Origin of the sequence: Flavobacterium procerum (assembly GCF_042431625.1) — a bacterium.
GTDB classification, from domain to species: domain Bacteria; phylum Bacteroidota; class Bacteroidia; order Flavobacteriales; family Flavobacteriaceae; genus Flavobacterium; species Flavobacterium procerum.
Genome location: NZ_JBHLYW010000002.1, coordinates 1 through 57,671, shown reverse-complemented (window position 1 = coordinate 57,671; position 57,671 = coordinate 1). Strand labels below are relative to the sequence as shown.

The 57,671-nt window shown below is 34.6% G+C and carries 43 protein-coding genes (1 of these 43 running past the window's edge); 27 read left to right on the top strand and 16 right to left on the bottom strand.

Annotation, left to right across the window (positions count from 1 at the left end; translation table 11 throughout):
• The 3 genes from ACFFLS_RS01790 to ACFFLS_RS01780 all read right to left on the bottom strand — a co-directional run.
• Window positions 1-1,433, bottom strand: the 5' portion of a protein-coding gene (locus tag ACFFLS_RS01790; RefSeq protein ID WP_379685482.1) for a rhamnogalacturonan acetylesterase. 76 nt of this gene lie to the left of the window's left edge; only the first 1,433 of its 1,509 coding nucleotides appear in the window; it begins with the start codon at window positions 1,431-1,433; the stop codon falls past the left edge of the window.
• A 170-nt stretch (window positions 1,434-1,603) separates the two neighbouring features.
• Window positions 1,604-4,471 (bottom strand): glycoside hydrolase family 2 TIM barrel-domain containing protein, encoded by a 2,868-nt coding sequence (locus ACFFLS_RS01785; RefSeq protein ID WP_379689105.1) that lies wholly within the window; start codon window positions 4,469-4,471, stop codon window positions 1,604-1,606.
• Window positions 4,472-4,488: 17 nt separating this feature from the next.
• Window positions 4,489-5,847 (bottom strand): rhamnogalacturonan acetylesterase, encoded by a 1,359-nt coding sequence (locus tag ACFFLS_RS01780; RefSeq protein WP_379685487.1) that lies wholly within the window; start codon window positions 5,845-5,847, stop codon window positions 4,489-4,491.
• Between the two features lie 255 nt (window positions 5,848-6,102).
• Here ACFFLS_RS01780 and ACFFLS_RS01775 point away from each other — a divergent pair, with 255 nt between their 5' ends.
• The 16 genes from ACFFLS_RS01775 (at window position 6,103) to ACFFLS_RS01700 (ending at window position 35,483) form a co-directional block, all read left to right on the top strand.
• Complete coding sequence (locus ACFFLS_RS01775) at window positions 6,103-9,720, top strand: DUF4450 domain-containing protein (RefSeq protein WP_379689102.1); 3,618 nt, start codon at window positions 6,103-6,105, stop codon at window positions 9,718-9,720.
• 202 nt (window positions 9,721-9,922) lie between these two features.
• Entirely contained in the window at window positions 9,923-12,046 is a 2,124-nt protein-coding gene (locus tag ACFFLS_RS01770) for a hypothetical protein (protein WP_379685489.1), read from the top strand.
• Between the two features lie 235 nt (window positions 12,047-12,281).
• Window positions 12,282-14,132 carry a rhamnogalacturonan lyase gene (locus ACFFLS_RS01765; protein ID WP_379685490.1) on the top strand — a complete coding sequence of 617 codons (1,851 nt, stop codon included), beginning with the start codon at window positions 12,282-12,284 and terminating at the stop codon, window positions 14,130-14,132.
• Between the two features lie 271 nt (window positions 14,133-14,403).
• On the top strand, window positions 14,404-15,774 hold the full coding sequence (locus ACFFLS_RS01760; RefSeq protein ID WP_379685491.1) for a glycoside hydrolase family 28 protein: 1,371 nt from the start codon (window positions 14,404-14,406) through the stop codon (window positions 15,772-15,774).
• Window positions 15,775-15,790: 16 nt separating this feature from the next.
• Window positions 15,791-17,380, top strand: coding sequence for a family 43 glycosylhydrolase (locus ACFFLS_RS01755; RefSeq protein ID WP_379685492.1), 1,590 nt, complete (start codon window positions 15,791-15,793; stop codon window positions 17,378-17,380).
• A gap of 391 nt (window positions 17,381-17,771) precedes the next feature.
• Window positions 17,772-17,999, top strand: a complete 228-nt coding sequence (locus ACFFLS_RS01750; protein ID WP_379685493.1) for a hypothetical protein — start codon at window positions 17,772-17,774, stop codon at window positions 17,997-17,999.
• Window positions 18,000-18,090: 91 nt separating this feature from the next.
• On the top strand, window positions 18,091-18,945 hold the full coding sequence (locus ACFFLS_RS01745; RefSeq protein ID WP_379685494.1) for a carboxypeptidase-like regulatory domain-containing protein: 855 nt from the start codon (window positions 18,091-18,093) through the stop codon (window positions 18,943-18,945).
• A gap of 79 nt (window positions 18,946-19,024) precedes the next feature.
• Complete coding sequence (locus ACFFLS_RS01740) at window positions 19,025-19,624, top strand: RNA polymerase sigma-70 factor (protein WP_379685495.1); 600 nt, start codon at window positions 19,025-19,027, stop codon at window positions 19,622-19,624.
• Window positions 19,625-19,759: 135 nt separating this feature from the next.
• Window positions 19,760-20,908 carry a FecR family protein gene (locus tag ACFFLS_RS01735; RefSeq protein WP_379685497.1) on the top strand — a complete coding sequence of 383 codons (1,149 nt, stop codon included), beginning with the start codon at window positions 19,760-19,762 and terminating at the stop codon, window positions 20,906-20,908.
• Between the two features lie 101 nt (window positions 20,909-21,009).
• Entirely contained in the window at window positions 21,010-24,603 is a 3,594-nt protein-coding gene (locus ACFFLS_RS01730; RefSeq protein ID WP_379685499.1) for a SusC/RagA family TonB-linked outer membrane protein, read from the top strand.
• A gap of 10 nt (window positions 24,604-24,613) precedes the next feature.
• Window positions 24,614-26,011, top strand: a complete 1,398-nt coding sequence (locus ACFFLS_RS01725) for a RagB/SusD family nutrient uptake outer membrane protein (RefSeq protein WP_379685500.1) — start codon at window positions 24,614-24,616, stop codon at window positions 26,009-26,011.
• A 62-nt stretch (window positions 26,012-26,073) separates the two neighbouring features.
• The gene (locus ACFFLS_RS01720; protein ID WP_379685501.1) at window positions 26,074-28,065 is read left to right on the top strand and encodes a TlpA disulfide reductase family protein; all 1,992 of its coding nucleotides are present in this window, start codon (window positions 26,074-26,076) and stop codon (window positions 28,063-28,065) included.
• A gap of 20 nt (window positions 28,066-28,085) precedes the next feature.
• On the top strand, window positions 28,086-29,477 hold the full coding sequence (locus tag ACFFLS_RS01715) for an alpha/beta hydrolase family protein (protein ID WP_379685503.1): 1,392 nt from the start codon (window positions 28,086-28,088) through the stop codon (window positions 29,475-29,477).
• Between the two features lie 250 nt (window positions 29,478-29,727).
• Window positions 29,728-31,794, top strand: a complete 2,067-nt coding sequence (locus ACFFLS_RS01710; RefSeq protein ID WP_379685504.1) for a protein-disulfide reductase DsbD family protein — start codon at window positions 29,728-29,730, stop codon at window positions 31,792-31,794.
• Window positions 31,795-31,951: 157 nt separating this feature from the next.
• Window positions 31,952-34,774, top strand: coding sequence for a M16 family metallopeptidase (locus tag ACFFLS_RS01705; protein ID WP_379685505.1), 2,823 nt, complete (start codon window positions 31,952-31,954; stop codon window positions 34,772-34,774).
• A 286-nt stretch (window positions 34,775-35,060) separates the two neighbouring features.
• Complete coding sequence (locus tag ACFFLS_RS01700; RefSeq protein ID WP_379685506.1) at window positions 35,061-35,483, top strand: 3-hydroxyacyl-ACP dehydratase FabZ family protein; 423 nt, start codon at window positions 35,061-35,063, stop codon at window positions 35,481-35,483.
• Window positions 35,484-35,530: 47 nt separating this feature from the next.
• On the opposite strand, the gene ACFFLS_RS01695 is transcribed toward ACFFLS_RS01700, so the two are convergent.
• Genes ACFFLS_RS01695 through ACFFLS_RS01680 form a run of 4 tightly spaced genes read right to left on the bottom strand, consistent with a single transcriptional unit; the run spans window position 35,531 to window position 38,267 of the window.
• Window positions 35,531-36,184 (bottom strand): response regulator transcription factor, encoded by a 654-nt coding sequence (locus ACFFLS_RS01695; RefSeq protein WP_379685507.1) that lies wholly within the window; start codon window positions 36,182-36,184, stop codon window positions 35,531-35,533.
• 3 nt (window positions 36,185-36,187) lie between these two features.
• Complete coding sequence (locus tag ACFFLS_RS01690; RefSeq protein ID WP_379685508.1) at window positions 36,188-36,961, bottom strand: sensor histidine kinase; 774 nt, start codon at window positions 36,959-36,961, stop codon at window positions 36,188-36,190.
• The gene (locus tag ACFFLS_RS01685) at window positions 36,958-37,596 is read right to left on the bottom strand and encodes a hypothetical protein (protein WP_379685510.1); all 639 of its coding nucleotides are present in this window, start codon (window positions 37,594-37,596) and stop codon (window positions 36,958-36,960) included. The genes ACFFLS_RS01690 and ACFFLS_RS01685 overlap by 4 nt, the downstream gene beginning before the upstream one ends.
• An 11-nt stretch (window positions 37,597-37,607) precedes the next feature.
• Window positions 37,608-38,267 carry a hypothetical protein gene (locus tag ACFFLS_RS01680; protein ID WP_379685511.1) on the bottom strand — a complete coding sequence of 220 codons (660 nt, stop codon included), beginning with the start codon at window positions 38,265-38,267 and terminating at the stop codon, window positions 37,608-37,610.
• A 316-nt stretch (window positions 38,268-38,583) separates the two neighbouring features.
• Here ACFFLS_RS01680 and ACFFLS_RS01675 point away from each other — a divergent pair, with 316 nt between their 5' ends.
• From ACFFLS_RS01675 to ACFFLS_RS01655, 5 genes are all read left to right on the top strand, one after another.
• On the top strand, window positions 38,584-38,991 hold the full coding sequence (locus tag ACFFLS_RS01675) for a hypothetical protein (protein ID WP_379685512.1): 408 nt from the start codon (window positions 38,584-38,586) through the stop codon (window positions 38,989-38,991).
• A gap of 32 nt (window positions 38,992-39,023) precedes the next feature.
• Window positions 39,024-40,136, top strand: coding sequence for a matrixin family metalloprotease (locus ACFFLS_RS01670; RefSeq protein WP_379685513.1), 1,113 nt, complete (start codon window positions 39,024-39,026; stop codon window positions 40,134-40,136).
• A 99-nt stretch (window positions 40,137-40,235) separates the two neighbouring features.
• On the top strand, window positions 40,236-40,661 hold the full coding sequence (locus tag ACFFLS_RS01665; RefSeq protein WP_379685514.1) for a hypothetical protein: 426 nt from the start codon (window positions 40,236-40,238) through the stop codon (window positions 40,659-40,661).
• On the top strand, window positions 40,658-41,146 hold the full coding sequence (locus ACFFLS_RS01660; protein WP_379685515.1) for a hypothetical protein: 489 nt from the start codon (window positions 40,658-40,660) through the stop codon (window positions 41,144-41,146). The genes ACFFLS_RS01665 and ACFFLS_RS01660 overlap by 4 nt, the downstream gene beginning before the upstream one ends.
• 541 nt (window positions 41,147-41,687) lie before the next feature.
• Complete coding sequence (locus ACFFLS_RS01655) at window positions 41,688-43,211, top strand: carbohydrate-binding domain-containing protein (RefSeq protein ID WP_379685516.1); 1,524 nt, start codon at window positions 41,688-41,690, stop codon at window positions 43,209-43,211.
• Between the two features lie 156 nt (window positions 43,212-43,367).
• Here ACFFLS_RS01655 and ACFFLS_RS01650 read toward each other — a convergent pair whose 3' ends face one another.
• From ACFFLS_RS01650 to ACFFLS_RS01620, 7 genes are read right to left on the bottom strand one after another with little or no spacing between them, the layout of a single operon-like run.
• A complete protein-coding gene (locus ACFFLS_RS01650) occupies window positions 43,368-43,865 on the bottom strand; it encodes a 4'-phosphopantetheinyl transferase superfamily protein (RefSeq protein WP_379685517.1) in 498 nt (165 codons plus the stop codon).
• Complete coding sequence (locus tag ACFFLS_RS01645; protein ID WP_379685518.1) at window positions 43,862-44,116, bottom strand: acyl carrier protein; 255 nt, start codon at window positions 44,114-44,116, stop codon at window positions 43,862-43,864. Before ACFFLS_RS01645 ends, ACFFLS_RS01650 begins: the two co-directional genes overlap by 4 nt.
• A gap of 4 nt (window positions 44,117-44,120) precedes the next feature.
• Window positions 44,121-45,395, bottom strand: a complete 1,275-nt coding sequence (locus tag ACFFLS_RS01640; protein WP_379685519.1) for a beta-ketoacyl-[acyl-carrier-protein] synthase family protein — start codon at window positions 45,393-45,395, stop codon at window positions 44,121-44,123.
• On the bottom strand, window positions 45,392-45,829 hold the full coding sequence (locus tag ACFFLS_RS01635; RefSeq protein WP_379685520.1) for a 3-hydroxyacyl-ACP dehydratase FabZ family protein: 438 nt from the start codon (window positions 45,827-45,829) through the stop codon (window positions 45,392-45,394). The genes ACFFLS_RS01640 and ACFFLS_RS01635 overlap by 4 nt, the downstream gene beginning before the upstream one ends.
• A gap of 18 nt (window positions 45,830-45,847) precedes the next feature.
• Window positions 45,848-46,900, bottom strand: coding sequence for a type III polyketide synthase (locus ACFFLS_RS01630; protein WP_379685521.1), 1,053 nt, complete (start codon window positions 46,898-46,900; stop codon window positions 45,848-45,850).
• The gene (locus ACFFLS_RS01625; protein WP_379685522.1) at window positions 46,897-47,604 is read right to left on the bottom strand and encodes a methyltransferase domain-containing protein; all 708 of its coding nucleotides are present in this window, start codon (window positions 47,602-47,604) and stop codon (window positions 46,897-46,899) included. The genes ACFFLS_RS01630 and ACFFLS_RS01625 overlap by 4 nt, the downstream gene beginning before the upstream one ends.
• The gene (locus ACFFLS_RS01620) at window positions 47,601-48,731 is read right to left on the bottom strand and encodes an NAD(P)/FAD-dependent oxidoreductase (RefSeq protein ID WP_379685523.1); all 1,131 of its coding nucleotides are present in this window, start codon (window positions 48,729-48,731) and stop codon (window positions 47,601-47,603) included. Before ACFFLS_RS01620 ends, ACFFLS_RS01625 begins: the two co-directional genes overlap by 4 nt.
• Window positions 48,732-49,037: 306 nt before the next feature.
• Between ACFFLS_RS01620 and ACFFLS_RS01615 the strand changes: the two genes are divergently transcribed.
• The 6 genes from ACFFLS_RS01615 (at window position 49,038) to ACFFLS_RS01590 (ending at window position 53,179) form a co-directional block, all read left to right on the top strand.
• A complete protein-coding gene (locus ACFFLS_RS01615; RefSeq protein WP_379685524.1) occupies window positions 49,038-49,571 on the top strand; it encodes a YceI family protein in 534 nt (177 codons plus the stop codon).
• A gap of 210 nt (window positions 49,572-49,781) precedes the next feature.
• Window positions 49,782-50,117: a hypothetical protein gene (locus ACFFLS_RS01610; RefSeq protein ID WP_379685525.1), complete on the top strand. Its 336-nt coding sequence runs from the start codon at window positions 49,782-49,784 to the stop codon at window positions 50,115-50,117.
• Window positions 50,114-50,638: a helix-turn-helix domain-containing protein gene (locus ACFFLS_RS01605; protein ID WP_379685526.1), complete on the top strand. Its 525-nt coding sequence runs from the start codon at window positions 50,114-50,116 to the stop codon at window positions 50,636-50,638. Before ACFFLS_RS01610 ends, ACFFLS_RS01605 begins: the two co-directional genes overlap by 4 nt.
• A 163-nt stretch (window positions 50,639-50,801) precedes the next feature.
• Window positions 50,802-51,296 carry a hypothetical protein gene (locus tag ACFFLS_RS01600; RefSeq protein ID WP_379685527.1) on the top strand — a complete coding sequence of 165 codons (495 nt, stop codon included), beginning with the start codon at window positions 50,802-50,804 and terminating at the stop codon, window positions 51,294-51,296.
• Window positions 51,297-51,845: 549 nt separating this feature from the next.
• Window positions 51,846-52,274, top strand: coding sequence for a hypothetical protein (locus ACFFLS_RS01595; RefSeq protein WP_379685528.1), 429 nt, complete (start codon window positions 51,846-51,848; stop codon window positions 52,272-52,274).
• A 23-nt stretch (window positions 52,275-52,297) separates the two neighbouring features.
• Window positions 52,298-53,179: a DUF6694 family lipoprotein gene (locus ACFFLS_RS01590; RefSeq protein WP_379685529.1), complete on the top strand. Its 882-nt coding sequence runs from the start codon at window positions 52,298-52,300 to the stop codon at window positions 53,177-53,179.
• A 400-nt stretch (window positions 53,180-53,579) separates the two neighbouring features.
• Here the strand turns inward: ACFFLS_RS01590 and ACFFLS_RS01585 are convergent, their stop codons facing one another.
• Window positions 53,580-55,340, bottom strand: a complete 1,761-nt coding sequence (locus ACFFLS_RS01585; protein WP_379685530.1) for an alpha-keto acid decarboxylase family protein — start codon at window positions 55,338-55,340, stop codon at window positions 53,580-53,582.
• 1 nt (window position 55,341) lies between these two features.
• The gene (locus tag ACFFLS_RS01580) at window positions 55,342-57,060 is read right to left on the bottom strand and encodes a flavin monoamine oxidase family protein (protein WP_379685531.1); all 1,719 of its coding nucleotides are present in this window, start codon (window positions 57,058-57,060) and stop codon (window positions 55,342-55,344) included.
• Window positions 57,061-57,671: the final 611 nt, after the last annotated feature.

The window sequence follows — 57,671 nt, the reverse complement described above, 5'->3', positions numbered from 1 at the left end:
TTCAACTGTGCGCCTTCCAAACCAGTATGGGTGTGGTCTTTTGGGAAAAAAGCTTTTACTTTTTCTTTTCCAAGTAACTCATATTTTTGCGCCACAATTTCATTTAAATCAATATAAAAAACATTTTGTCTTTCTGCAGCAATTTTGGACCAATTGCCATAAGTATCAGTTCGGCGTTCTACTTTGTCATTTGGCCATTCATTTCGTGGTGTCTGGCTCAGTACAATCGGAATTGCACCTTTTTCTTTGGCTTCGCGAATGAATTTCTCCATATACCAGCCAAAAGTATGTACAGTTTCTTTAGTGCCGTCAGGGCGGATGAATTCCTGTGTTTCTTCGCCGTTTCCTTTCAAGGAACCTCTGAATTTTTCTTTATCAATATCCCCAGCATCATTATGTCCAAACTGAATCAGGATGAAATTTCCAGGTTCGAGATGGTTTTTGACTTCATTCCATAAACCTTCATAATCGAAAGTTCTGGTGCTTCTGCCACCGCGTGCTTTGTTGATGACTTCAATTCTGGTCGTATCGCAATATTGAGGAAATGGAACTCCCCAGCCAACGGCATCAGGATTATTGTTATTGTTTGCCATAGTAGAATCGCCAATCAAAAAGACTTTTTTCTTGGCAGGAAGTACAATTTTTGGATTGTTTAGAATGTATTTTTTTAGGGAATTTTTACTGTTTTTCAGTTCATCAATAATAACAGAAGCGGAAAGCACAGCTCCTTTTGCCGAGGTATGCGTATGGTCTTTTTTATAGAAATAAGTGCCGGTAACTTTTGTTTCGCCAAATTTTTCCATTTCAAGAGCCATTTTTTCGTTCAGGTTGATAAAAGTTACCTTTTCCTTTTCCGCAATCTGTTTGGCCCATAATCCGTATGATGTGTCATTTCGAGGTACTTTTCCGTCCTGCCAGTCATTGCGCGGAATAGGAGAGCAAATAATCGGAATTGCACCTTTTGATTTCGCTTCACGAACTACCTTCTGAATATACCAGCCGTAAGTATGTACAATTTCGTGTTTTTTGGTTAAGATATTGTCGATTTCTTGGGTTTCAGAACCAATTCCTTTAATGGTTCCTCTTGCACGCAGACTGTCATTTACAGGGCCATTATCGTTGTGTCCAAACTGAATCAGAACATAATCTCCTTTTTTTAGTTTATTTAAAACCTCTGTCCATAATCCTTTATCCTGAAATGTACGGCTACTGGTGCCTCCCAAAGCATGGTTTTCAATCTTGATTTTTGTCGTATCGAGATATTGCCCAATGAAATCTCCCCAACCCCAAAGACCTCCGGCTCCATCTCCTTTTCCATTTTTTACAGTCGAATCTCCAACCATAAAAAGAGTAGGTCTATTGTCTTGTTTTGATGTAAAATTGAAAAATAATACAGCCAAAAGTGATGCAGTAAGTATTTTAAATAATTTCATGTTTTGAATTATAAATTTTGAATAATGTTATGCATATTTATTTTACCGCAAAGTTCGCAAGGGTTTACGCGATGAGCGCAAAGCTTTGCGAACTTATTTTCTTTCAATATAAACAGATAAAAATCTTAGCGTTCTTTGCGGTTAAAAGATTTTAGTATTTAAACCTGAAACTAAATTTTATTTCTAAAATCAAACCATAGATTCATTTTTATTCCTTCATCGCCGCTTTTAATTCGAATATTTGTCGGCTGACTTTGAGGTCCCTGTTGCTCAAGAGGTTTAAAATCTCTCATGGCTGGAATTTCATACATAAACGAAATATCTCCTTCCGGAAAAGCCGGCTGCGGATAACTGCCAGGGAAACCATTTTTAGGCAAGTCCGGAGTAAATAATCTCAGAAATAAATTATCAGACTCGCTGAAAACTTTAAAAGAAGAAGTTCCCGCTTTTAAATTTGCTCCAATAACATTAGCATGATAGCCCTTGAATTCAGGATATACCAGATTTTCAAAACTTTCTCCTGTAATTGTAGTATTATAATCTTTCTCCCAAATTCCGTAGGTTGTGCCTTTTATTCTATTTTTCCAAACACGGTATGGCCCCCTTCCAAACCATTTCATACCCGTGACATCCTTTTCAGGAAAACTGAAAGTGATTCCGAAAGAATTGATTTTATCTTCAAAAAATGCTCCGTCAAAACCATCAAAACCGCTTGGTGCTTTTTCGTTTTTCAGTACAATCATTTCCATTTTAAATCTTCCGTCAGCTTCCATAGTCCATTTTATAGTTGAAATTCCACCAACATAGGAAACCAAACAAACTGCTTTATCTCCCTCTTGTGAAACCTGAATGTCTTTTAGTTTCGCTTTCATTCCGATAGGACGCGGGCCATTTGTTATTGGAATAGTTGAAATTCCGTTTTTAACAGAAGTAATTTCTCCATTAGCAGCATTGAGAACAACGGTAACATTATTTCCTTTTAAAGTAACTTCGGTTGCAGTTTTAATTGCCGATGCTTTTGCTTTTGTATTTTGAACGGCTAAAAACTTATTTGCATAAAAAAGCGCTTTATGAATTGGCCATGTCCAAGTATAAATTTCTTTGTCAAACTGGTCATAAGCGGTAATGGAAAGTACATCTCCCTCTGCAAAATTGTTTGGAACCGCAAACTGAATTTTACGTGTTTCTCCCGGATTTATATCTGGAATTTGAATTTTGCCAGAACTTATTGTTTGTGTATTTTTATTGCTGTATAAAACGTCTGCATCAGATTTTAGCACTTTAAATTCCATTCTGCACGAATTTAGATTACTGAACAAATAATCATTTGTAATCAGAAAAGACCCGTCAAAATTCGGAGTAACTTGTTTTGGCTGAAACTGGATGGGTGCCCAAACTTCCTTTACAGTATAATAACTTCCTTCTTTTTCGCGATGAGGCCCTAAAATTCCATCGGCAGCTAAAGAACCTTTCGAATCAAATTTTACATCTCCAGTCCAATCTGAGCGTTTTACGGCTTCGTCTAGCATCGCCCACATAAAGCCTCCAGCAAAAAGCGGACTTTCTTTGTAGCGGTTCCAGAAATCTTCCAATGCGGCGCCGTGACCGTTGTCATAAGTTCCGTGCATGAATTCGGTTGGAAAAAACACATTCTCGCCCGCATTAAAACGATGCATTCCTGTTAAATAAGTTGGATAATGATGCGTATCCCAGCCATTAAAATCGGCCCACGGATGAATCACAATTCGTTTCTGAGGGTCTTTATCGGCAAAAACTTTATCGACTTCATAATTCCAGCCGCCTTCATTACCATTATCCCAAATAATTACAGATGGATGATTGACGTCACGTGTTACCATTTCGCCGACCAATTTTGTTCCCGTTTCGGTATCGTACGAGTTTTGCCAGCCTGCCAGTTCATTCAAAACAAAAATTCCAAGAGAATCACAAACTTCCAGAAAGTGTTCGTCTGGAGGATAATGCCCTCGGACAGCATTCATGTTCATGTCTTTGATTAGTTTTCCGTCCAGTTCGCTGATTCTTTTGCTGGTGCTTCGTCCTCCTTCTGGCCAAAAAGAATGACGGTTAATTCCCTTCATTACAATTTTAGTTCCGTTTACATAAATTCCGTCCTGTTTTTTAAACTCTAAAGTTCTGAAACCAATTTTTTTGCTGTATTCATGAATTACATTTCCGTTTTGTTTTAAAACCAATTGCAACTCGTACAAATTAGGACTTTCAGGATTCCAAGGTTTGATGTTTTTCCATTGTGCCGAAATCCTTTCTTTAGTAGTTTTCGCTTTAAGCGGAAAAGAAAAAGCTTCCAGACTTTCTCCGTTTAAACCTTTTAGCGAAGCTTCTAAAGTGGTATTTTTTGCAATATTTTTTAAATCCAAATCAATTGTCATACTGCCATCCATTTTTGGATTTACGGCTATATGCTGAATATTGGTCTTTGGGGAAACTTCCAGCCAAACGGGACGATAAATACCTCCAAACAACCACCAGTCGGCTCTTCTTTCAGCTGCATTAACCGATTTATTGGCAGAGTGTTTCCAGACATGAACTTCCAAAGTGTTTTTAGCACCATAAGTTACTAACGATGAAATATCATATTTAAACTCATAAAAACCGCCTTGATGAATAGCGCCTGCCAGTTTTCCATTTACTTTTACTTCGGTGTCCGTCATGGCACCGCCAAAAACAATCTTCACTTCCTTGTCCTTGTAAGACGCTGGAACTTCAAATTCATATTTGTATAAACCCTCTTCTTTGCTTGGTTCTTTTTGGTTTAGTTCTTTATACCAGCGTCCATAAGTATATTCTCCAAAACCTTCCAATTCCCATTGAGAAGGAACATTTATTTTTGACCATTTTTTACTGTTATTACCGTCGGTGCAGTAAAAATCCCATTGTACAGGATGTTCAAAATCTTTTCCCGAAAGATAGATTTTGTCAGTCTGCTGCGCTGTAAGGTGTAACGAAATAAAAATGGTCAGGGCTGTAATCCACTGAATTTTAAGTTTTTTTAGTTGCATAAAAGTTGGTTCTTTGGTTAGTTTCCATCTGGTTTAGAAATTTCAAATCGGGCACTCATTGGCAGTGTCCAACTCGAAATATAGTTAGGTTTTTTGGGGTCATAATCCGGAATATCTTTTTTGATTTGTTTTTTTAACGGAACGTCGAGCTGACGGATTCCCTTAATTACACAAAGCGCAATTTCGTTAGCCCCAAAGCTATTAAAATGCGTATTGTCGTCCAAAGCTTTTTCCTGACCGGGAAAGGTGTTGGCAGGATATTGTACAAAAGCTTTTCTGGATACTTCGTCGCCCCAGATTTCATACAATTCTGTTGTCATTTTTGTAATATCAATAAGAGCTGTATTGCTTTTTTGAGCTACGGCACGCATCGCTGGAGGAAAATCGCCATGCGTATCTTTTAGAGTGCCGTTTTCATTAAAAAAACGGCGCTGTGTTGGAGTAACTAAAATCGGAATTGCGCCTTTATCTTTAGCTGCCTGAGTAAATTCTGTCAATAGATTGGAATACGATTCCCAAGGGCCATTGCCGGCGCCTTTGATTTTTTCGTCATTATGACCAAATTCCACAAAAAGATAATCTCCTTTTTTGATTTGGGAAAGTATTTTTTTCAAGCGGTTGCTGGCTTTAAAAGAACTCAATGAAGAACCCGAATACGCATAATTTGCTACAACAACATTTTCATTAAAATAAGCAGTGATAAATTGTCCCCAGGATGCCCAAGGCTCTACATCTTGGTCGGTAACAGTAGAATCTCCGGCTAGATAGAGAACAATTAAATTGTCTTTTTTTGTGATTTTGATACTCTGAACGGCTGTTTCGCCTAGAAATTCAAGTGTCAATTTATCATCCCAATCTAAGATGTCTTTTTCACGGTCTTTAAGAGTAACATTCAAATTATCATCAATTCTAGGATTTCGAACATTTATATTAAAAATCTGTGCAGCTGATTTTCCTTTTGCTACAATAAACTCATTAACCATTAATCGGCGAGATTCTGCTTTTATGGTTGTTTTAAGGTCTTTTTGAGGACTTCCTAAAACTACTTCGATTTGATAATTTCCTTCAGGAAGTTTTACAGAAAAATAGACAGGCTTTTCAATAGAAAAAGAATTGGAGTTTAATTTTAGGTTGGATTCGGTATTAAAGTCAAATCCATATCCTAAATCAGATTTGTATTTTAAAGATTTTGTTACCGAAATCCCTTTTTTGATTTTTAAATCAGTGCCAAACTGAAAGAGCATTGTCTTTTTTAAACTGTCTTCAGAAACTGTTTTGTTGTCCAATACATTTTTTGTTGAATTATTTGAAAATGCTGAAAACGGCATTAAAACAGAAAGAAAGAATAAATACGAATATTTAAAAAATTTAGTCAATTTTTTGAGATTTTAATTTATTTGTTTTTCAAATCTAATCCTTATGATTTTATATAGTATCCTGTACTATGATGTTAAAAAACGATTAAAAAAATAAAGTTTCAATAAAAAATAATCTTATAAGTCAGGTATGTACAGGATACGATGTAATGAAAAAACAAAGAAATTGCATGAAAATAATATTGAATTAATAAAAAAATCAGTAAATAATTTCGTTATGTATTTATTTTAAAAATATAATTTTTTTGCCATTTTATGAAATCTAAAACATCCCTTATTGCAGTATTTATCGGCATTTTTTTCTTGAGCTCGTTAGTAATAAACGGACAGGAAAAAATGACGCGTAAAATTCATTACGTACCTGAGGGAAATAGTTTTGTATTAAAAAATGGCACTAGAAAATTTAACAGGGCACTTTATGGCTCCAATACCGGATTTAGGGCAGAGGCGGGGGATTTACCAGAATTTGCGCTCTATATGCCAGGAATGGGAGGTAATTTTAAATTGGGTTTAATAAGTGGTAAAAACAGCAGATGGATTACTGAAGTATCAAAAATTCATACCAGCTATGTTCAAGGAACCATGCATTATGAAATTCAAGATGCTCTTTTGGGAAGTGGGAAACTGATTGTTGATGTTGTCGCTTTAAAAGAAAAAGAAGGTTTTATTATTAAAGTATCAGGTAGCAATGTGCCAAAAGATTGTGGTCTTGTTTGGGTTTACGGTGGTGCGACAGGGAAAAAGTTCAGTCGTGATGGAGATATCGGAGCCGACCCCGAATCGGTGTTTTATTTGAAACCTGAATATTGTATCAATAATAAGTATATTTTAGAAAAACAGTCCTTTCTATTGGAATATGGTTCAGAAAGCAACAAACAAAAAGACGGAAACAATAAGAGGTTAACAGGTTATTTTCCGGATTCAGCTGTTCATTTGGCTAATGCCGAAAAACAAAACTCCCCTTTAGAATTATACAATTCCAATTCAGAATCACTTATGGTAGTTGTAGGAAAAGTTAAAAACCTTCAAAATGAAAGTTATTGGCTTCTAGCTCCTGAAAAAACACAGAATCTTACGCAAAAAAATATAGCATCACTTTATAAAGAAGCTGTGCAGCAAACAGCAGTTTTAGCCAATAGAGTAAAAGTAGTTACTCCTGACCCTTATATCAATACATTGGGTGGAGCGCTTGCAATTGCTTCTGACGGAATATGGGAAAGCCCAGCTTACTTGCATGGTGCGGTGGCATGGAGAATGTATCTCAATGCATGGCGTGGTGCTTACACAGCCGACCCTTTAGGTTGGCATGACCGTGCAAAATCTCATTTTAAGAGTTATAGTAATTCACAAGTTACAACTCCTGAGAGTGGCCCAGTTGTGTTTGATGCTGAAAAAAATCTCGCGAGACAGAAAGAAGAAATGGGAACATCCATGTTCAGCAGTGGTTACATCAGCAGAAATCCAAACAAGAATACTGTTGCTCATCATTATGATATGAATCTGGTTTTTATCGATCAAATGCTGCGTCATTTTAAATGGACTGGAGATACCGATTTTATGAAGGAAATGTGGCCTGTACTTCAAAGACATATTGACTGGGAAAAACGAAATTTCGATTCAGACCGTGATGGTCTATATGATGCTTATGCCTCAATTTGGGCGAGCGATGCGCTTCAATACAGCGGAGGCGGTGTAATTCATTCTTCGGCTTATAATTATTATGCCAATAAAACCATTGCAGCTGTAGCTCAAGAATTAAAGGTGGATGCGCTTCCGTTTTCAAAAGAAGCTGATAAAATTTTAAAAGCTTCCAATCAGATTTTATGGCTTCCTAAAAAAGGAATTTTTGCAGAATATAAAGACGCTTTAGGAAATAGATTATTGCATGAAACTCCCGGAATTTGGAGTATTTACCACACGATTGATTCAGAAATGGCTACTCCGTTTGAGAGTTTTCAAATGTTGCATTATGTGGATAAACAGATTCCTAGAATCCCGATTCAAGCAGAAGGATTAGATAGGACTGACTTATTCACTATTAGTACAACCAATTGGCAGCCTTACACTTGGTCAGTGAATAATGTGGCATTAGCGGAACAATTGCACACCGCTTTGGCTTTTTGGCAGGGCGGGCAGAGTGAAAAAGCGTATCATTTATGGGAAAGTGCTTTAATCGAAAGTATGTATTTGGGAGCTTCGCCAGGTGCTTTCGAACAGCTTTTGTATCAAGATGCGATGCGTGGCGAGCTGTATCGTGATTTTGCCGATCCGATAGGAATGGCTTCAAGGACTTTGGTTGAAGGACTTTACGGAATTCAGCCTGATGCATTAGCGGGAACTTTGACTATCAGTCCGGGTTTTCCTTCTCAGTGGAATGATGCTTCAATCGAAATTCCAGATATTTCATTTTCTTTTAAAAGAGAAAACAAAAAAGACAGTTACAAAATCGAAAATCGTTTTCCATCCAAAATGAGTTTAAAATTATTATTGGATGCGCCTTATGATAGAATTGAAAACATCATGATAAACGGCAAAATTGCTTCATACAAAGCAATTTCGGAAAACATCGGAAAACCGAAAATTTGTATTGAAGTGCCTTATAGTGCTATTTATGATGTGATTGTAAACTGGAAAGGCTTTCCTTTAGAAGAAAAAAAACAGACCCCATTTTATACCAACGGTCAAGATTTACATATGATGACTCTTAAAGCTGAAATTCTTTCGGTTTACGATCCGCAATCGGTTTTAAGTGCTATTTCGAAAACTCAAAATGAGCTTCATGCAAAACTTAATGGGGAAGGAAACAGCGTGTTTTTTATAAAACTGAAACAAGGCGAAATGTCTTGGTGGCATCCTGTTGAAGTTAATTTTAAACCAAAATTAGAAGCTGAGGGAAAACTTACAGAAGCCAATACTTTAGAAGTTTCCATTAAAAACAATACTGTAAAAAAGATGGAAGGTTCTTTGGTTTTAAATACAAATGAAAAAGCCACCCAGCCAATTAATTTTAATGTATTAGAACAGAAAACAGTTCAAGTTCCAGTTCAGGATTTAATGCCAGGGACTAACAGATTTGAGATTAAGAGTGGCAATTCATCCATTCAAAATATGGAAATAATCAATTGGGATATTCCGTTTTCGGCTTCCAATAAACAGGAATCGATAGTTCTTTCGTCTTATTTTAATGCCAAAGTTACCGATGTTTTTACCAATGAATATCTTTCGCCAAGACCTAAAACAACGACATTACAGCTTCCGAAACAAGGAATTGGCAATTGGTGTTATCCTAATTTAGAGGTAAAAATTGATGACAGCGGACTTCGTGAAAAAGCTAAAAATAGTGACAAAATAACTTCTCCTGAAGGAATTGTATTTAAAACGCCTTCTGCAGCAGACCAAAAAAATATTGTTTTCACTTCTATGTGGGATAATTATCCGGAAAGTGTTTCGATTCCGTTATCTGGAAAAGCATCGCATGTTTATTTTATGGTCGCTGGAACGACGAATCCGATGCAGAGCCGAATGATAAATGGCGAAATCACGGTAAATTATACAGACGGAACTTCTGAAATTTTAGCACTTAAAAATCCAGAAAACTGGTGGCCGATTGAGCAGGATTATTTTATTGACGGATTAGCATTTACCACCGATGCTCCAGAACCACCAAGAGTTTATCTGAAATCGGGAGAAATTTCGAGAGATTTTAAAGATTTTAAACCCATAAAAGGACTTACCAATTATGGAGTCGAAGGCGGTGCGGGAACGATTCTGGATTTGCCATTGGATAAAAATAAAACATTAAAAAGTTTGACTTTGAAAGCAATTACAAATGATGTTGTAATTGGATTGATGGGAGTGACTTTAATTAGATAATAATATGAAACAGCTTGAGATTTAACCGCAAAGCACGCAAGTTTTTTTTGCTTTTGGAATTCTAAAAAAACGCAAAGTTCGCAAAGCTTTGTGTAGATAAAGCTTTGCGAACTTTGCGTTTTACAACGTAATGTTTAGTAAAAAAACTTGCGTGCTTTGCGGTTAAAATTTCATTTCAATTAGAAACCAAAAAACTAACCCAATGAAAAAACAATTTTCAATTATTGCCATCCTATTTTCGGCATCGCTTTTTGCTCAAAAAATAGACCGAAAAGCCTTGGTAACACGACATAATGTTCAAATTACGGCAATCGATACGCTGGCTTCTTTAACAGTCGGGAATGGCGCTTTTGCCTTTACGGTGGATGCAACAGGACTTCAGACTTTTCCAAAAACGTATCAAAACGGAATTCCGTTAGGAACACAGTCAGAATGGGGTTGGGACAGTTATAAAAATGTAAACGGCTATAAATTTTCAGAGACTTTAAGGGATTACAAACAGTATGGAAGAGACATTTCATATACTGTTCAAATTAAGGAACCAGCGAGAAGAGTTGAGGCGGTAAACTGGTTCAGACAGAATCCACATTTATTGCAATTGGGAAATTTAGGCTTTGAAATCACTAAAAAAGACGGAAGTATTGTACAGCCAAGCGACCTTAAGGCGATTTCTCAGAAATTGAATTTATGGACAGGCGAAATTGAAAGCTATTTTGAAGTTGAAGGAACTCCTGTAACCGTTTATACTGCTTCGCATCAAGATAAAGATGAGATAGGTGTAAAAGTTAAGTCTGCTTTATTGAAAGAAAAACGACTGAAAATCAGTTTGCGTATTCCATTTCCAACAGGAGATTGGGCTGATATGGGAACAAAATGGGAAGGAAAACAAGATTATAAAAGCACGCTGACAGAAAAATCTAGAACACAAGCAGTTGTAAAACATGTGATGGATAGTATTTCGTATAATGTGAGTTTAAACTGGAAAGGAAATGCGCAGATTAAGAAAACAGGGGAACATTATTTTGTTTTAGAACCTTCAAATACAGATATATTAGAATTAAGCTGTCTTTTCGCTTTAGCGGAAAAACCAGTTTCAAATTCTTCTTTTTTGGTTATCGAAAATAGCAGTATCAAAGGCTGGGAACAGTTTTGGAAAAGTGGTGCCGCAGTTGATTTTTCTGGAAGCACAGATCCGCGTGCCAAGGAATTGGAACGCAGAGTAATTTTGTCGCAGTATCTAACCAAAGTGCAATGTACAGGAAAAGTGCCTCCGCAAGAAACGGGTTTAACGTATAACAGTTGGTATGGAAAACCGCATTTGGAAATGCATTGGTGGCACGGTGTTCATTTTGCGCTTTGGAACAGAGCAGATTTATTAGAAAAAAGTCTTCCGTGGTATCAGAAAGTTTTTGATAAAGCAAAAAATATTGCCAAAAGACAGGGTTTTGAAGGAGCAAGATGGCAGAAAATGACTGATCCTGATGGTAACGAAAGTCCGTCATCTGTAGGTTCGTTTTTGATTTGGCAGCAACCTCATTTTATTACCTATGCTGAATTAATATATCGCAATAAACCTGAAAAAGCAACTTTAGATTTATACAGCGAAAGAGTTTTTGCAACCGCAGATTTTATGGCTTCGTTTGCTAATTATGATGCTAAAAAAGACCGTTATGTTTTAGGGCCGGGCGTTATTCCGGCGCAGGAACGTTTTAAAGCTATGGAAACTTTTAATCCGACTTATGAGTTGGCGTATTGGAATTGGGCTTTGAAAACAGCTATTACATGGAAGAAAAAATTGAACCAAAAAGTACCTGAGAAATGGGAAACGGTTTTAGCTAAATTGTCTCCACTGCCAATTTCAGATCAGGTTTATCTTGCGACAGAAAGTGCGACGGATTCTTATACCAATCCAGAATTTAAAACTGATCATCCTTCGGTTTTAGGAACTTTCGGAATGCTTCCAGAAACTTCTTTGCTGGATAAGAAAATCATGAAAAATACTTTTGATTTGGTTTGGAAGACTTGGTCATGGGATAAAACCTGGGGTTGGGATTTCCCAATGACGGCAATGTCGGCCGCTCGTCTGCAAATGCCGGAAAAGGCAATTGATGCTTTGTTTATGAATGTGACTACGAATACCTATTTAAAAAATGGACATAATTATCAAGCAGAACGTTTAACGCTTTATCTTCCTGGAAATGGTGGATTGTTGACAGCAGTAGCCATGATGTGCGCGGGTTGGGACGGAACAACTGAAGAAAATCCGGGTTTCCCGAAAGATGGAACATGGAAAGTAAAAAGCGAAGGATTCCAAAAAATGTTTTGATTCTAAAGGCTCTAAGGTTCTGAGATTTTTTGTCTTATGTTAAGTACAGTTTGTCATTTCGACGAAGGAGAAATCTTCGCAAGTAGCTCTACAAAGATTGGACTCTCGTTGCGGAGTTACTCGTGGAGATTTCTCCTTCGTCGAAATGACAAAAAAACAAAACAATCAGTGTAAACCCGTCAAAACCCGTGTCATCCGTGTGCCAATAACAATCCAAAATAAAAAATTACCAATCATGAAAAATATAATTCTATTAATAGTTTCATTTTTAACGGTTTCTATTTCTGCGCAAAGGCAAATGGAAAACCTCGATAGAGGCGTTATTGCTGTAAAAAACAAGGGTCAGTTTTTTATTGGATGGCGTGTTTTAGGAACTGATGCAGACAATCTGGCTTTTAATTTATATCGTAAAAGTGGTACTAAAAAAGCAGTCAAATTAAATGATAAACCCATTACTGGTGCGACAAATTTTATAGATGAAAAAGCAAATCCGCAAGAAGAAAATACTTGGTTTGTAAAAACGGCTTTAAAAGGAAAAGAATCTGATGCAAAAGGAAGTTTTACGATTCCGGCTTCAAGTCCTGATAAAGATTATTTGTCAATTACATTAAAACCAATTGAAGGTTATACGGCAAATGATCTTTCGGTGGGTGATTTGGATGGTGATGGAAAGTATGATCTTGTGGTGCACATGACGGGAAAAGGTCATGACAATTCACATACAGGAATTACCGATCCGCCTATTTTTCAAGCTTATACTTTGGAAGGTAAATTTTTGTGGGAAATCAATTTAGGAAAAAACATTCGAGAAGGCGCACATTATACTCAGTTTATGGTGTACGATTTGGATGGTGACGGAATTTCGGAGTTTGTATGCAAAACAGCAGACGGTACAAGAGACAGTCAGAATAATGTGGTAGGAGATGCATCAAAAGACTGGGTTGATCGAGATCCAAATTCAGCAACTTTAGGGAAAATTTTGAAAGGCCCTGAATACCTTTCTGTCTTTAACGGAAAAACAGGAAAACTAATTACAACAGTCGATTATATTCCCGAAAGAGGTGATTTGGCAGGTTGGGGAGGGCATGGCGGAAGCGGTGGAAATGATACTAAAGGAAATCGTATGGACCGTTTTTTGGCTTGTGTTGCTTATCTTGATGGAATTCATCCAAGCGTTGTAATGTGCCGTGGTTATTATGGAAGGACAGTTTTGGCTGCTTGGGATTTTAAGGATCAAAAACTAACTTCAAGATGGGTTTTTGATAGTAAAGATTCTGAGAATCCCTATTCGGGAATGGGAAATCATAATCTTACCGTTACTGATGTGGATAATGATGGCAAAGATGAAATTATTTACGGTTCGATGTGTGTTGATGATAACGGAAAAGGTTTGTATACAACAGGTTTCAGACATGGGGATGCTATTCATGTTTCAGATTTGGATCCTGATCATCCAGGTCTAGAAGTTTTTGGAATTCATGAAATAGAAAATGGGACAAAAGGACCTGGGGTTACTATTTTTGCCGCTGCCGATGGAAAAGTTTTATTTACGGATTCTCTAAATGAGGATGTCGGCAGAGGTGTTGCAGATAATATTGATCCAGCCCGAAAAGGCGCACAATTCTGGTGGTCAGGTTCTCCGAATTTGTATGATATGAAAGGTAATGTCGTTGGGAAAGCACCAAGTTCGGTTAATTTCTTAATTTATTGGGATGGAGATGCATCACGTGAAATTCTCAATTCGAATTATATTGATAAATATGAAAAAGGCCGTTTGTTTACTGCCAATGGTGCGGTTTCTAATAATGGTACAAAATCGACACCGGCACTTTCTGCAGATATTCTAGGCGACTGGCGTGAGGAATTAATTTTGAGGTCGGAAGACAATAAAGAGCTACGAATTTATTCTACCACTATTCCGAGCCAAATCAGACAGTATACGCTCATGCACGATCCGCAATACAGATTGAGCATAGCGTGGCAGAATGTTGGTTATAATCAACCTCCGCATACCAGTTTTTATATGGGTGCAGGTATGGAACCTGCTCCAAAGCCAAATATTGTGCTGGTGTCGGCGAAGAAATAGTACCGATTATGTATTCAATGAGACTATTCGAAAAGTATCAGACAGAAAAATACGCTTCGGAGAAGCGAAATATTTATAGAAATCGTATCAGTATCGATAGTAAAGCTCCAGAGGAGCGATATCTTTTTTTACAATGATTATATATTTCGCTCCGCTGGAGCTCTTTTACATATGCATAATTGAAGTTCTATAAATATTAAGCTCCTTTGGAGCTTGATAAAATAATTAATTTAGAAAGAACAGCATTCATAAGATTAAAATCAATTCAATCATGAAAAAAATAATATTTTGTACAGCTTTAGTGATTTCGTTTGTTTTTGTATCGTTCAAGAAAAATGATTCAGGTGTAACCTTAAAAGAAGTTAACGTAAAAGCTCCTTTTGAAATGCCAGCTATAAAAATTCCTGATTTCAGCAACTGTAAAGAATTTTCGATTACAGATTTTGGTGCTGTTGCGGGAGATTTGAATAAAACTTCTGATGCCATCAGTAAAGCTATTGCTAAGGCCAGCAAATCAGGTGGTGGAACAGTTGTTATTCCGGAAGGAGAATGGTTAACAAAGAAAATTCATTTTAAAAGCAATGTAAATCTGCATTTGAAAAAAGGCGCAGTTTTGCTTTTTTCAGAAAACCCAAAAGATTACTTGCCAGCGGTACGCTCGACTTGGGAAGGCTATGAATGTTATAATTATTCGCCTTTGATTTATGCGTATCAATGTAAAAATATAGCCATTACAGGCGAAGGTGAACTAAAAGCCCAAATGGACGTTTGGAAACAATGGTTTGCAAGACCTAAAGCACATATGGAAAGCCTGAAGAGATTATATTATTTGGCTTCGTACAATAAACCAATGAAAGAAAGACAGATGGTAAATGATACTGCCAATTTCCGCCCGCAGTTTATTCAGTTTAATAGATGTGAAAATATTTTGATGGAAGGGGTGAAAATTACGAACAGTCCGTTTTGGACGATTCATCCGTTTTTGTCTAAAGATGTAGTGCTTCGAAATCTGAATGTTTATGCTCACGGACATAATAACGATGGTGTGGATCCCGAAATGAGTCAGAATGTTTTGATTGAAAATTGTGTTTTTGACCAGGGAGACGATGCGATTGCGATTAAATCAGGAAGTAATCAGGATGCCTGGAGATTGAACACGCCTTCAAAAAATATTGTAATGAGAAACTGTATTGTCAAAAACGGTCATCAATTGGTTGCTATTGGAAGTGAACTATCAGGAGGTATTGAGAATGTTTTTATTGATAATTGTACGGTGGTAGATGGAGCCAAACTCAATCATCTTTTATTCATTAAAACCAATGAACGAAGAGGTGGTTATGTAAAGAATATTCACATGACCAACATAACTTCAGGGAAAATCGACGAAGGAATTCTCGGCATTGAAACCGATGTTTTGTACCAATGGCGAAATTTAGTTCCAACAATAGAAAAAAGACTTACACCGATTCAGAATGTATATCTTGAAAATGTAAAAGCTACAAACGTCAAATTCATCTCTAGAATTTTGGCGCAGAAAGAACTTCCCGTCGAAAATGTTTTTCTTAAAAATGTAACGGCTCAGAATGTTCAGGGAGAAAAATCCATTCATGAAAATGTGAAAAACTTTAGTGCTCAAAACTGATTTAAATTTTAGAAAGATGAATATCAATACCCTTCCGTTCAAAATACTTTTCATTTTTATATACTTTTTTAACGGTCCTGTTGCTGAAGCACAGTTGTTGAATATTAAAAATGATTCTTTTTGGAAAACCAAAGATGGAAAACCAATTTACAGTCAGGGAGGCGGTATTTTTAAATTTACAGACCCGATGAGCGGTGTCCAGAAATATTATTGGTATGGCGTACAATATGAAGAAGCAGATGTTTATCGCAATAATCCTGCGGTAACACTGCCAACATCAACTTTCAAGTCGGTTACCTGTTACAGCTCTACAGATTTGGTCAACTGGACTTTTGAAGGGGATGTTTTAACGAAAGAAAAAGTAAATAAAAACGGAAAAACATGGGTTGGACGTTTGGGAGTTGCTTACATCAAAGAGTGGAAAAAATATGCAATGTTCGTACAGCACGACACAGAAGTATTGATTACGCTTTCAGATTCGCCGACTGGTCAGTTTGAATGGCATCAGAAAATCAATATGGAAAAAATGATTGGAACGAGCAACACTGGCGACCAGACTGTTTTTACAGATGAAGATACTGGAAAATCCTATTTAATTTATTCTTACGGAAGAGGCCGAAATAAAATTTATGTTTCTGAAATTGGTATCAAAGACGAAAAAATAAATCTTTTGGACTGTACAGAAGTTTTTAAAGGCGAAAGTCGTGAAGGAAACTGCATGTTTAAATACAAGAACAAATATTATATGTATGCATCGAATATATATGGCTGGGATGCTTCTTTTGCTTATTATTTGGTGTCCGACAATATTCGCGGCCCTTATGTTCCTGTAAATGACATGCAGGTAATGAAAGGGACAGAAGACGATTTTGCACATATCTCGCAAACTGGATTTTTCTTTTCTGTAAAAGGAAGCAAACAAGAAACCATAGTTTATTGCGGAGACCGCTGGGCCAATTTTGCTGGAAACGGATTAGGTTATAACCAATGGTGCCCAATTTCGTTTGAAGGCAGTACACCGTATTTTAATTCGCTTAATTCATGGAATCTGGAAGAGAAAACAGGAAGATGGGAAGTAGCAAAAGATAATAATTACATCAAAAATCCAAGTTTCGAAGCCGACCGCAGACATATTCCGAGTCCTGTAAAACCTGTCCAAATTCAGCTGACGGGATGGTTTTGTGAAGTGATTCAGGGTAATACGATTTCGTTGGATTCGATTTCGCCTGTTTTAAATCATTTTAATACCGAAGAAGAACGAAAAACGGTAATTGGAGAGAAAAGTCTCGAAATCAGTGATAAAATAGATTTTAAAAGAAAGACTTTTCAAACTATCGCTTCTTCGCCATTCGTAAAACTGAAAGACGGTGTTTATACGCTTTCTGCCAAAATCAAAAACAGCGCTAATTTTAAAAATTTAGAAATGTATGCTGTGAGTGGCAACAAAAGATTTTCCTATTCCATTAAAGAAGAAAACACATCTTGGAAAACTATCACAATTTCAAACATAAAGATAAAAGGAGGAAAGGTTGAGGTCGGCTTTTTGGCTGATGGGAAAGCAAATGCTTATTGTTATGTGGATGATTTGGTTTTGGAGGAGAAGTAAATTTGCGTAGACGCAAATAATTTAAAATAAAGAAAAGGCTTTAAATATTAGTGTTTAAAGCCTTTTTTGTTTTTAAAGTTTTGGAGTAATTATACCGACTAATTAATTTTAGTTTTACTTCAGAAAACATATTTTAGAAGTATTTTGTTGATTTTCTTTTTCAATTTATATATTTGTTTGAAAGAGAAAGAATACAAACCTTGTATTTAGTTTTTTAAATAAAAAAAAGGAATTTCATGAAATAGTGCTTCTAGGTACAATTTTACAGGGATGTGCGGGAGAATCTGAAGATGAGCCAGATGCTCGTCTTACTATAAAAAATACAAGTAACGAGCTTATCTACTATCCCTTTGATTATGATGCAGTAGAATTGGTTCCCAAAAGGTATCCAGTGAAGCCTTATCATAAGTTAAACAGTGGTGATAAAGCTACAATTAGTATCTATTTCGATTCACTAAACGGAGATTATAAGCTCTGGATATTGATTTATAAAAAAGCTACATTCGATACTCATACTTGGGAGGAAATAAAAGAACAAGGGCTGTATGATAAGCGGTATGAGTTTACTTTAGAGCAACTAAAGTCAATGAATTATGAATTGATATATGACGGGAATTGACCTTGCAACTTAGAAACCTAATGCAGTAAATCTTAGATGCTACTATCTTTTTGACTCCTAAATATCTTTTACCAAAGAATAATCAAAATTAATGAAGAAATTTCTAATACTTGTTGCAATAATTTTAAAATCTAATTTATGTTTATCCCAAATCAAAGGAAAATGCGTTGATTCTACAGGTCAGCCAATTCCTTATGCAAACGTTGGAATTTCAAACACTTCTGTTGGCACAGTCACTGATTCAAATGGTGATTTCATAATAGACAACAAAGCTTTGCTGGAAAATGCCATAATTATAGTTTCGCATATTGGATATGAAACGAAATCATTCTTGCCTGCCAAAAATGCGGAAATTGAAATTGTGATGACACAAGTAGGTTTTCAGCTAGATGAAGTTAAAATCGAAACTCTAAAATTTACAAATGAGAAAAAAATAGGAAACAATTCCCTGAGCAAGCACGTAGTTGTTGGGTTCTCTTCTAGAAATTTAGGAGCTGAAGTTGGTAAGTTTTTCAAAATTCAAAAGAATAAAAAAATAAAAATAGAAAAAATTCATTTTGAAATTGCCGAACTGGGTTACAAAAAAGGAACCTTTAGAATTAATTTTTATAATGCAGAAAATGATACAAACATTGAAAAAGTGAGGCTTAACAATGATGATATCATTATGGAAGTTGAAGAAACTGGCGATGTTGATGTTGACATAAAAAATAATAATCTAATACTTGAAAATGATTTTTTAGTCTCTATTGAATGCATAAATGTTGTTGAAAAAGAGAATCAAGATTCCAAGGAAAAGAAAATAATATATTTCAGTTCGAATGTTTTCTGCGGACCTGTTTACAGACGTTCAAATAATCTGACAAAATGGAATCTTAAAAAAGAAAAATACAACGTAGGATTAGGAATTCAATTATTTGTGAAGTATCAAGCCAACGAAAATTAGTAATCCTACACTTCATTAGAATTTTACTCGATTGAAAAGAAGCATCTCTAGTTTGATGATGTTGTAAAATTCTATAGATTTGTTTTTTACTTTTAAATCGGCTTTACTTTTTATTTTGGAAATTAATATTGTCTTAGAAGAACTTAAGAAACAAAATAAAACTGTTTATAAAACTGTCTTTGATCATTTTTATAAAGGGCTGGTCGTTTATGCCAATAATTTTCTTTTTGATCAGCAGGCCAGTGAAGATGTTGTTCAGGATGTTTTTATTTGGTTATGGGAAAATGCAGAAACCATAGAAATCAAAACTTCTTTGAAATCTTATTTGTTTGCAATGACTCGCAATAGATGCCTGAATTATCTTAAGGCATTAAAAATCACCGACGATTTGAATTTGATTGATTTGAATTCGATGTTGGTTTTAGATGAAGACCTAGATTTAATTACAGAAGAAGAAAAAAACATTCTGTACCACCAAATTTTAAAAATCATAGATACTTTTCCCGAAAGTATGCAACAGGTTTTTAAGCTTAAATTTATCGAAAATTACAGTTATAATCAGATTGCAGACGAGCTTGGCATTTCTGTAAATACAGTAAAAACGCAATTACAAAGATCCAAAAACAAGATCAGCCAGTCCTTGGTTGTAATTCTTGCTTTGTTGTCAATTCGCTCGTAAGAAAATTATCTTGCTTTATTCAAAATTTAATTTTTTCTTCATTTTTTCTTAAACTTTTGTCACCCATATATAGAATTCGGTTGTCTTAGATGTAAATTACCATCAAGTAATTGTTAATTTAAAAGAATTCTCAAAATGGATTTTAAACTGATCATAAAGAAAATAAATGATACTCTCAGCCCCGAAGAAGCATCAATTTTTGCTGCATGGTACAATGAGTCTGACTCAAACAGGGAATATTTTGAAAGGGTAAAAAGAAATTATCAAAATGATATTGAGCACATAAATCTTGATAAGGCATGGCGGTCTGTCAACAAAAAAATCACTCCTAAAAGAAGTCTAAAACCATACTATAAATATGCAGTTGCAGCTGCAGTGATTTTATTTATTGGAATTGGATATTTTTCTACAACCCAAAATTCAGTATCAAATGTTGATACTACAAATGAGGTCATTCTTGCCAATAGAAATGAGAATGATATTGTGCTTACACTTGCCGATGGTTCAGAAGTAGTTTTGAACAATAAGAAAAACGGAGTAGTGGCAAGTCAGGAGAATGTTGTGATTACAAAAGACGAAGACGGCCAGATTCGTTATGAAGACCGCAATCAATCAAATGCAGGAAAAGTGCAGTATAATACCTTGATGATTCCGAATGGAAGAACTTTTCAGCTTAAACTCCCTGACGGAACCAAAGTATGGCTGAATTCTAAATCATCTTTAAAATATCCAGTAGAATTTTTAGGCAATAAACGAACGGTTACTTTAGAAGGAGAAGCCTATTTTGAGGTAACAAAAAATCCGCACAGTCCATTTACAGTTAGCACAAACTCTGGAAATGTTACCGTTTTAGGAACGCACTTTAATGTAAATGCTTATACTGAAGATCAGAACTTTCAGACCACTTTAGTTGAAGGAAAAGTAGAAGTTTCGGAAGCCGGAAAAGAGAACGATGCGGTTGTTTTAAATCCTGGACAACAAGCTGTTGCGAGAAAGTCATCTTTAAAAATAAAAGAAGTTGATCCAGCGGTTTATACTTCATGGAAAGACGGTAAGTTTTATTTTGAAAACGAAAACCTAAAAGACATTTTGACCAAAATGGCCAGATGGTATGATTTTAATGTGAAGTTCGAACAAAAATCATTAGAGCAGATCAAATTTACGGGAATCGTTCTAAAAGAAGAACCTCTGGATAATCTGTTGAATATCATTAGTAAAACATCCAATATTAAATATAAAATAACCAAAGTAAACCAAACGTATGAAGTAACCGTAAGTAAGTAAAAAGAAAAAAACCGGAAAATGTTGCAGCATTTCCCGGCGAGTATTTGTTCAGTCGAAAAAAGAGTTCGAAATCTATTAACCAACCAAAACATTTTAAAAGTATGAAAAAAAACCTATCCGCAAAAGATTGTGGGGTAAAATCCGCGCTTTGGGATAAATTTCTTGATCTGATGAAGAAATCCCTAATATTGTCAATTTTTCTTTTCAACATAGTTGCTTTTGCTTATTCTCAAAAAGTAAGTATTAATGCAAGAAATCTCTCTGTATCAGATGTTTTAAAAACAATTACGAAAAAAACGAATGTGGAGTTTTTTTATAGTGATGACGTTTTTGATGCACAGAGAAGAGTAAATATAACTGTAAACAACGCTGATGTTATGGCAGTTATTAAAGAATTAATTGGGGATAATTATAAAGCAGAATTCGTAAATAACAAATTGATTGTTATTTCATTAAGTCCAAAAGTAAAAACAGGCTCAGCTTCTATAATAGAAGAAAGAGTAAAAATAAAGGGAGTTGTAACCAATGCCAAAAAAGAATTTTTGATTGGTGCGACTGTTTGGGTAAAAGGTACAAAAGATGGTGCTATTACCAATTTTGACGGTTCTTATGAAATCATGGCTAAAAAAGGCGATGTTCTTGTTTTTGAGTATTTAGGATACAAAAAACTAGAAGTTACCGTTACAGACAGCTTGATTATTAATCCGGTTTTATTGGAAGATGTTAGTAAGCTTGATGAAGTAAAAATCGTTTCTACAGGATATCAAAAAATTGATAGAGAGCGCTCTACAGGATCTTATGTTGCCATTACAGCTAAAGATTTAGAAAAAGTTCCGGTAAATAATGTGCTTCACAGATTGGAAGGTCAGGTTGCGGGATTGCAATTAAATGTTCAGGACTCTGATAATACTTTTGTTTACGGAACGACATATGGAGAAGGCCAGGGCAGAAATAGTTACAATCTTGCCATTAGAGGAAAATCTACTTTTGAAGGTACAACAGGCTCTAATGCAATGCCATTAATTGTACTTGATGGTACACCTACAGAATTAGATATCAGAACTATTAATCCGAATGATATTGAGAAAATTACGTTCTTAAAAGATGCTGCGTCGGCTTCTATTTACGGAGCAAGAGCGGCAAATGGAGTAATGGTAATTGATACTAAAAAAGGAAAACAAGGACAAACTAGAATTAGTTTTTCTCAAAATTATGGTTTTTCTAATAAGCCTTCTTTATCAAAACTTCCCTTGATGAATTCATCTCAGGTTTTAAATTTAGAACAAGAATTTGTAGATAAAAATTTGGTTACAGACCCGGCAAGTATAACATACATGCTAGCTCCACCTATTAGTCAGGGAATGGATCTGATGTTTCAATACAAAAGAGGTGCTATTTCTGAGGAGCAAAGAAACGCTGGATTAGATGTATTGCGTAATCGCAATACCTATGGACAGGCAGAACAATACTTACTGCAAGCTTCATCTACTCAAAATTATAATTTATCGTTTAGTGGTGCACAAAATGATTATTCTTATTTCATGTCTGGATCGTATTCTAAAGAAGAAACTCAGTCAAAAGGAAATAGTGGACAGCGTTTGACTTTGTTGTCTAATCAAGATTTTAAGCTTTTCAATTATTTAAAAATGACCACAAACTTGAGAGGTTCTATCTTTAAATATAATGACAATGCTTTAGGACTTAGACCGTTAGGAATTGATACGAATACGTTATTGCCTTACAATCAAATTGTTGGAGATGACGGGAATTCAGTAAATTACTATCAGCGTTATTATAGCGCGCAAACTATTCCTTTAGAGCAAGCTGGATATTTACCATGGACTTACAATTATGTCGATGAATTAAAGAATAGCGATAAGTCATCAAATGAATTAAATTTTGGTGCAACCATTTCAGCTACAGCTCCTTTATTAAAAGGTTTAGATGCCGTAGGAACTTATTCTATAGAAAATTCGCGTACATCAAATGATAATATGTACAATGAAAATACCTTTTATGCACGTGATAGAATTAACTCGGCAACTTCTATAAACAGTAATGGTGATTTAGTACATGCAATTCCGTTAGGAGGTATTTATCAAAATAACGAATTTGGAACGAGCAGTTACACGATGAGAGGACAGTTAAATTATGATGGTATTATTGGTCAGGATCATTTGATTAACGCTATGGGAGGTATAGAAGCTAGAGAAACCAGAGAAAGTCAAGACAGTAGAACATTATTTGGATATAATCCAAAAACGCAAACTTCTGTAGATCTTCCATCTCTAAATTACGTTGATGTAAACGGATTTAACTACACGCTAGGATACGGTAATGAGCATAAAGATGTTCGCAGAAGATTTTTATCGTATTATGCCAATGCAGGTTATACATATAAAAATAAATATACAATTACTGGAAGCGCACGTTTAGATGACTACAACAATTTTGGAGTAGATAAAAGATTAAGAAGAACGCCACTATGGTCAACAGGGGCAAGATGGAATATTAAAGAAGAATCTTTCCTAAAAGACAGCAACTTATTTAACAGTTTAAGTTTAAGAGCTAGTTATGGTTACAATGGTAATATCAATATGGAAGTCTTTCCTTTTACCAATATAACTTTAAATAATTTAGATAATTTTTCGCAACAGCCTTATGCTTCAATAAGTAGGCCTGCAAATCCTAATTTACGTTGGGAAAAAACGGCAATCTTAAACTTAGGAGTAGATTTTTCTATCTTAAACAGTAGATTAAACGGTACTATCGAATATTATAAAAAGAATAGTAAAGATTTGATTGTAGAGTTCCCAATTTCTCCATTTTATGGTGTTCAAAATAACGCGTTAGTACAGAATGCAGCAACATTAGCTGGAAATGGTGTTGATTTAAGTTTAAGCGCGACTATTTTAAAAGCAAAAGATTTTTCATGGAATTCAGGTCTTGTCGTTACTTACAATACTACAGAAGTAACCGATTCCCGTTTTCAAAATTTCAGTCAGTATTTGAATGGATCAGGAGGAACACCACCAGTTGAAGGCTACCCATTGGGCAGTGTATTTGCTTTTAGATCAGCAGGATTAGATGCTACCGGTAGAACTCAGGTATATGATAAGTCTGGTAATATCGTGAACTCTTTTACTTCTTTAAAAGACATTGAGGACATGAAATATATGGGAACAAATATCCCTTCTTATTTTGGAAGTTTTAGCCACACCTTTACGTATAAAAAATTGTCGTTATACATTTTGGCAACTTACAAATTCGATTACGTAATGTTTAAACCAACTTACGGAGGTTATGTAGACAGATCAGGAAGATTTAGCAGATACGATTTAAATACTGATATTGACCAAAGATGGAGAAATCCAGGAGATGAGGCTACTACATCAGTTCCGGGAATTGTAGGTTCGTCTGGTGTAAGCCTTGTAAGATATTTTTCTTCAGATAACCGTATTATGGAAGGAGATCATATCCGCTTTAGAGAGCTTTCTTTAAAATATGATATTAACGATTTAATTAACAGAGGTTCTATAACAGGTGCTTCTATAACTTTTACAGCAAGAAATCTTGGTTTCTTTTGGAGAAAAAACAAAGACGGTTTAGACCCTGACTTTTTACCTTACACAGGAACTAACATGAAATTGCCAGCAATGGCTATGTATTCAATTGGTTTTAATGTTAATTTTTAATTTTTTAAAGATGAAAAAATATTTAAAATATATCGCGATAATAGCTCTAGGAGTAGTTGCTTTGAGCTGTGATAATTACGTTGATATCAAAACAGAAGGTAGGTTAATACCAGAAGAAACTGAAAACTACAGATTTCTATTAAATAATTCGGCCATACTGGATATAACATACGGAGCTTTAGATGTAGCATCAGATGATATAAGTTTTCAAAATGAAGCTCAAACAACTGCCTTAGGAGCTTCAGATTATTATCGTCCTTTTGTAAATCAATATAAGTGGGCGGATCAAATTTATTTTGATGGTGAATTAGATTATAATATGAATACTATGTACACTGCATTGTACAACACTAATGTCGTGATCAATGAAGTAATGCAAAGCAAAGAAGGAACCGAAGCTCAAAAACTAGCCATTAAAGGGGAAGCACAAGTACATCGTGCTTATATCTTTCTAACCTTAGTAAATGCTTTTGGAAAAGCTTATGATCCTGCAACTGCTTCAACAGATCTTGGAATTGTACTTTTCACAACTCCAACAGTTTCAGACAATATCAGAAGAAGTACTGTTCAAAATGCATATGATATTATTTTAAGTGATTTAAACGATGCTGTAAATTCAGGGTTAAAACCAATTAATTCAGGTAACAATGTTGCGTTTCCTTCTAGAGCGTCAGCTTATGCACTTTTGGCAAGAACATATTTGTATATGCGCAATTATCCTTTGGCTTTAGAAAATGCAGAAAAATCATTGGCAATTCAAAGTACATTAAACAATTATGAAGATTTTGAGTTTAGTTCTTTTCCAAGCAGAAGATTAGATAAAGAATTGATATTATCTAAATTCAACGGATACAATTCTTTAACTTATGCGCCACAGATTCTATCTTTAAGCAATGAGCTTATTAATACTTTTGATACAAATGACTTACGTTATGTATTGTTTACACAGCCAACAAGTACATTTAGTTTTGATTATACAATAGGAAGAACTTATGCGAAAGAAGGTTTAACAGGAGAAAGCCGAAATGGAGGCCCAACAGTACCAGAAATGATGCTTATAAAAGCAGAATGCCTTGCGAGAGCTGGTTCTGGAGAAGCGGCAATGGTTGAAATCAATAAGCTTAGACAAAAAAGATTTAGAGCATCAGAATATGTCGCCATGACAGCAACAGACAGTAAAGATGCCTTAATTAAGGTTTTGGCAGAAAGAAGAAGAGAGTTAATGGGAACAGGCAATTTTAGATGGTACGACTTGAAACGATTAAACAAAGAACCTGAATTTGCCAAAACCATTACGCATACTTTTGCAGGACAAACGTTTACACTTGCTCCAAATAGTGATCGTTACCAAATGCCTTATGCTCCAATTTACTACGATTACGCTCCAAACTTACAGCAAAATCCATAATTAGATTAATTACATAAAGTGCACTCTTGTTGCAAGAGTGCACTAAAAATAAAAAAACAGACATGAAAAATTTCAAACTGATACTATTTCTTTTTAGTATCACCACAAGCTTATTTGCTCAAGATTTAGCAATTAAACTTTCGCCAGAACATCCAAATCCGGGAGACGAGGTTACTTTGACTTATGATGCGTCTAATGGACCACTTGCCAATGCGAAATATGTAAATGGAGTTGTCTATACTTTTGATAACTTCAGATGGCTTATCAGCGACATCACTTTAAAATCTGATGGAAATAAAAAATGGACCACAAAGATGAAGCTTTCAGATCATGCTTCTTTTATCAACTGTGTTTTTAAGTCGGATACCCTTGTAGATAGAGGAGAAAAAATGCCTCATGCTTATATGTTTGCACAAGTTCCAGGAGCTTACACGGGCTGGGGACTTTTACGAAGCAGAGCGTTCATGGATGAAGTTCCAAATGTTGTGCACGATAGCGCATACATTAGAGACGAAGTAGGTTTAATGTGGATTAAATATGAATTGCAGTATCATCCTGAAACGCGTAAAAATGTTTTCTCTTATGGTTTAAAATTCAAACAGCTTTCAACCGAAGGAGATGTATCACCTATTTTTAAGAAAGAACTTCGTTTTATTTTGAGCGAAAATAATTTAAGCAACGTCACACAGTATCAAATTCAGAAAACATTAGGTTTAATGCCACAACCAGCCAATAAAGCCTTTACCGATTCTGTTCAAAAGGTTTTAGTGACTAGATATCCAAATGGGGTTTGGGCTCGTGATTTAGAAATTAGAAAAATATTCAACGAAGCCGATTTTAATAAAAAAGTAACTTTATACAATGCCTTTGAAAAAAACTTTCCACAAAGTAACTTTCAGGATGTAGTTACTGATACAGAAGCACTTTTTTACGACAAAATGTACAAAGCCATTGCTTACAATTACATTGTGAAAAACAAAGATTACAATTATGCAATTAGCAATGTTAAAAAAACGTCATACGGAATTCTATTAGATTATGCTTGGCATTTAGTATCGATTCCTTTTGATAGAGATCAGGAAGGAAGCGAGAAAACATCTTTAGAAACATTGAAAAAATATGCAGATATTATTTATCCAGAATTAGAAAGCAGAGAAGCTTTTGTACCAAAAGAATACGCACAGAAATTATCGTTGAAAGAATGGCAATTACAATGTTTGAACTTTGGAGCAAGAGAGTTTTTTACGTATGCAAAACTTCAAGAAATTTTCAAAAATTACGATTTAGAAAGAAAATATCTAGATAAAATTAAACCAATAATGCAGTTCAATAATGCTTCTTACAACGAGGTTTATTCTAGAATGCTTTTAAGAGAAGGAAAGACAGAAGAAGCAAAAGCTTTTATTTTAGAAGCTGCAAAACAAAACCAAATTACGCCTGTAACAATTGCAGCTTTAAAAGATTTGTATTTGAAAGAAGGTAAAAAAGAAGCCGATTTTGATACTTATTTACATTCTTTAAAAGCTGATAATAACGAAGAGCACAAAAAGAAATTAATTTCAGAATTAATCAATCTTCCAATCGATGGATTTGAAATGGAAAGCAGCCGTGGCGGAAAAGTAAAATTAGCTGACCAAAAAGGTAAAATTGTGGTTCTAGATTTCTGGGCTATGTGGTGCGGACCTTGTAAAAATGCAATGCCGGGAATGAATATGGCAGTAAATAAATACAAAGCCGATGATAATGTAAAATTCTATTTTGTGGATACAATGGAATACATTAAAGATTTTAAAGCACAGACTCAGGCTTTCATTAAAGAAAAAGGTTTTGATTTTACTATTCTTTATGATAGTAAAAATCCAAAAACAGGAAAATTCGATGCAGTTTATGATAAGTATTCAAAAGCATTTCATTTCTCTGGAATTCCTGAAAAAATGATCATCGACCAAAGTGGAAATTTAAGATGGATGTCTAATGGTTATTTTGGAAGTCCAAGCGAATTGTCTGACGAAATTTCGATTATAGTTGAATATTTAAAAGCTGAGAAAAAATAATTTAGTTAAAGGTTATAAAAATGAAAATTGTTAATTTTTTATATCTCAGTATTTTAGTATTGTGCTGTCAGATTGGTTTTTCGCAAACCATCTGGCAGGGGCAATACCATTCGTACCGAATTGTGGTGAAAGGTGATTTTGAAACCGCCAAAGATTCTCTTTTATTAAGTCTTCCAGAATTGCAATACGAGTCAATTAAGGTTGGAGTTCGTAAAAACAAGGACAGTATTTCTTTTAAAAATGAAATGTATAATTTCTCTTTTAAAGGAAAATACAATGCCGATAAAACTGCGGTTGAAGGTGTGTTTAATCATTATTCAATTCCAAATGCAGCGGTTGTTTTAAAAAAGCAAAGCGAAATAACGCCTTTGTTTTTTGCACAGCATCCGCAAAAACCTTATCCGTATCAGGTGATTGATATGACTTTCCTAGGAAAAAAAACTAAGCTGACTTACGGAGCGACCTTGACAATTCCGGAAAATAAAAAGAAATATTCTTTAGCGATTTTAATTTCGGGGACGGGACAGCACGATCGTAATTATACCTATATGGGAAGAGAATCTTTTACAGTTTTAGCTGATTATTTAGCAAAAAACGGAATTGCTTCTTTACGCGTAGACGACCGCGGTTTTGGAAAAACAACTGGAGATTTTGAAAACGCAACCACTGGAGATTTTGCAGATGATGTCGATGAACAGATTGCTTATTTAAAAAGTGATAAAAATATCGATGCATCTTTTATTGGAGTAATCGGACATAGTGAAGGCGGTATGATTGCCTCAATCGTAAGTTCACGAAACAAAGATGTAAAGTTTATGATCAGTCTTTCAGGCGTTGGCGTAAGCGGTTTAGAAATGCTGAATCTTCAAAATACAGCCATTCTAAAAAGTTATAAATTCTCGGACAAAGTCGTTGCCAAACAGATGGAAATGTACAATATCATGTTTAAAGTGGTTTACGATACAAAAGACGGAGAATCTGCACAGCCAGCGATGGAAGTAAAATTGAAAGAATGGATGCAGAAGCAAGACACCACAACTTTAAAAGAAGTACAAATGTGGGACGGACGCGACCAGACTTTCTTATACCGTTACGGAAAAGATGCCGATAGAAAATGGTATCGTTACACCATTCATTATAAACCAGAAAATTTTCTGCCGAAAATTACAGTTCCGGTTTTTATTGCAAACGGAGATAAAGATATCCAAGTTCCAGCTGTAGAAAATATCGAGTCTTTCAAAAAGTATTTGGGAACAAAAGATCTTACAACTACAATTTATCCCGGCTTAAATCATATGTACCAACATTGTAAAACGTGTACGCAAGGCGAAGCCAAAGAAATTGATGAGGTTTTTGCAGAAGAAGTTTTAAACGATATTTCAAAGTGGATTTTGATTCGATATAAAAAGTGACCTAAAATTTTTAAACACATAGAAACATAGGTTTTTCTTTTTTATTAAAAGATAATAAAAGAGAAACTAGTTTCTCAACACATAGCTTTTTGGAAGTATTGCGGACAACTTTGACAAAGTTTAAAGACCCTGAATCTATGTTTATTTAATCAAATGAAATGCCTTTTATAGATAATCTAAATCCTATGATTCTATGTGTTTAAAACAACATTTAGATAAAAAAATACAATAAGTATATTTCTCTAACATCATGAAAAAATTATTCCTTTTTATCGCATTTTTCTTTGCGATAAGCAATCTTACTGCCCAAATTTACGATCCCGTTTCGTTTACCACTTCGGTTAAAGAAATAGGAGAAAATAAATATACTTTGTCCATTATTACTAAGATTGACAAGGGCTGGCACGTATATTCGCAAAATGTACCGCAAGGCGGACCAGCGCCGACCAGTTTTACATTTCAGCCTTCAAAAAACTATAAAAAAGTGGGCACTGTTGTAGAACCAAAAGGACACGAAGTCGATGATCCTGTTTTTAATATGCGTATCAAATATTTTGAAGATAAAGCCATTTTTACGCAAAATATAGAACGTAAAACAAGCGACGCCTTTACTATCGATGCAACTGTATTTTTTATGGTCTGCAATGATAATAGCTGTCTTCCTCCAGGCGAAAAAGAAATAAAGTTTACTTTCAAAAAATCGGATGTACCAGTTAAAAATGAAGAAACAGCAACTATAGCAACAGAAAAAAATACTGATTTGGCTGTAAAAGACGAATCAATTACTAAACAGGATACCACAAACAACACAACAGATTCTGTTACAATAGCCAGCAAAGACACTCCTGAAATTCTAAAAAAGGAAACAGAAACTGCTTCAGGAAAAACAGCCCCTGAAGAAAGCCTTTGGACTTTATTTTTCTTCAGTTTTTTAGGAGGTCTTGCGGCTTTGTTTACGCCTTGTGTATTCCCGATGATTCCCATGACGGTTAGTTTCTTTACCAAACAAAGCAAAACCAAAGCGGCCGGAATAAGAAATGCTACGATTTACGGCATTTTTATTATCGTGATTTATGTAATTTTAGGAAGTTTGGTTACAGCGATTTTTGGTGCCGATGCATTAAATGCTTTAGCAACTAATGTCGTTTTTAATATTGTATTTTTCTTGATTTTACTGGTTTTTGCCCTATCCTTTTTAGGCGCTTTCGAAATTGTTCTGCCGAGTTCATGGCTAACCAAAATCGACCAGAAATCGGAAATGGGCGGGGTTTTCGGAATTTTCTTTATGGCATTGGCTTTGGCCGTAGTTTCCTTTTCTTGTACAGGACCAATTGTTGGAACTTTATTAGTTCAGTCGGCAAGTCAGGCGGGAATCGCACCAATTATCGGAATGCTTGGTTTTTCTTTAGCAATTGCATTGCCGTTTGCATTGTTTGCGGCTTTTCCGGGTTGGATGAATTCGCTGCCAAAATCGGGCGGATGGTTGAATTCAGTTAAAGTAGTTTTAGGCTTTTTAGAATTGGCTTTAGCTCTTAAATTCTTAAGCAATGCCGATTTAGTTTTACAATTGCATTTATTAGAAAGAGAAGTATTCTTGGCTATTTGGATTGGTATATTCACTGCTTTAGCTTTTTATTTATTTGGAAAAATCCAATTGTCGCATGATACGCCTTCGACCCATATTTCTGTTGGAAGACTGAGTCTGGGAATTATTGTACTGTCATTTGTGGTGTATATGATTCCGGGACTTTGGGGAGCTCCGTTGCAATACATCAGCGGTTTTCCTCCGGCAAAACAATACAGTGAATCGCCAAATGGCTTCGGAAATGCAGCGACTCAAAATACAGAGAAAAATGCACTTCCTGAAGGTGCAGAAAGCGGTCCAAACGGAATTGCGACTTTTCATGATTATGACAAAGGATTGGCTTATGCGAAAAAAGTCAACAAACCCGTAATGATTGATTTTACAGGTTATGCCTGCGTAAACTGCCGTAAAATGGAAGAACGTGTTTGGCCGGATCCAAAAGTTTTGAATGTCTTAAATAATGATGTGGTTCTGATTTCTTTATATGTAGATGATAAAAGACCATTGCCAAAAGAGGAACAAGTTGTTTCTAAAATCTCAGGAAAAATCCTGAAATATACGGGTCAGAAATGGAGCGAACTTCAGATTTTGAAATACAAAACCAATGCACAGCCGTATTATGTTTTAATGGATCATAACGAAAAAGATTTGAACAAACCATCGGCATACAATCCAGATATAAATGCTTATTACGAATGGCTTCAGGAAGGAGTCCGGAATTTTAAAAAATAATTTGGGACACGGATAAAACGGATTTACTTCGTAAAGACGCTGATAAAAACGGATTTTTTTTTAAAATATTATGCTAAAATCAGTGAAAATCCGCGTTTTCGCGAAAGCGAATCCGTTAAATCCGCGTGCCAATCAACCCAAAAATAAAAAGTATCAAATGAAAATCTTTCAATCAAAATATTGGCTTTTTGTCCTTTTAATCGGATTTAAAAGCGCCGCTCAATTTTCGACTACAGTTCCATTGAGCAAAGAAGTTGTTTCTGGAAAATTGAAAAACGGGATGAAGTATTATATCCTGCATAACGAATGGCCAAAAGATCGTGTCTGTTTTTATTTTGCTCAAAATGTGGGAGCAATTTTAGAAAATGACGATCAAAACGGACTGGCGCATTTCTTAGAGCATATGGCTTTTAACGGAACGCAAAACTTTGAAGGAAAAGGCATTATTGATATGTTGGAGAAAAAAGGAGTAAGTTTTGGTGCAGATATTAATGCTTATACGGCGCAAGATCAAACGGTTTACAATTTGAGCAACGTTCCTGCCGACGATTCAAAATTGATTGATTCTTGTTTGCTGGCATTACATGATTGGTCTGGTTTTCTTTCTTTAAAAGATGCTGAAATCGATGCAGAACGCGGTGTAATTCGCGAAGAATGGCGTACGAGAAGAAACTCGGATTTTAGGCTCCGTTTAGAAACCGATAAAGTGTTGTACAAAGATTCTAAATATGCAAAACGAGATGTGATTGGCGATTTAAATTTGATTAATACTTTTGATTATCAGGTTTTAAGAGATTATTACAAAAAATGGTACCGTCCAGATTTACAAGCTGTTATTGTGGTTGGAGATATTGATCCAGCAGCAATCGAAAAGAAAATCATCGAGACTTTTTCTTCTATAGAAATGCCTAAAAATGCAGCTGAGCGTTATTATGTTTCTGTTCCAAAAAATAAAGGAATAAATTATGTTTTGGCAAAAGACAAAGAAGCACAAGAAACCAATGTCGTTTTATATTTTAAAAAGGATTTTGATAAGGTAAAAAGCAATGAAACCATTCGAAGAGATTTGGTAAATAATCTATGCATCGACATGATGAACAGACGTTATCAAGAGTTTATTCAAAACAATGAAACCGCTGTTTTAGGAATAGGAACAGGAAGTTCTGAAGTTTCTAGATTAACCGATTCTTACTATTTGTTTGTGACTCCAAAAAACAATAAGACCTTGGAAGGTTTTAAAGAAATGATGATCGAGACTGAAAGAGCAATTCGTTACGGATTTTCGCAAAAAGAATTGGATCGCAACAAAGAAGCAGTTTTGAGTTCTTACGAAAACTTATTGAAGAATAAAGACAAGTTTGAAAATGATGCACTTTCAGAAGAATTGGTGAATTATTTCCTAAAAGCAATTCCGTTCGAAAACATCGAAACGCAATATGAAAATGTAAAAAAGAGATTGGCTTCTATTACATTGACCGAAATAAATCAGGCGGTTAAGAAATTGCAGTCAACAGATAATATTGTGATGACGGTTACCGGCCCAGATAAAAACGATGTTGTTTATCCTTCAAAAGAAGATTACATCAGCATCATGACATCGGTTAAGAAAATGCCTCTTGATAAATACAAAGAAACTGATACAGATAAACCTTTAATTGCTACAGAATTAAAAGGTTCTAAAGCAACAAAAGAAACACCAATTGAAGGAATCGCTGGAGCGAAAAGTTATGTTTTAGGCAACGGAGCAAAAATTGTTTTATATCCTACGACTTTGGCAAAAGACGAGGTATTGTTTTCAGCTTTTAGTTTTGGAGGAAGTTCATTAGTTAAAACAGAAGATATTCCGTCTGCTCAAATTGCAGTGAGTTTGGTAGAAAGTTCGGGGCTTGGCACTTTTAAAAGTACCGATTTGAAAGACAAACTAAACGGAAAAATCGTTGATATCAAGCCTTATATCACAGAATTAACAGAAGGATTTAGAGGATCGAGCAATCAGAAAGATTTTGAAACCTTATTGCAATTATTGTATTTGTATTTTGAAGCGCCACGTTTTGATAAAGATTCGTACACAAGAATGTTGACCGGTTTCAGCAATTCATTAGAAAATACCTTGAATACAAATCCGAAAGTTTTTCAGGATACGATTTCACAGTTGAATTACAATCACAGCAAGCGCGTGCCTCTGTTGAATGAAGAATTTTTGAAAAGATTAAGTTTCGAAAAAGCTTCGGAAATTTATAAAGAGAGAATTCAAAACGCTGCTGATTTTACTTTTGTATTTACCGGAAACCTTCCTGAAAATACCCTTGCATTATTAGAAAAATATATCGGAAGCATAACTTCAAACGCAAACAAAAAAGAAAATTTTGTAGACAATCATTTGGATCCCGCTTCAGGAGTTGCTAAGAAATTGTTGGTTCGTGAAATGAATGTGCCAAAGGCAAGCGTGTATATTCGCTTTGTGAAACAATTTCCATACAACTACAAGAATGTATTTACAATGCATATTTTATCTGAATTATTGTCTAAAAAGTATTTGGATTTAATTAGAGAAGAAGAGGGTGGAAGTTATGGTGTTCATGTTTCCAATTCGGTAAGTCGTCTTCCGTCTGATGAATATTCAATGACAATTAATTTTGATAGTGATCCTGCAAAAGAAGAGAGATTAACTAAAATTGTTTACGAACAAATTGATTTAATTCAGAAAAACGCACCAAAAGAAGAAGACATTCAGTCAGTTAAAAACACACTTTTAAAAGCTAGAGCAGAAAAAACTATGACCAACTCATTTTGGCTTGGAAATTTGAATAACATGATGCTCAACAATGAATCGTTTAAAGATGATGCTGTATATAAGAAAACCTTAAACGAAGTTACAGCAGAAGATATAAAAGCTTTTGCAAAAGAGTTTTTTGCCAAACCAAGCACCGTTGAAGTAATTATGAAATCTAAAACTCAGGTTGCTGCACCGCAATATTAAAATACCATTGGTTTTTCATTCATTTTTTAGAAGTATTTGAATTAGTAAGCTTGTACACTACTTGAAAAACCTATAAAGAGCTGTTTTTGCCAACAGCTCTTTTTTTGTTATAATAAATGATGTTTTTTGAAAATACTTTTTTACAGCAATTTTAACTATGAAAAGCAAAAGGCCTTAGATTTTTTTGTGGTAGAAAAATTGTCATTTAATTTATGGCACTACTTACTTTTGCGAAACCATAAGTTTGAAATAAATTATTATCTTGTAAAAATAAAATAAATTAATCATGTCGAAAGAAATTGAAAACTTAATTCCGCATAGAGTGCCTTTTTTATTTGTTGATGAGATAACATCTTTTACCAATGAGACCATTATTGGTTTTAAAACTTTTGATGAAAAGGATAGTTGGTTAAAAGGCAGTTTTGGAAGCCTTCCTGAATTCGAGTACATTCCTGGAACAATCTTAATTGAATCAATGGCACAATGTGGAGGTGCAGGCGTAAAGCTATTAGGAATAACTGATGGCATTTTTGGTCTTGTAAGTATTGAAGATGCTGAATTTTATGCGGTCGCTAAGTTTACAGACAAAATAAAGTTTGTAATACAAAATATCCGTTTAAGTGAAAAAATAATTAAACAATCAGGAATTGCTTATATAGAAGATAAAAAGATTTTGAAGGCAAGTTGGATGTGTGTCAAAATACAATAAGACTTTCTCCTGAACATAGAATCAGGTATTTTTACAAAGTTTCGGACTTACAAAAAAGGTTCTGTTAATCGGTGTTTAAAAGAAAACAACACAAGTCCTACTTTAGACTTAATGTTGTATTTTTCAAATAAGGTTGCTCTGTAAGCTTCGATAGATTTTATCGAGAGATTCATAATTTCTGCCATTTGTTCGTATGTTAATTCTCTTTCATCACAAACCAATCGGAGGAAATCAAATTCACGTTGCGTCAAATTAATATTTTCTTTTTTTCCACTATTGTTGTCATAATTACGCACGCGTTTCAGAATTTCAGAAACGTTGTTGTAGCCTATTTTAATAATGTTATCAATAGCAAATTTTAAATCATGAGCTGTACAATTTTTATGCAAAAAACCTCTCGCTCCATGATGATAAGCGGCATCGATTATCTGCTCGTCAAGATGTTGTGTCAGCAATAATATTTTGTATTCTTCCTCTTTTTCTTCAATTACCTTCAATACTTCGATGCCATTCATATGAGGCATTGAATAATCTAGAATGTAAATATGTGGAGACGGATTTATGGGTAACGCCTGCAAGAAATCGTCACCATTATCAAATTCATGAATTACTTTGTAGTTGCCTATTTTATGCAGTAATTCTTTTAGACCCTGTCTTACAATAGCATGATCGTCGATAATACAAATAGTAGTTTGTTCCATACTTTAGATTCTTTTGTTTTCTGAAAGGGTAATTTCTGTGCCTGATCCGACCTGACTTTTTACGTCTAAATCATAGGCTATGCTATTGGCTCTGTTTGCCATGTTGATCAATCCCAAAGACAATTTGCCTTTTTTCTCGGCAGAATTAAATCCTTTACCGTTATCTGAGATTATCATTTTGAAATCAGGACTGGTTGTTATAAAAACACTCATTTTAGAAGCTTTGGCGTGTTTAAAGACATTGTTGATGCATTCTTGAAAAATACGATAAATGATTATCTTTTCATTGTCACTAAATTTCTTAACCTCGATTTCTTCAAAAGAGTAAACAATGTCAATTTTGTTGTTTTTTTGCAATCTTTTTAGTTCTGTGATTATGGCTTTTATCACATCTTGCTGTAATAACAATTGGCTATTCAAGGCATGACTGATGCTTCGTATCGATTTTGATAAATTACCCAAAGATTGTGACAATGGTTCTAATGTTTTTTCTAGTTCGGGAGAATCCAACTTCATGTTTTCTATCTGAAAATTGATGTAGGTCAACTGCTGTCCGGCATCATCATGAAGATCCTGAGAAATATTATTCAGCACCTGTTCTTGAGTTTCAATTACAGTTTGAGTAATAGCTTTTTGGAAATTGAGATCTTTCTCATGCAGCATTTCGGTATATTTTTTTATCTTATTAAAATAAAGACGAATCAGAATAACACAAAAAAATAGTATTAAACCAATAAAAAGAAAGGCGATTATTATTCCTATTACGACTTGATTCATTTGTAGTTATTTTTTTCTCTGTAGATATAGATATTAATTAAAGAATAATAGGCGATACAAACTATATTGACAATGAAAACATATAGTGTAACTTGACCAAATAAAAGCATTTTTGTAACTCCCAAGGGTTTGAACCCCAACAGTAAACCCATGCCAAAAAAGAAATACACTGGCGCAAACAGAAGCAGATAATTATTAGATAAAAAATACATTAAGTTTTCTTCTTTTAACTGTCTGTAACTTTCATAAATGAAAAGCGAGACATATAAAAGAGCGCCAAGAACAAAGGTGTAATAATTATATTCGTCTACTATTTCTATAATTATAAAATTAACAACAGAAAAAAGCGCAAAAAAGCAGAGTATTATATTGGCCATTTTTTTACGATTAATATTTTCTCTGAATGCGAGCATCCAAAAAATATCATGAAAAATAATACTGATATTAAATGGTATTCGAATAGGTCTGTTATTATATACTAAAATAGAATTGATCAATTCTGTCGAAAAAACTACAAAAAGAATATAGAGGAGATAACGATGCATTTTGATTTTCCATCTCAAGTTCCATAAACCAAAAAGCAGCGTTATTACAACGCATGCTTTTATTGGATTTATGATGTCTAATATATTCAAATTATGTTGATTTATAATGGTATATTAAGCTTCGGATTCTTATCTTTTTTTGAAGGATCAGTTGAATAGTCAAAATATATTTCATTGACTGATATTCTGTTACTAGGGTCATTAACCTGAATGACAACAGCAGGTTCTACAGATTTATCTAATATGGCAAAACTGAAATGAAATTCAGCATTATCATTCTTAACATATCTTTTAGCCAGACTTCTTATTAAAGCTGTAGAAAAAGAATAAGTTCCATTTTCGTAGTCTGGTACCATACTCACTCCCAAGACTTCTTGTTTTTTATTATTAACTTCCAATCTGAGATACTTATCGTATCCATAATTTTTAATGATATTTTTAAGTTTCCCCCAGCTAATAACATATTTCTCTTTTTGATTGGTTACAGTTCCTTTTACTCTATGAGTTGCTAATACAGACTCTTCTAATGTGCAGGGACAAACACTATCACCACGTTGCTTTACCCATTCTGCTTTTTTTTTACTATCAGCTGATGTATAGTAGCCTTCTAAAGTTATACAATTGGGAGTAGAAATAGAATCGCTAGTTTTAGTAAAAGTAGAATCACTAGTTTCAGTGGCTACAGCCGTGCTGTCTTCTTTTTCTTTTTTACATGCGACAATGGTTAAAATAACCATTAAAATTAAGGTACATTTTTTCATGATTAAAGTTATTTAAGGGTTAATAATTTATTCTTCAAATTTTATAATTATACTCACCTACATAGTAGGGTAAAACCCTATTTAATCAGATTTTACCCCTATTAATCATTTCGTTAGCTAAAGTAGCGATTTTCCTGTAAATAAAACACAAATTATTAAAAGCTAAACGATTAGTTAAAAAACTACATTTTTCTTAGGTATTTACCCTAGTTGCTAAATTATTGGCCGAGCTACTTTTGGAATGCATATTAGAAATTATGCAGCCAGGTAGCCGAAAAGGGAGTTATAGAGTAGGCAGGTTTAAACATTAAAAGTCATGTCTAGAGAAATTAAATCAGCTCCACAATTGCAAGTGCAAAATGTAGCTCCAAATGATTTTAAAGATCGCTTAATAAAGCTGATTCCAGCAGAAATTATCGCTGCTTATGTTTCGATATCAGGTTTGATAATAGCTTTTGCAAAGCAAAAACCTGAAGCAGAAAAGTCTCATTTGTTATGGATCATTATCCTTATCCTAATGGTTCTTACGCCTGTTTACTTGATTAAAGTCTTGGGAATTTCGAAGAAAGGCCAAATCCTGTTTTCGACAATTGGTTTTTTAATTTGGGCTTTTGCAACAGCTTCACCTTATACAAACGATGTGCTTGGCTTTTCTTTTGAGTTAATTACTTCTGTCATCTTGATTTTGTACACTTTATTGATACCTCTTTTCTATAAAGGATAAGCATGGAATATAAATTATTAACTAAAATAAAAATGGAAACAAAGAAAACAACCCCAACAGATTCGGCTTTTGATTTGAATACATCAACATTTTTGCCAGCTGAAAAATACAGACATGTTTACAACAACAAAGTAATTTGTGTTACAGATTCTAAAGGCTATCCTGAGCCAGATAATATGAGCCCTACTAAAATTAGGGTAGACGCTACAGATGGATTTATTCCTCTCTGGGATTTTGGAGTAATTCTGAATTGGAGATTCAGTAAATCTTTTGATAGTTATTTTAAAAATCCGGAAGCTGCAAAAAATGGTGTAAGAGAACTTTTTGTGCAAGCAACAATAGGCTGGAAAGATGCATGTCCTGTTAAATTTCATGAAGTCAAAGATGGATGGGATTTTGAAATAGACATGCACGTAGAGGACTGTGATGATTCAGGTTGTGTATTGGCATCAGCATTCTTTCCCGGAGCAGGCCAAAACATATTCTATATCTATCCAACTATGTTCAAACAATCCTATCAAGAACAAATAGAAACGATTCAGCATGAAATGGGGCATATTTTTGGACTGCGCCATTTTTTCGCCAACATTAGTGAAACAAGATGGAAAAGCGAATTGTTTGGAACAGAAACACCTTTCTCTATTATGAATTACGGTGATAAAAGCAAATTAGAAAACACCGACATTGAAGACTTAAAAAAATTGTATCAATTGGTATGGAGTGATCAATTAACCGAAATTAACGGAACTCCTATAAAGAAATTCGTTTCGTATCATATGAACGAAAATAGAAGAACTAGTTCTTTGAGAACAAAAGACTTAAATCTTACACAAGTAAATGCTGAAGCAGCTTCAGATGGATCTGTAAACTATCTACGAGCAGATAATTATTATGTAGATCAGTTTTCATGCGTAATGCATGGATACAGTTATTATAGGCTTACAAACATGCATAGCACTAGTGTAATCACTGGTTGTGTCACAAAAAGTTGGCTTTATGAAGGAAGGGAAGTTTTTGAACATGTTCCCTTTACTTTAGCACCCGGATCCTGGAAAATATTTGGATGTTTTTTTGTAACACCGAGTCAGCCCATAACCTTTAAAATTTGCTCTTTTTATGGCAATGTGCAGAAATGTAATTGCTAAAGTAAAAAAAATCAACAGAGACATAATTATTTAATGATTTGAAATGAAAATTGATAATCTCTCCTAATAAAAAGAATTAGAAACATTAATCAAACAACTATGAAACAAACAGATTTAAATTTAGCTGCTAAATATGAAGCCGCTATATACACGACAGATCCACTTAAGATTGAAGTCATTTTAAACAAGGTGATTCATAATCCAGATACAGTTATTCTTGTTGAACCTATTAAAAATGAATATTGGCTTTTTTATACAGGTACAGCATCATTTCCTGAACCAAGTGCTGACTTTAAAAGTTTTAAGGTAGAGAATAGCGAAATTAAAAATATTCATCTTACTGATGATTCAGTGTCTAATAGAGACCGTTGGACTTCAGAAGTTGTTACTATACAGCCAGGCGAATTCTTTGTTATAGAAATCTGTAATGCAATAAATAAGATACGAAATAAGAGTAGTATTAGGATTGCTGTGGAACAGGGTGAAGGCGTAAATCGCAAACTATACTTTTATTATAAAAGATGAGAAAGTTAAGCTTCATTCTATATTTGCTGATCTTTTTTCAAACAAAATCTATTGGCCAAAATACGGTTCATGGACCTTCAGTAAAGGTTGGATATAGTGCGTTGGAAAAATATTCTTTTGGAATCGGATATAATTTTTTAAAATTTAAAGACGATTGGGGCTGGTCCAGGCCATGTCATAATTATTATGTTGAATATATCCCTGAATATAAAGCGTTTGGATTATCAGCAAATTTGCAATATACTTTGATATTTATAGAAGCGGGAATGGAAACGAGTTTTCGTTCAAAAAATGAAAATAATGATTCTTATTTTTCATTTTATCCTCATATTGGTTTTGATTTGATTAACGTTGATTTGTCATTTGGCCCGGAAATAATAACATATAAATCAGATGGTAAAAATGTCGGTTTTAAAGTATCTCTCAAGATTCATCCCAAGCTATTTAATCAGGGAAAAAACAGATTAAAATTTAAAAAAGATTAAAAAATAACATATTGTGCAAAAGAGGAATAACTAAAAATCTATCGGTTTTTAGTTATTCCTCTTTTGGCATGAAGCTCCCTCTCGTGGACATAATAGTCATAATTCTTAGGCTATTATATGTAGAATGATTTTAATGGTAAATTATTGTAATTCATTATGTTATATAGAGTTTTTTTGATGATGTACTAGAAGAGAAGTCCTGCTTTGAATTATTCATGTTTTAAAAGCCAAGTCGATTTGATTGCAGAATCTGTCTATAGAATAGTTGCATTGATCTATTTTATTTCTGCAGCAGTATCATTTGATTTAATTTAGTCTACTGTAGTTGAAATTTATTGTTTGTATCAATATTGTTGTGAACTTAAATCCAAGTAAAGCAAGTTTTCTCATCTTCTTCTTAAAGTTGTTTTAAATGTGTTTAATGCCACAATTTATCACTGTACTGGCATAAGTTTTTGTAATGAAAACTGGATTGAAATTTTACTACAGACCAAGTTTTGATGTTCATTTTACAATTATAAATTTCTAAATATTAAATTACATGAGAGCTAAAAAAAATATCTATCTCTATTTCCTTTTAGGCCTGTTTGTTGTATCGTGTTCAAAAGATAACGATTCTAATGAGGACGACGCGAATATTGAAACAGAGAATCCTATCACAATCAGTGCTGCAGAAGCAAAAGGAACGGCAGAAGGATCATCAGAAACTGGAGCAAACGATGATGATTTAATCGCCAATTCAACATTTACTTCTACGGTAAAAATTACGTTTAGCGGTACAAATGCCACCGTAGAAAATGCAGTAACAGGAGTAAAAATTGATGTTTCTGGAGCTGATGTCACGGTTACTTCAACAGTAGCGGCAGTTGCTTACGAAATAACCGGCAGCACAACTGATGGAATGCTCAAAATTTATAGTGACAAAAAATACAAGCTGACGCTGAACGGCGTGTCTATCAAAAACAACAATGGACCAGCAATTAATATCCAGTCTGGAAAGAGGGCTTTCGTTGTGTTGAGTGGAACAAACACATTAGAGGATGGTGCAGTTTATGCTGCATCTACAGAAGACCAAAAAGGTACTTTTTTTAGTGAAGGACAGCTTATTTTTTCAGGTGATGGCACCCTTACTATTGTTGGAAACAATAAACACGGTATTGTGGCAGATGATTATGTACGAATTCAAAGTGGTACAATTAAAATAACTAAAGCCTCTTCAGACGGAATCCATACAAATGATGGAGTTTATATTGATGGAGGCAATCTGAATATCACTGCATCTAGTGATGGTATCGAAGCAGAAGAAGGGCATATTATTATCAATGATGGTACAATTACCATTAATGTTGCCGATGACGGAATAGTTGCTTCGTACGATACAGACGATACAATCGATCCTTATGTTGTAATCAATGGAGGAACCATTAATATCACCACAACGGGCGAAGGTGGTGAAGGAATCGAGAGCAAGAGTAAATTGACAATCAATGATGGTGAAATTTATATTAAAGCTATTGATGACGGAATCAATGCTGGCGAAGCAATCTACATAAATGGCGGAACTATTGTGGCCTACAGTACAACAAATGATGGAATTGATTCGAATGGAACATTGACAGTCACTGGCGGAAGAGTTTTTGCGATAGGAGCCAAAAGTCCAGAAGAAGGTTTTGACTGCGATAATAATACGTTCAAGATTACTGGAGGATTGTTGATTGGTGTCGGAGGAGCCACAAGTTCGCCAACTGCCAGCGTTTCCACCCAAGCTTCTGCCATTTTAAGCGGAGGAAATTCAGGAACTATATATAGCATTTTAGATAGTGACAATGCCGAAGTGATGACGTTCAAATCACCTGTAAGTTTTACGACATTATTGGTGTCTGGAAGTAAATTCAGCTCGGGTAAAGCCTATAAATTGGTTACAGTTTCTGCTGTGACGAGTGCTTCCGAATTTAATGGATTATATTTAGGCGGAACCTTTATCAATCCAGTATTATCATCAAGTTTTACACTGACTTCTATGGTCACAAAAACAGGGGGAAGTACTGGTCCGGGCGGCAGGTAATAGAAGATTTAGAGTTTCCGGTAAAGCTTTAGATTAGATTAGGCGTTGTGAAAAAATAAATGAAACTTAAAAAATCATAGTATTATAGAGACGACTTTTGGTCGTCTCTTTTTTTTTAGAATTGATTCCTTTTCAGCCACAAAAAGCTAAGACGTTTTATAAAATTGTAACGCATATTTCAAAACGCCCATGATGGCTTACAGATGCATCCTGAATTTTATTTTTTGATGAAACAAAAAACGGAATGTTGTTATTGTCTTTAAGAATGGATTGTTTTTTTACTTCTTTGACTTTAGTTAAATTGTCCAGAACACTTACGGCAACGGTATGAATAATATCTCTAGAAACTGTTGTTTTTGTATGATAAATATTTCCAAGACAAGTAACCTTGCCTTGTAGGTGAGAAAGGCTTTGATGTTCTAATGTACACACCAGTTTTTTGGGAATGTATTCTCTTATTTTTGTTTTACGATTATAAACTTTATAAGCGGCTTCTTTCATACTCCAGAGCGTCCAAACCATGATTTCTGGGGTTTCTGAATTTGAAATAAGCAGTTGCTCTTCTGGAGTAAAAAGTTTTTCTATAAAGCCTTTTCTTTGCCAGTTATTTTCAAGTCGAGACTGCAGGATATCTATGACATCATTTCCAATCACTTTTTAGATAATTTGGTTTCAATGATTTCAACGGTAGCTTTAACGCTAAGCATGCGTTCCATATCTACATTATCAATCACGATATTAAAAGTTTCTTCGATATCTAGTACAATGTCTACTAAATTTGCTGAATTGATGCGCAAGTCATTAATAAAGTCAGTGTCTTCGGTAAGATTTTCATACGCTTCCGTATTGGCCGCGTAAGGTTTTATAATTACTCTTAGTCGGGCTATTAGTTCTTCTCTGTTCATAGGACTATTTTTGGAATTTTTTAAAGATAATACAAGCATTCACATCGCCAAAACCAAAACTTGCTTTGGCAATAATATTAGGACTAAAATTAATTGTTTTTAAGGGTACTTTTGAAGAGTCAATTAGTGCAGTAATTTCGGGATGAAGATCTTCGCAGTTTGTATTCCCAAACACAAAACCTTCATTAAGTTGTAGTACGGCCGCAATGCTTTCAATACTTCCGGCTGCACTTAAACAATGGCCGGTCATACTTTTCAGCGAATTGATATAAGGAAAATCAATTCCTTTTCGATTTAATGCTTTTGTCCAGTTTTCAATTTCAAGACTGTCTTTGGCAGTTGCTGTAAGATGCCCGTTTACAGTATCAATATCATTGGCAGAAATTCCTGAATTCTGAATTGCATCTGTAATACATCGCTGTACGGCTATGCTGTTAGGCGCGGTCATGCTTCCATTGCCACGCTGGCCACCTGAGTTGATATTTCCTCCCAATATTTCAGCATAAATCGGTGCACTGCGCTCTAGAGCACTTTCAAGACTTTCAACCACCAATGCTCCAGCACCGCTACCAGGAACAAATCCAGAAGCTGTCGCGCTCATTGGGCGTGAACCTTCTGTGGGATTGTCGTTATATTTGGAACTGCAGACCCTAAGGGCATCAAATCCAGCCCAGATATAAGGACCGCTATCTCCTGTGCTACCTGCTAATATGCGTTTTGCTTTTCCAGATTGTATTCGATCATAAGCCATTATTAGAGCTTCAGTTCCAGTTGAGCAGGCTGACGAGTTTGTAGTGACTTGATTTCCAAGTCCTAATTTGCCTCCAAGATAGGCACTAATACCGCTGTTCATTGTTTGCGCTACAACTGTACTTCCTAATCTTCGAACCTGCAGTTCGTCTATTTTATAAATGCTTTCGCGAAATTTCTCTATACCTGATGTCCCAGAACCGAAGATTGTGCCGCTATCCCAATCGGGTTGTTCGTTATTTTCTACTAGAAGTCCAGCATTTTTCCAGGCTTCCATTCCGGCAATAACACCATATAAAATACCGCTGCTGTTAAGGCCTCGTAGTTCAAGTTCTGTAAAATATTCTGCTTTGAGTTCTTCTGTTATCTGTGGTGTGCCAGCTATCTGGCAAGAAAATTGTAATTCCTCCAGATTGTTATTATGTTTGATGCCGGATATTCCGTTTTTTATAGCATGGCAGAACTCCTTAATTCCAATTCCGTTTGGAGCTACGACGCCTAAACCTGTTATTACAACTCGTTTGCTCATAATTTATTAGTAATCATACCAGATAAAATGCCTGTGCAGACTTCTTGCCCGTTTTCATTTTTCATTACCACATTACATTTCAGTTTTCCAAATCTGAAAAATAATTTTTGAGAAGTTACTGTAACTTTTTCATTCGGATAAACAGGTTTCAAAAACTGCATATCTGCCGATGTGAAAGCTACAATCGTATTTTTATTAAAAGCATCACCCAGTAAGTAAATACCAAGACAAACTAAACCAATCTGAGCCATGGTTTCGGTCAGGATTACACCTGGCGTTACGGGATTATCTTTGAAATGACCTTTATAGAAATCAAGATCTTCGCTATATGTGAAGGTTCCAACAGTACTATTTTCATCAACTTGAAGTAGCTCATCTACAAACAAGAACGGCTTGTTGTAGGGAAGTTTTGCTGTTATATCGGTTAAGTTCATTTTATAATAATTTGTAGATTACCATTGAAGTAAAACTCTTTGCGCAGAAAATCCAGGACCAAAACTAAGCATAAGTCCTTTTTCTCCCGGTGTAGGTTTTCTGTCCATAATTTGCTCTAAAACGTATAAAACAGTTGCACTAGACATATTGCCGTACTTTCTAAGAACTTCTTTTGTGTCGTCGATATTTTTTCCCAATCCTGAAAAAAGAGCCTCTACAGTATGAATTATCTTTTTGCCGCCCGGATGAAATATCATGTGGTCTACGGCAGCGATATCTAGATTATTTTTTTCCAGAAACGGGTGAATAATATTTTCAAAATGAGAGGCAATGGTGTCTGGGACTTCAATATCTAGTATCATCTGTAAACCTGTATTGGTGAGTTTAAAGCCCATCATATGCTCGGCATCATAAAAATGATACATTTCTTCATTGATTATTTCTGGGCCGTAATCGTCATCATACGAGGACAGCAAACAGCAAGCTGCTCCATCACCAAAAATAGCAGCGCTCACAATATTGGGCATCGAAAAATCATCAAGCTGAAAAGTTGCAGTTGGTGATTCTACTGCAATTACAGCTGCACGCTTTTGGGGATTTGCTTTTAGAAAATTTTTAGCATAAATAATACCCGATATTCCTGCGGCACATCCCATTTCGGTTACAGGAAGACGTACAATATCCTGTCTCAGTTTCATTTTATTGATAAGATAAGCATCTAAAGACGGAATCATAATTCCAGTACAACTCACTGTAATGATATAATCGAGTGTCTGCGGATCCCAATTGGCTTTTTCGAGTGCTTTTTTTAGAACCTGTTCTCCCAAGGTAATAACTTCTCTGGTGTAAATGTCATTTTTTTCTTCAAATGAAGAAGCAGTAAAGACCTCTTGGGGATCCATTATAGAATAGCGTTTGTCTACGGCGGCACCTTCAAATATCTTTTTAACTTTTTTAATGAAACGCTCGTCTTGTCCTTCCAACCATACTTCTAGCATTGGTATTATGTCACTAGTTTCGCGAGAATATTGCGGAAGCTGCTTGGCAGCTGTTATAATTTTTACACTCATTTTTTGGCGATTATCCACTGGTAACGAAAAGCCCATTTCCAGTTTAGGGTATAGTTTTTTAAATTTAGTTTTTTAGAAAATTCTTCTAGTTCGTTTCTCTTAAATCCTCTCAGAATAGATACTAATCCATCTTTGCGGGACATTTTTTTGAGATTGAAAAGAACACAGATTAGCTCAAAAAGCCTGTAGGCTAGTTTACTGCGATGCAGGTCATTGATAATAATTCCGGTTTTGGCATTCCTATTAAAGATAGTGATTATATTTAATATTTCCTCATTGGTAAAGTGGTGCAGGGTAAGGGTGCATAAAACAATATCGTACTTTAATGTTTTGAACTCTTCACTAAAAATATCCATGCATTTATATTCGATGTTTGAATATTCATTTGATAAGGTTTCTGCATAATTTATGGTAAATATATTAGCATCTATGCCGATAAGTTTTAATTTAAGGTTGTTTTTGCTCCCGAATTTGGCAAGCATCCGCAACATATCTCCATTTCCGCAACCTATATCGGCCAAGGTAATTGTTTGTAAAGTATCAGTCTGCTGTAATAATTTTTTTATTCCGTGAAGAGTCAGATTATTGCCACCCAATAGCTGGTTAATACGCGCAATTTGATCCAATGCTGCTCGTAGTTCTTCACCTTGAAGAGAAAAATCATCCATTATTTCGGTTTCCTGGGTTCTATAATTTGTATTCATTCTTCTACTGTTAAAGAATTACCGTGTGTTTGTTTTATAATGAATGGCAGTAATCCAGGAAATGACACTGCTAAAGACATAAGCAGATTGGTAACGGTTTTATGAATTAATATTCGAGCCAAAATTCTGCCCATAAATATTCTTTTTCCAAAATGCCTTTTCCACTCTCTAGTATAGTTTTTTTCTAACATTTCACGTGATATTTCGCTGTTTGAAAAAAAATCTAATAGCTGCTCACAGACTATTTTTGCACTATGAATAGCCATCGCCATACCGTTGCCACAAAGTGGATGAATGAGTCCTGCTGTATCGCCAATCATAAGAATATGGTTTTCTACCACCTGTTTATTCTCAAAAGAAATCTGGCTTATGGTTAAATGTTTGTCAAAAAGGAGTGTACTGTTTTCAAAAATAGATTTAAGATGTTTGTTCTTATAAAGTATGTTTTTTTGGTATTCCTCAATGTTTTTGTATTTCTTAAAAGTTACATAGTCAGCAAGATAACAAATGTTTACAATGTTGTTTTCGACTTTAGAAACGCCACAGTAACCACCGTTAAAGTTGTGTAAAGCCACAAGATCATCATCTATATTTCCTGCATAATGTGCTTTTACGGCTAACCACGGCGATTTTTTATAAATGAATTTTCGATTTAAAACCTGATCTACATTTGAACGTTTTCCAAATGCGCCCAATACTATTCTTGAAGTTAGAACTTGCGAAGATGCTGTAATAGTAAACAAATCATTATTGAAAGCGATATCGGTAACTGTGTCTTGAATAATTGTGCAATTATATAGAATAGCTTTTTGATATAAAAAATGATCAAGTGAATATCTGCTGATGCCAAAGCCTCCTAACGGAAGTTTTGCAGTAGTGGTTTTGCCGTCATTTGTGGTAAATTCAAATTTTGAGATACTTGTTGGAGAAAGTTCAGAAACATCGACATCAAGCCATTTTAGGTAAGGAAGTATTTCATTAGAAACATATTCGCCACAGACTTTATGGCGAGGATAGGCTGATTTTTCAATCAATGTTACGGCCAATTTTTTTTTAGATAGATGTATAGCAGCCACCAGTCCGGCAAGTCCTCCGCCAATAATTAATACATCACTGTTTGTTTTCATACTACCAATTTAGAAAATATATCCTGATTAAAAATAATTGCGAAAGATTATTTTGTCACTAAAATTAAGCAATCGGCTTTACTAGTTCGCAGCAGAGAAAGATCGATCAGATTTTTAATTAGTTAGAAAACAAAACCGTTTCTTGATAAGATTTATTTTTAATGAACGAATAAAATTTTAAAAAGAAAATTTTGAACTTAGCGGCTATCAAAATAGCTTAAAAAGTGCATGACGCTTAGTTTTCTTATCAAACAATTGTATTAATTTTGTCTGAAAAGAACACGCCGCTTCTAAATTTGATTAAATATGAGAAAATCAATCAACGTTTTGTATTTTAGTTTACTAATCCTGTTCAGCAGTTTTACTTTTTTTACCAGTACTTGGAAAATCAATGACGATTTTAGAATTCATTTTTTAGGAAATAGCGTTGAGGGAAATTTTGAAAATTTCACTGGAGAAATTCTGTTTGATGAAAATGATTTAACAGCTTCCAAATTTTCTTTAAATATTAAAGTCGAATCCATAGCAACAGGAAACTGGTTAAAAAACAGACATGCAAAGAACGAAAAATGGTTTGATGCAGAAAAATATCCTAATATTGTTTTTAAATCTTCTAAATTTCTTAAAACAACAAATGGTTTTGCTGTAAAAGGTCTTTTAAAAATGCACGGTATTGAGAAAGAAATTACCATTCCGTTTAAATTCATAAATAATACTTTTCAAGGTAATTTCAGTGTGAATAGAATTGATTTTGGAATTGGAAATCAGGAAGGAATGTCCAAAAAAGTGTCAAATGAGATTAAAATAGACTTTTCTGTGCCAGTTACTAAATTGAAATAAAATATTCGAAAAGCAGATTCAAATTAAAAAGCACAATAATTTATCAAAACGATTGTATTTCTCTGCGTTGTCGAGTTAATAAAGGTTTGTTTCTTAATTCATCGCTATTAAAACGGATAAAAACTTTACGCTAGGTTTCCTACTCTGAAAAAGTCTCAATTGAAGAATATTGATAGTTAAATATTCGGCATAAAAAGGAAATAAAAAGTTATGGTAAACGATTATAAAAAACACGATTTATATGGCAAAACACTGATTCAAAAAATTGAATTAACACCTCCGTTTAAATTTGATTTTCCAGTGACAAACCAAGCTTGTTTTTTATATGTAAAAGAAGGAGATGTTGATTATCAAATCGATGATGAACAAATAAACGTTGCCACTAATTATTCATTATTACTGAATTGCATCAATTCTGGAAAACAAATACACAATTCAAAGTCAAACCGTAATTGTGAAATTGTAATCGTTACTTTTTATCCCGAGATACTAAAAAAATATACGATAGAGAACTTCCTTTATTGCTTCAAAAGCCCAAGGATGTGATATTGAATAAATCAAGCGAAAAAATAAACAATGATTTTTTAATTCAGAAATACATTGAAGGATTGTTGTTTTATTTTGAAAACCCTTCTCTCATCAACGAAGATATTTTAGTTTTGAAAGTAAAAGAGATTATACTTTTGCTGTCTCAGACACAAAATTCAGAGTCAATACAACTGATTTTGTCTCAGCTTTTTTCTCCTACAACTTACACTTTCAAACAAATAATCGAAGCAAATTTGTTTTCGCAGCTCACAATTGAAGAGTTGGCACAGCAGAATAATTTGAGTGTATCATCATTTAAGCGTGAATTTGCAAAAATATATCACGATACGCCGGCCAATTATATCAAAACAAAAAAGTTGGAGAAAGCAGCTGAGTTGCTAAAAGTTTCTAATCAGCGCATTACCGAAATAGCATTTGACTGCGGTTTTAATGATTTGGCTGGTTTTACAAAAAGTTTTACCAGCAAATACAATTGTAGTCCGACAACTTATCGTCAGAAACTAAATGGTCTAGACTAGCTATGTACTTATTTTTAGAAACAGTAAGCATTCTTAAGATTTATCTAACGGATGCTTTTTTTGTGAGCTAAATTGACAAATAGTTGAACTAATTGACAAAATTATTCCCCTTAATCTATCGGAAGTTTGCTCTGCATTTTCAAACAAACTTAAAACATAAAAAATGGGATTATCAAGTTTAGGAATTTTTCACACAATAATAGGTATTGCTGCAATTGTAGCGGCAGTAATAGATTTTATCAAATATGGCAAAATCAATTTGAACAAATTATCTGGTAAAATATATTTTTACGGAACAATAGTTACTTCATTAACTTCATTGGGCCTCTCTAAACATGGAGGATTTAATCCGGGACATGTCTTTTCTGTTTTTATAATATTCCTTGTTTTAGCAGCTTATTTTCTAAATTCAAAAAGAAAAAATAGCAGAAGAGCGCGCTATTATGAAAACTTCTGGCTGTCTTTTAGTTTTTTTCTGTCCTTAGTTCCAACCGTAAACGAAACTTTTACCAGAATTCCGCTAGGACACCCTTTGGCAAAGGATATTAAAGATCCCGTAATAGCGAATACGCTTCTTGTTTTATTATTGCTCTTTGCTGTTGGTTCGATACTTCAGTTTAGAAAACAAAAAAAAATTAATTCCTACAGACCTTATTGATAAAACTTTCGTCTGTGGCTTGGTTCAGAGTAATGAGATTAATATCTGAAAGAAAAATTAATACATTCATTACACGGGTCTGGTAGGCTTTTTCAGCAGAAAAAACTTCAAAGGAAAAAGCGGATTCGTTTCCCAGAGTGTACAGAAATAGGCAAAGTTCCTCAAAAGGTACAGAGCGGCCGTCGTTAATAGAAAGATATTTATACACGGCAGATGGCAGACGGTATGAATTTGCAGTCATGATTCGTTTTTATTCTATATACGGAATCTTTCTGGAATTGGTTTTAATCTAGTTTCGCACGTACAATGCGAGCCTGATCCGTTTTTATCAAAACCACTTTAGTTTTTTGGAAGGCAATTATATTTATAATTTTTACTATTTATTTTAAGAGATATTTTTACTCTAAAAGATAAAAATTATATTTTTGATGCGACGAAATTTCTTTCAGGAAAAGCTGTAGAAATAGACAGAAACAAAGCAGAATGCAATAGTATTTCACAGTATTTTTTTTAATCATAAAACAAACAATATACATTAGATATTTCAAATTGGCTTTGATTTTTATTTCAGCATTGTTTTTTCAGGGATGTCCAAGCGAAACAGATGAAACGCCAGATAGAACTTTTTTCATTGTCAATAATTCTACAGAAACAATATCTGTTTTTTATATTTTTTCCGAATCGGAACTTATGCCTAATCGCTTTGATGTAAAACCAACACTACAAATAATGCCGGAAATTGAATATGAAGAGTTTTTAAAATATGATGATTTTGATAAGAATAGGAAATTAAGAATCTTAATCTATAAACAGTCAACACTAGAAAATTATACATGGAATGAGATAAGAAAGCTGGGAATGTATGATATGAAGTATGATTTTACTTTAGAAGAGATGAAATCCATAAATTATAAAATTAATTATGATGGCAATTCCAAAGCATTAAAACCAATAAACGAAGTTACCTACTATAAATAATACTTTTAAAAAACAGATAAACAATGAAAAAACTTTTAGTACTTGCAATTTTGACGCTTATGATTTCTTGTAAAGAAAAATTCAACGGAAAAGATGAGCAGAGTTTCAAAATTTCAAGACAAAAAATTGAAGAAAATCTTGACCAAAATGAAAAAACAAATTTAGAAAAAGCGATGCGTGTTATTGCCATAAAAGCAATGAGATTAAAATGGGAAGAGCCTAAAAAATATGAGAAAAAATCATTTAATGAAATTTCATTAGAAATGATAGATGGTTTATCTTACTCTTCTGTTGTTGATTTAGCAGAAGATATTTTGAAGGATAATAACAAAATGGAAATCGAAAAAATAGAAAAAGAAAATGACACCTTAAATCTTCAGAAAAAAGAAATTGTCGCAGTTCAGAAAACATTAAATCTCTTTAAAATCAGTTCTATGCAAATAGTTAAAGAAGATTTTTTTGGTGAATTGGTTCCAAAACTAGAATTTGATTACAAGTATATAGGGAAAAGTAAACTTATGGGGCCTAAAGAGATTAGTTTTGAACTCTTGAAAAAGTCAACCAAGGAAATCCTTAAGTATAAAATCACCATTAGTGGTTACAATGAAAGTGTTTTGGAGAGTGGGGAAATCGTTACAGAAAATTTTGTTTTAAGTGAAACCAAAGAAACAAATCCAAAATTATGGAACGCCCCAAAATATCCAATAGAAAATCCTAACCTTGCTGATTATGACTTAGAACTGAAAATTAACGTTTTAAGTTTAGTGATTAATAAGAAAAAAATAGAATTACCAAAAGGAAATATCAGCATATTAGATATGAAAATCAAAACTAATAATGAGGATATCGAAAACCTAAAAAAGTTAAAAGGAACTTTGGACGAATTAGAGTTGATAAAGAAATAAAAATATCCGCTAAGGTCGATATCCTAGCATTTTTATAATTAAAGTCTAAAGAGTAGAGCTATACTCATCTCTTTAGACTTTAATTTATAAAAGTTTAAAATTAATGTTATAAATAGATTGAATTGTTACCAGTAGTAGTGCTCGGTACAATTTTACAAGAGTTTCCGGGAGAATCTGAAGATGAACCAGATGCCAGTTTTACAATAAAAATAGATTTTTAGTTATAAAAGACTTGTGCCACGATTCTGCCACAAAGATAACACAGGTAAAATATCTTTAAAAATCGTCTTATTTTTTATGGCAGAAAAGGTATCAATTCCAAAGTAGTTACTCCCAAGAACTGATACCGTATCTATTCTTTACACTTATTAAATGTTTAAAAGAACAACTCATTTTAAGTCTAACATAAACTCCAGTCTTTATCTAAAAATTCATCTTCTCCAGGTTCTTCTGTCTTGTAAGCAATTGCTTCAGGAATAGAGGTTTTAGGTATGTTTACATGTACGATAGTATTTACCTTAATGTTGTCAAGCTCATTCAAAACCAGCTCGAGTTCTTCGAGATTGTTAACTTCAAAACCTTTGCCTCCAAATACATCAACGAGTTTGGCGTATTTCCAACGATGCATTTCGTTGTAATCATAAACGTTGTTTAAATCGGGAACGCTATATTCTACTTTGTCTGCACCACGAAACGGATTTGGATTAACAAGCATTTGCTCAATACCATAAATACCATTATCCAGAACAAAAACGATGGTGTCGTGTTTTAGCTTATTCTGTGTAGATATAGCCTGACAGGTTTCTTGAAAAGCGCCGTCTCCAACAAATACTACAGGTCTTTTATCAGGTCTGGCACATTTTATACCAGTCGCTGCAGGAACAGAATAGCCTATCGAAAGCCATGATGCCTGTGCTACAAATCCGTTTGGTTCTGCAATACGGATGCCTTGGGCTCCCAATAAAGGAAAACCAGCATCGGCAACCACTATATGTCTTTCGTCTATAAAAGTATTGATTCGATTGAAAAAGGTATCATAAGTAAGCGCTAGTTTCCCTTTTTTTGTTTTTCTGTCATCTGCTACAAAAAATGATTCGGGCAGTTCTTTTGCATCATACATTTCGTAGGCACTAAAGGAAACTTTGGTAAGTGCTTCTTTCAGGAATATCATAAAATCTCTTAGCGATACATTGGCGATATAAGACGCACCAATCCTTACACCGCTGTGATTGGCAAGCACTGTGTCTTCTTTCCAGACATCAAAACCGCCTAGATTTTTGCCGGTGGTCCATACGCCAAGGCCGATTTTCAGCTGGGCCTTTTCAAATTGTTCCTTAACATCTTTTGGAGATGCCTTTCCATTAAAAACTCCTTTGAACTTAGGATGGTTTTCGGATACGATTGATTTTCCAAGTATGGAGGTCACAAATTCTGTATTGGTAGTTTCGATTAGATCCAGAAATTCTTTTTGAATGCCATAGCGCTGGATTTCAATGCCTCCCCAGAAAATAATTTCTTTTCCGCGTGCCATTGCAGCTACTCTTTGGGCAGCCTTGCGGGCACTATTTTTACATTTAGATGTTTCTCTTTCGGCTAATGGAGCAACAGGCGGATTGCATTCCATTCGCCATGCATCTTCAAAAACCTCAAGATAAACGGGTCTTCCGTATAAAATACAGGCATTCAGCACTGAATCAATTTTATAAGGAGCATCAGATGAACCAGTGATTTGCTCAGCCGCAACCGTAACGTTTCGGAACACATTGATGTTGCTGTACATATCACCTGTCATATGAGATGCCAGCATACCCTGAACGAGGCTTCGCTGCTGGTCTTTGTTGGTTGGAGCTCCATTAATGACAAGTACGGGACAGTGTTCTACATAAGAACCTGCAACCGAATTGAGCAACGTAAATGCGCCCACGCCATAGGTAACCGCTACTGCTGCGAAACCGTTTTGACGTGCGTAGGCATCGGTACAATGTCCAGCGTTTATTTCATTTGTGTCGTTAACGATTTTAATTTTTGTATTTTTGTCTTCCTGAATCGTATTTAAAAACGGCGCGGTGTAATTGCCTGCAATTCCAAATAAATGGGTGAGTCCTAATTCTTCTAGACGTATTTGCAGGTATTTTGCAACGGAGATTTTTTTCTGTGACATCTTAAATAGGATTATTCAGGTTACCAGTATTTCCGTTGACTTCCAGTGCAGTTCGAATTCCAGACTCGATGGCGCCTTCAATCCAGGCATGCTTCAAAGAAGTATGCTCTCCGGCAAAATGTGCTTTTCCATCCCATTCAGTTGAGATGATATGAGGCTGCAATAAGTGTAATTGTCCTGGATTAAATATTGCTGCTTCGCCATAAGCATACGGATCACGCATCCAGCTTTGTGTTGCGCCACCGATTAATTTTCCGGTTTTGCCTTTACGGTCTTTGATACTTGAGCTAATCACGGCAAGGTTCATAATACGTTTCTGTTCCTCTTCGTCATCAGAATGCATGATGGCGAGATTTTTAAGAGCATAAAAATACCTGTCGTCATCGTCCATAGAATCCCAGCGGCTTGCTTCGTCAGACCAACAATAAGAGGCCAAGACAACACCATGACCATTGCTTCCCAAATCATTGCTCGGATAATAGGTAAAACGGTTCGAAAAATCAGTAATCGTACCACCGCCCACAATATTATAAGGGGCTTCCTGCCACCATTTTTCGCGGAATTCCAGTAATATTTTAGTAGCAGAATCGTAGTGTAGTTCACGGATTGCTTTTCGCTTAACCTGCTCGAATTGTGGCACTACGTAAACATGTCTTAATGCAGAGAAAGGTATGGTTACAATTATTTCATCAAATTCCAAATCACTGACTGGCGTTTTTAATGCTTTGAATCCTGCGTCTTCATAAAACTGAAAATCACGTTGCACTTCAATATCCACTTCTATTTTTACTTTGTCGTTGACAAGCATCATTTTGGTCATTCTGCAGTCAAAATAGGTGTTTTCTTCGAGACTATGAGCTTTAAAGAATGCATTCGGAAGCATGTCGCTTCCGCCAACAATTTCCAAAAATTTAGTAGAATCCTTTATGATATTTTGCTCAATAAAACTCTGGATAAAATCGTAAGCCATCCTAGACTCCAGATTTTGCATGACTCCAATCATTTCAATGGCATTTTCTGAATAACTCGAATTTTCCTTTAAGAAACGACGCATCGAATATTCTCCGTACTGCTCAATCAGCAACGGCCAGTTGTTCTCAGGATCTTCTGCAATAAAATCCTTAAGCGGCGTAATGAGTGCGGCCATCAATTGGTCGGCACGCATGTTTTCGTTGCTTTCTAGATTAAAGCCCAATAGTTCGTTTATATCAACAAAAGTTTTGTCTTTTGGAATGTATTTCTTCTGTACAACACGTTTACGGTTAACGTATATAAGGGAATTTCTTGTAAACACGGGCTCCGGTTTATTTGGATCTGCCTGATGTGCAATTGCTTGTTCCTTATCTACAGATACATAATAAAAAGGCTCAGTTTTGAGTCCGAGTTTAGCAATGTATTTGAGCACCATTTGGTGTATGGTCGGGATACGCATGGCGCCAGCTTCGCCATAAACAGTGTCGTCTTCAAAATATTTTTTGTCTTTAGAATTCCTGAAAGTCTTGATTCTTCCGCCAACACGGGTATTTGATTCGACTATTGTAACATTATGTCCAGCCTGCTTTAACAGACTTGCGGCCACCATTCCAGCCATTCCAGCACCAATGATTAATACGTCTTTTGGATTATTTGTTGGAGGAATTCCTTCGTCAATATACTTTAAGTACTGCTGGATAATAGGGTCGTTGTCTTCATCTAGTAAGCCGTGTAAATAGTTTTCCATATTCAGTTGGTTTGGTTATTGGGTTATTCTTTTTTTTGAATATAATTCATTAACAAATAAAGTCAGTAAAATCTTAATTTTCAAGCGTAATTCTACCTGTTTTTAGATAATGGTATTTATATTTTATGGATAGAATTATAAAATAGAAATTAATTCAAACAATCTTTTACGGATTTCGTATTAAAACCATCTTAGCATTTTGTAGTAAATTAGAAGGTAATTTTTAATACAAATATTTTTCTTACACATGGCTGTGATAGGGCTGAGCGTTGTTTTTATGTTTTCAGTGAAAAATAGTACGAATTAGTTTGTGTGTGTTAATTATAGTTGTATATTCGCACAGAAATTGATTGCGAATCACCCTCATCTTCCTACAAGAAGCAAATCAAAAAAAAGTACGTTAGTACAAAAAAGAGGTATTCTAAAATCAGTTAGGATGCCTCTTTTTTTTGTTAATACTAGTCAGACAATTCAAAGAGGATTCTAAAAAAAGATTTTTTAACAATTTAATTATTTTTATTATGGCATTTAAAGCAATTTTAGAATTCGAAGGAAACGAGTACCAAGTATTATTCTCAAAAGTTGATATGTTGAGACATACAGACGGAAAA

Coding starts and splice junctions, on each gene's coding strand:
- ACFFLS_RS01590 (WP_379685529.1), top strand. CDS start 52,298: ATGAAAAAACTTTTAGTACTTGCAATTTTGACGCTTATGATTTCTTGT.
- ACFFLS_RS01720 (WP_379685501.1), top strand. CDS start 26,074: ATGAAAAATTTCAAACTGATACTATTTCTTTTTAGTATCACCACAAGC.
- ACFFLS_RS01690 (WP_379685508.1), bottom strand. CDS start 36,961: ATGAATCAAGTCGTAATAGGAATAATAATCGCCTTTCTTTTTATTGGT.
- ACFFLS_RS01715 (WP_379685503.1), top strand. CDS start 28,086: ATGAAAATTGTTAATTTTTTATATCTCAGTATTTTAGTATTGTGCTGT.
- ACFFLS_RS01630 (WP_379685521.1), bottom strand. CDS start 46,900: ATGAGTGTAAAAATTATAACAGCTGCCAAGCAGCTTCCGCAATATTCT.
- ACFFLS_RS01670 (WP_379685513.1), top strand. CDS start 39,024: ATGGAAACAAAGAAAACAACCCCAACAGATTCGGCTTTTGATTTGAAT.
- ACFFLS_RS01785 (WP_379689105.1), bottom strand. CDS start 4,471: ATGCAACTAAAAAAACTTAAAATTCAGTGGATTACAGCCCTGACCATT.
- ACFFLS_RS01600 (WP_379685527.1), top strand. CDS start 50,802: ATGGGATTATCAAGTTTAGGAATTTTTCACACAATAATAGGTATTGCT.
- ACFFLS_RS01645 (WP_379685518.1), bottom strand. CDS start 44,116: ATGAACAGAGAAGAACTAATAGCCCGACTAAGAGTAATTATAAAACCT.
- ACFFLS_RS01755 (WP_379685492.1), top strand. CDS start 15,791: ATGAATATCAATACCCTTCCGTTCAAAATACTTTTCATTTTTATATAC.
- ACFFLS_RS01765 (WP_379685490.1), top strand. CDS start 12,282: ATGAAAAATATAATTCTATTAATAGTTTCATTTTTAACGGTTTCTATT.
- ACFFLS_RS01615 (WP_379685524.1), top strand. CDS start 49,038: ATGAGAAAATCAATCAACGTTTTGTATTTTAGTTTACTAATCCTGTTC.
- ACFFLS_RS01660 (WP_379685515.1), top strand. CDS start 40,658: ATGAGAAAGTTAAGCTTCATTCTATATTTGCTGATCTTTTTTCAAACA.
- ACFFLS_RS01665 (WP_379685514.1), top strand. CDS start 40,236: ATGAAACAAACAGATTTAAATTTAGCTGCTAAATATGAAGCCGCTATA.
- ACFFLS_RS01705 (WP_379685505.1), top strand. CDS start 31,952: ATGAAAATCTTTCAATCAAAATATTGGCTTTTTGTCCTTTTAATCGGA.
- ACFFLS_RS01635 (WP_379685520.1), bottom strand. CDS start 45,829: ATGAACTTAACCGATATAACAGCAAAACTTCCCTACAACAAGCCGTTC.
- ACFFLS_RS01680 (WP_379685511.1), bottom strand. CDS start 38,267: ATGAAAAAATGTACCTTAATTTTAATGGTTATTTTAACCATTGTCGCA.
- ACFFLS_RS01700 (WP_379685506.1), top strand. CDS start 35,061: ATGTCGAAAGAAATTGAAAACTTAATTCCGCATAGAGTGCCTTTTTTA.
- ACFFLS_RS01610 (WP_379685525.1), top strand. CDS start 49,782: ATGGTAAACGATTATAAAAAACACGATTTATATGGCAAAACACTGATT.
- ACFFLS_RS01620 (WP_379685523.1), bottom strand. CDS start 48,731: ATGAAAACAAACAGTGATGTATTAATTATTGGCGGAGGACTTGCCGGA.
- ACFFLS_RS01640 (WP_379685519.1), bottom strand. CDS start 45,395: ATGAGCAAACGAGTTGTAATAACAGGTTTAGGCGTCGTAGCTCCAAAC.
- ACFFLS_RS01735 (WP_379685497.1), top strand. CDS start 19,760: ATGGATTTTAAACTGATCATAAAGAAAATAAATGATACTCTCAGCCCC.
- ACFFLS_RS01585 (WP_379685530.1), bottom strand. CDS start 55,340: ATGTCACAGAAAAAAATCTCCGTTGCAAAATACCTGCAAATACGTCTA.
- ACFFLS_RS01775 (WP_379689102.1), top strand. CDS start 6,103: ATGAAATCTAAAACATCCCTTATTGCAGTATTTATCGGCATTTTTTTC.
- ACFFLS_RS01695 (WP_379685507.1), bottom strand. CDS start 36,184: ATGGAACAAACTACTATTTGTATTATCGACGATCATGCTATTGTAAGA.
- ACFFLS_RS01770 (WP_379685489.1), top strand. CDS start 9,923: ATGAAAAAACAATTTTCAATTATTGCCATCCTATTTTCGGCATCGCTT.
- ACFFLS_RS01655 (WP_379685516.1), top strand. CDS start 41,688: ATGAGAGCTAAAAAAAATATCTATCTCTATTTCCTTTTAGGCCTGTTT.
- ACFFLS_RS01625 (WP_379685522.1), bottom strand. CDS start 47,604: ATGAATACAAATTATAGAACCCAGGAAACCGAAATAATGGATGATTTT.
- ACFFLS_RS01725 (WP_379685500.1), top strand. CDS start 24,614: ATGAAAAAATATTTAAAATATATCGCGATAATAGCTCTAGGAGTAGTT.
- ACFFLS_RS01745 (WP_379685494.1), top strand. CDS start 18,091: ATGAAGAAATTTCTAATACTTGTTGCAATAATTTTAAAATCTAATTTA.
- ACFFLS_RS01710 (WP_379685504.1), top strand. CDS start 29,728: ATGAAAAAATTATTCCTTTTTATCGCATTTTTCTTTGCGATAAGCAAT.
- ACFFLS_RS01675 (WP_379685512.1), top strand. CDS start 38,584: ATGTCTAGAGAAATTAAATCAGCTCCACAATTGCAAGTGCAAAATGTA.
- ACFFLS_RS01580 (WP_379685531.1), bottom strand. CDS start 57,060: ATGGAAAACTATTTACACGGCTTACTAGATGAAGACAACGACCCTATT.
- ACFFLS_RS01760 (WP_379685491.1), top strand. CDS start 14,404: ATGAAAAAAATAATATTTTGTACAGCTTTAGTGATTTCGTTTGTTTTT.
- ACFFLS_RS01730 (WP_379685499.1), top strand. CDS start 21,010: ATGAAAAAAAACCTATCCGCAAAAGATTGTGGGGTAAAATCCGCGCTT.